The sequence below is a fragment of the Spirosoma harenae genome (assembly GCF_054776975.1).
Window position 1 is genome coordinate 115,344 of the sequence record NZ_BAAHBD010000031.1, and the last position, 57,671, is coordinate 173,014.

Annotated in this window: 51 protein-coding genes and 1 pseudogene (2 of these 52 cut by a window edge); 24 read left to right on the plus strand and 28 right to left on the minus strand. The window is 45.5% G+C overall.

Annotation, left to right across the window (positions count from 1 at the left end):
* Positions 1-14, minus strand: partial view of an RNA polymerase sigma factor gene (locus ACYVE4_RS28195; protein WP_461043754.1) — the start only. 538 nt of this gene lie to the left of the window's left edge; the window shows 14 of its 552 coding nt (coding positions 1-14); the start codon lies at positions 12-14; its stop codon lies beyond the left edge, outside the window.
* 216 nt (positions 15-230) lie between these two features.
* Positions 231-1,202, minus strand: a complete 972-nt coding sequence (locus ACYVE4_RS28200; protein WP_461043755.1) for a fasciclin domain-containing protein — start codon at positions 1,200-1,202, stop codon at positions 231-233.
* Between the two features lie 138 nt (positions 1,203-1,340).
* Here ACYVE4_RS28200 and amaB point away from each other — a divergent pair, with 138 nt between their 5' ends.
* On the plus strand, positions 1,341-2,876 hold the full coding sequence (gene amaB / locus ACYVE4_RS28205; RefSeq protein WP_461043756.1) for an L-piperidine-6-carboxylate dehydrogenase: 1,536 nt from the start codon (positions 1,341-1,343) through the stop codon (positions 2,874-2,876).
* A gap of 45 nt (positions 2,877-2,921) precedes the next feature.
* Here the strand turns inward: amaB and ACYVE4_RS28210 are convergent, their stop codons facing one another.
* Positions 2,922-3,848: a ClpXP adapter SpxH family protein gene (locus ACYVE4_RS28210; protein WP_461043757.1), complete on the minus strand. Its 927-nt coding sequence runs from the start codon at positions 3,846-3,848 to the stop codon at positions 2,922-2,924.
* A gap of 81 nt (positions 3,849-3,929) precedes the next feature.
* On the opposite strand from ACYVE4_RS28210, the gene ACYVE4_RS28215 reads away from it, so the two are divergent.
* The 3 genes and pseudogenes from ACYVE4_RS28215 to ACYVE4_RS28225 form a co-directional block, all read left to right on the plus strand.
* Positions 3,930-4,223 (plus strand): winged helix-turn-helix transcriptional regulator, encoded by a 294-nt coding sequence (locus ACYVE4_RS28215; RefSeq protein WP_461043758.1) that lies wholly within the window; start codon positions 3,930-3,932, stop codon positions 4,221-4,223.
* A 112-nt stretch (positions 4,224-4,335) separates the two neighbouring features.
* Entirely contained in the window at positions 4,336-4,464 is a 129-nt protein-coding gene (locus tag ACYVE4_RS28220; RefSeq protein WP_461043759.1) for a hypothetical protein, read from the plus strand.
* Positions 4,465-4,584: 120 nt separating this feature from the next.
* Positions 4,585-5,067 (plus strand): annotated as a pseudogene (locus ACYVE4_RS28225) (glucuronyl esterase domain-containing protein); the annotation flags it as partial.
* Here ACYVE4_RS28225 and ACYVE4_RS28230 read toward each other — a convergent pair.
* From ACYVE4_RS28230 to ACYVE4_RS28245, 4 genes are all read right to left on the minus strand, one after another.
* Entirely contained in the window at positions 5,064-5,480 is a 417-nt protein-coding gene (locus ACYVE4_RS28230) for a four-helix bundle copper-binding protein (RefSeq protein ID WP_461043760.1), read from the minus strand. The pseudogene ACYVE4_RS28225 and the gene ACYVE4_RS28230 sit on opposite strands and share 4 nt — an antisense overlap.
* A 31-nt stretch (positions 5,481-5,511) precedes the next feature.
* A complete protein-coding gene (locus tag ACYVE4_RS28235) occupies positions 5,512-5,724 on the minus strand; it encodes a DUF2188 domain-containing protein (protein WP_461043761.1) in 213 nt (70 codons plus the stop codon).
* Positions 5,725-5,999: 275 nt separating this feature from the next.
* Positions 6,000-7,478, minus strand: coding sequence for a two-component system sensor histidine kinase NtrB (locus tag ACYVE4_RS28240; protein ID WP_461043762.1), 1,479 nt, complete (start codon positions 7,476-7,478; stop codon positions 6,000-6,002).
* Positions 7,479-7,550: 72 nt separating this feature from the next.
* Positions 7,551-7,991 (minus strand): response regulator, encoded by a 441-nt coding sequence (locus ACYVE4_RS28245; protein ID WP_461043763.1) that lies wholly within the window; start codon positions 7,989-7,991, stop codon positions 7,551-7,553.
* Positions 7,992-8,521: 530 nt separating this feature from the next.
* On the opposite strand from ACYVE4_RS28245, the gene ACYVE4_RS28250 reads away from it, so the two are divergent.
* A complete protein-coding gene (locus tag ACYVE4_RS28250) occupies positions 8,522-9,166 on the plus strand; it encodes a porin family protein (protein WP_461043764.1) in 645 nt (214 codons plus the stop codon).
* A gap of 113 nt (positions 9,167-9,279) precedes the next feature.
* On the opposite strand, the gene porG is transcribed toward ACYVE4_RS28250, so the two are convergent.
* From porG to ACYVE4_RS28280, 6 genes are all read right to left on the minus strand, one after another.
* Positions 9,280-9,951 (minus strand): type IX secretion system protein PorG, encoded by a 672-nt coding sequence (gene porG, locus ACYVE4_RS28255; protein WP_461043765.1) that lies wholly within the window; start codon positions 9,949-9,951, stop codon positions 9,280-9,282.
* A 29-nt stretch (positions 9,952-9,980) separates the two neighbouring features.
* On the minus strand, positions 9,981-10,955 hold the full coding sequence (locus ACYVE4_RS28260; protein WP_461043766.1) for a hypothetical protein: 975 nt from the start codon (positions 10,953-10,955) through the stop codon (positions 9,981-9,983).
* Between the two features lie 171 nt (positions 10,956-11,126).
* Positions 11,127-12,002 (minus strand): NAD kinase, encoded by an 876-nt coding sequence (locus ACYVE4_RS28265; protein WP_461043767.1) that lies wholly within the window; start codon positions 12,000-12,002, stop codon positions 11,127-11,129.
* Positions 12,003-12,072: 70 nt separating this feature from the next.
* Positions 12,073-12,741 carry a CBS domain-containing protein gene (locus ACYVE4_RS28270; protein WP_461043768.1) on the minus strand — a complete coding sequence of 223 codons (669 nt, stop codon included), beginning with the start codon at positions 12,739-12,741 and terminating at the stop codon, positions 12,073-12,075.
* A 112-nt stretch (positions 12,742-12,853) separates the two neighbouring features.
* Positions 12,854-13,630, minus strand: coding sequence for an alpha/beta fold hydrolase (locus ACYVE4_RS28275; RefSeq protein ID WP_461043769.1), 777 nt, complete (start codon positions 13,628-13,630; stop codon positions 12,854-12,856).
* Complete coding sequence (locus tag ACYVE4_RS28280; protein ID WP_461043770.1) at positions 13,627-14,244, minus strand: anthranilate synthase component II; 618 nt, start codon at positions 14,242-14,244, stop codon at positions 13,627-13,629. Before ACYVE4_RS28280 ends, ACYVE4_RS28275 begins: the two co-directional genes overlap by 4 nt.
* 148 nt (positions 14,245-14,392) lie before the next feature.
* Here ACYVE4_RS28280 and ACYVE4_RS28285 point away from each other — a divergent pair, with 148 nt between their 5' ends.
* Entirely contained in the window at positions 14,393-15,703 is a 1,311-nt protein-coding gene (locus ACYVE4_RS28285) for an NAD(P)/FAD-dependent oxidoreductase (protein WP_461043771.1), read from the plus strand.
* A gap of 74 nt (positions 15,704-15,777) precedes the next feature.
* Here ACYVE4_RS28285 and ACYVE4_RS28290 read toward each other — a convergent pair whose 3' ends face one another.
* Positions 15,778-17,400, minus strand: a complete 1,623-nt coding sequence (locus ACYVE4_RS28290) for a carboxylesterase/lipase family protein (protein ID WP_461043772.1) — start codon at positions 17,398-17,400, stop codon at positions 15,778-15,780.
* A 171-nt stretch (positions 17,401-17,571) separates the two neighbouring features.
* Here ACYVE4_RS28290 and ACYVE4_RS28295 point away from each other — a divergent pair, with 171 nt between their 5' ends.
* The 3 genes from ACYVE4_RS28295 to ACYVE4_RS28305 all read left to right on the plus strand — a co-directional run bounded on the left by ACYVE4_RS28295 (position 17,572) and on the right by ACYVE4_RS28305 (position 21,987).
* Positions 17,572-18,330 carry an NUDIX hydrolase gene (locus tag ACYVE4_RS28295; protein ID WP_461043773.1) on the plus strand — a complete coding sequence of 253 codons (759 nt, stop codon included), beginning with the start codon at positions 17,572-17,574 and terminating at the stop codon, positions 18,328-18,330.
* A gap of 80 nt (positions 18,331-18,410) precedes the next feature.
* Positions 18,411-19,685 carry an Hsp70 family protein gene (locus tag ACYVE4_RS28300; protein WP_461043774.1) on the plus strand — a complete coding sequence of 425 codons (1,275 nt, stop codon included), beginning with the start codon at positions 18,411-18,413 and terminating at the stop codon, positions 19,683-19,685.
* 265 nt (positions 19,686-19,950) lie between these two features.
* Positions 19,951-21,987: an alpha/beta hydrolase domain-containing protein gene (locus tag ACYVE4_RS28305; RefSeq protein WP_461043775.1), complete on the plus strand. Its 2,037-nt coding sequence runs from the start codon at positions 19,951-19,953 to the stop codon at positions 21,985-21,987.
* Between the two features lie 15 nt (positions 21,988-22,002).
* On the opposite strand, the gene ACYVE4_RS28310 is transcribed toward ACYVE4_RS28305, so the two are convergent.
* On the minus strand, positions 22,003-22,731 hold the full coding sequence (locus ACYVE4_RS28310; RefSeq protein WP_461043776.1) for an alpha/beta hydrolase: 729 nt from the start codon (positions 22,729-22,731) through the stop codon (positions 22,003-22,005).
* Positions 22,732-22,735: 4 nt separating this feature from the next.
* Entirely contained in the window at positions 22,736-25,540 is a 2,805-nt protein-coding gene (locus ACYVE4_RS28315; RefSeq protein ID WP_461043777.1) for a hybrid sensor histidine kinase/response regulator transcription factor, read from the minus strand.
* A gap of 327 nt (positions 25,541-25,867) precedes the next feature.
* Here ACYVE4_RS28315 and ACYVE4_RS28320 point away from each other — a divergent pair, with 327 nt between their 5' ends.
* From ACYVE4_RS28320 to ACYVE4_RS28330, 3 genes are all read left to right on the plus strand, one after another.
* Complete coding sequence (locus ACYVE4_RS28320) at positions 25,868-26,308, plus strand: hypothetical protein (protein WP_461043778.1); 441 nt, start codon at positions 25,868-25,870, stop codon at positions 26,306-26,308.
* An 86-nt stretch (positions 26,309-26,394) separates the two neighbouring features.
* Positions 26,395-28,068 (plus strand): ELWxxDGT repeat protein, encoded by a 1,674-nt coding sequence (locus ACYVE4_RS28325; RefSeq protein WP_461043779.1) that lies wholly within the window; start codon positions 26,395-26,397, stop codon positions 28,066-28,068.
* Positions 28,069-28,207: 139 nt separating this feature from the next.
* Positions 28,208-30,487: an NADP-dependent malic enzyme gene (locus ACYVE4_RS28330; protein ID WP_461043780.1), complete on the plus strand. Its 2,280-nt coding sequence runs from the start codon at positions 28,208-28,210 to the stop codon at positions 30,485-30,487.
* Between the two features lie 97 nt (positions 30,488-30,584).
* On the opposite strand, the gene ACYVE4_RS28335 is transcribed toward ACYVE4_RS28330, so the two are convergent.
* The 4 genes from ACYVE4_RS28335 to ACYVE4_RS28350 all read right to left on the minus strand — a co-directional run bounded on the left by ACYVE4_RS28335 (position 30,585) and on the right by ACYVE4_RS28350 (position 36,244).
* Entirely contained in the window at positions 30,585-31,229 is a 645-nt protein-coding gene (locus ACYVE4_RS28335) for a response regulator (RefSeq protein WP_461043781.1), read from the minus strand.
* 12 nt (positions 31,230-31,241) lie between these two features.
* Entirely contained in the window at positions 31,242-34,370 is a 3,129-nt protein-coding gene (locus tag ACYVE4_RS28340) for a ligand-binding sensor domain-containing protein (protein ID WP_461043782.1), read from the minus strand.
* A 267-nt stretch (positions 34,371-34,637) separates the two neighbouring features.
* Positions 34,638-35,420, minus strand: coding sequence for a helix-turn-helix transcriptional regulator (locus ACYVE4_RS28345; RefSeq protein ID WP_461043783.1), 783 nt, complete (start codon positions 35,418-35,420; stop codon positions 34,638-34,640).
* Between the two features lie 47 nt (positions 35,421-35,467).
* A complete protein-coding gene (locus ACYVE4_RS28350) occupies positions 35,468-36,244 on the minus strand; it encodes a helix-turn-helix transcriptional regulator (protein WP_461043784.1) in 777 nt (258 codons plus the stop codon).
* A gap of 348 nt (positions 36,245-36,592) precedes the next feature.
* Here ACYVE4_RS28350 and ACYVE4_RS28355 point away from each other — a divergent pair, with 348 nt between their 5' ends.
* From ACYVE4_RS28355 to ACYVE4_RS28390, 8 genes are all read left to right on the plus strand, one after another.
* Complete coding sequence (locus tag ACYVE4_RS28355; RefSeq protein WP_461043785.1) at positions 36,593-38,929, plus strand: BACON domain-containing protein; 2,337 nt, start codon at positions 36,593-36,595, stop codon at positions 38,927-38,929.
* A 169-nt stretch (positions 38,930-39,098) separates the two neighbouring features.
* Complete coding sequence (locus ACYVE4_RS28360) at positions 39,099-39,269, plus strand: DUF1059 domain-containing protein (RefSeq protein ID WP_461043786.1); 171 nt, start codon at positions 39,099-39,101, stop codon at positions 39,267-39,269.
* A gap of 12 nt (positions 39,270-39,281) precedes the next feature.
* Positions 39,282-39,725 carry a DsrE family protein gene (locus ACYVE4_RS28365; RefSeq protein ID WP_461043787.1) on the plus strand — a complete coding sequence of 148 codons (444 nt, stop codon included), beginning with the start codon at positions 39,282-39,284 and terminating at the stop codon, positions 39,723-39,725.
* 1 nt (position 39,726) lies between these two features.
* Positions 39,727-40,314 (plus strand): DinB family protein, encoded by a 588-nt coding sequence (locus ACYVE4_RS28370; RefSeq protein WP_461043788.1) that lies wholly within the window; start codon positions 39,727-39,729, stop codon positions 40,312-40,314.
* 40 nt (positions 40,315-40,354) lie between these two features.
* Complete coding sequence (locus ACYVE4_RS28375) at positions 40,355-40,816, plus strand: nuclear transport factor 2 family protein (protein WP_461043789.1); 462 nt, start codon at positions 40,355-40,357, stop codon at positions 40,814-40,816.
* On the plus strand, positions 40,813-41,997 hold the full coding sequence (locus ACYVE4_RS28380; RefSeq protein ID WP_461043790.1) for a DUF2911 domain-containing protein: 1,185 nt from the start codon (positions 40,813-40,815) through the stop codon (positions 41,995-41,997). Before ACYVE4_RS28375 ends, ACYVE4_RS28380 begins: the two co-directional genes overlap by 4 nt.
* Positions 41,998-42,114: 117 nt before the next feature.
* Positions 42,115-42,585, plus strand: coding sequence for a lipocalin-like domain-containing protein (locus ACYVE4_RS28385; protein WP_461043791.1), 471 nt, complete (start codon positions 42,115-42,117; stop codon positions 42,583-42,585).
* A gap of 141 nt (positions 42,586-42,726) precedes the next feature.
* Positions 42,727-43,212: a hypothetical protein gene (locus ACYVE4_RS28390; RefSeq protein WP_461043792.1), complete on the plus strand. Its 486-nt coding sequence runs from the start codon at positions 42,727-42,729 to the stop codon at positions 43,210-43,212.
* A gap of 103 nt (positions 43,213-43,315) precedes the next feature.
* On the opposite strand, the gene ACYVE4_RS28395 is transcribed toward ACYVE4_RS28390, so the two are convergent.
* The gene (locus ACYVE4_RS28395) at positions 43,316-45,640 is read right to left on the minus strand and encodes a choice-of-anchor Q domain-containing protein (RefSeq protein WP_461043793.1); all 2,325 of its coding nucleotides are present in this window, start codon (positions 45,638-45,640) and stop codon (positions 43,316-43,318) included.
* A 239-nt stretch (positions 45,641-45,879) separates the two neighbouring features.
* Here ACYVE4_RS28395 and ACYVE4_RS28400 point away from each other — a divergent pair, with 239 nt between their 5' ends.
* Both ACYVE4_RS28400 and ACYVE4_RS28405 read left to right on the plus strand, forming a co-directional pair.
* Positions 45,880-47,523: a 2,6-beta-D-fructofuranosidase gene (locus tag ACYVE4_RS28400; RefSeq protein ID WP_461043794.1), complete on the plus strand. Its 1,644-nt coding sequence runs from the start codon at positions 45,880-45,882 to the stop codon at positions 47,521-47,523.
* Positions 47,524-47,622: 99 nt separating this feature from the next.
* The gene (locus tag ACYVE4_RS28405; protein WP_461043795.1) at positions 47,623-48,708 is read left to right on the plus strand and encodes a glycoside hydrolase family 43 protein; all 1,086 of its coding nucleotides are present in this window, start codon (positions 47,623-47,625) and stop codon (positions 48,706-48,708) included.
* A 33-nt stretch (positions 48,709-48,741) separates the two neighbouring features.
* Here ACYVE4_RS28405 and ACYVE4_RS28410 read toward each other — a convergent pair whose 3' ends face one another.
* The 7 genes from ACYVE4_RS28410 to ACYVE4_RS28440 all read right to left on the minus strand — a co-directional run bounded on the left by ACYVE4_RS28410 (position 48,742) and on the right by ACYVE4_RS28440 (position 54,503).
* Positions 48,742-49,428 (minus strand): hypothetical protein, encoded by a 687-nt coding sequence (locus ACYVE4_RS28410; protein ID WP_461043796.1) that lies wholly within the window; start codon positions 49,426-49,428, stop codon positions 48,742-48,744.
* Positions 49,429-49,502: 74 nt separating this feature from the next.
* Positions 49,503-50,516, minus strand: coding sequence for a bestrophin family protein (locus tag ACYVE4_RS28415; RefSeq protein ID WP_461043797.1), 1,014 nt, complete (start codon positions 50,514-50,516; stop codon positions 49,503-49,505).
* 261 nt (positions 50,517-50,777) lie between these two features.
* Positions 50,778-51,272, minus strand: a complete 495-nt coding sequence (locus ACYVE4_RS28420; protein ID WP_461043798.1) for a hypothetical protein — start codon at positions 51,270-51,272, stop codon at positions 50,778-50,780.
* A 19-nt stretch (positions 51,273-51,291) separates the two neighbouring features.
* Positions 51,292-51,447 (minus strand): hypothetical protein, encoded by a 156-nt coding sequence (locus ACYVE4_RS28425; RefSeq protein WP_461044011.1) that lies wholly within the window; start codon positions 51,445-51,447, stop codon positions 51,292-51,294.
* Entirely contained in the window at positions 51,441-51,614 is a 174-nt protein-coding gene (locus ACYVE4_RS28430) for a hypothetical protein (RefSeq protein ID WP_461043799.1), read from the minus strand. The genes ACYVE4_RS28425 and ACYVE4_RS28430 overlap by 7 nt, the downstream gene beginning before the upstream one ends.
* 1,025 nt (positions 51,615-52,639) lie before the next feature.
* On the minus strand, positions 52,640-53,374 hold the full coding sequence (locus tag ACYVE4_RS28435) for a LytR/AlgR family response regulator transcription factor (RefSeq protein ID WP_461043800.1): 735 nt from the start codon (positions 53,372-53,374) through the stop codon (positions 52,640-52,642).
* A complete protein-coding gene (locus ACYVE4_RS28440; protein ID WP_461043801.1) occupies positions 53,352-54,503 on the minus strand; it encodes a sensor histidine kinase in 1,152 nt (383 codons plus the stop codon). Before ACYVE4_RS28440 ends, ACYVE4_RS28435 begins: the two co-directional genes overlap by 23 nt.
* A gap of 174 nt (positions 54,504-54,677) precedes the next feature.
* Between ACYVE4_RS28440 and ACYVE4_RS28445 the strand changes: the two genes are divergently transcribed.
* Both ACYVE4_RS28445 and ACYVE4_RS28450 read left to right on the plus strand, forming a co-directional pair.
* Complete coding sequence (locus ACYVE4_RS28445) at positions 54,678-57,089, plus strand: outer membrane beta-barrel protein (RefSeq protein WP_461043802.1); 2,412 nt, start codon at positions 54,678-54,680, stop codon at positions 57,087-57,089.
* 215 nt (positions 57,090-57,304) lie between these two features.
* Positions 57,305-57,671, plus strand: the start of a protein-coding gene (locus ACYVE4_RS28450; protein WP_461043803.1) for a serine hydrolase. It continues 1,133 nt past the right edge of the window; 367 of the gene's 1,500 nt are visible here — the first part of the coding sequence; the start codon lies at positions 57,305-57,307; its stop codon lies beyond the right edge, outside the window.

Here is a 57,671-nt window from a genome sequence, read left to right on the forward strand (position 1 = left end):
GATTGGCGTTTCACACGGACAGTATTAGTTGGTCCAAATATAGAAGAATTTTAAAAAAACGAACGGACATATAAACGTTAATGTCCGAACCAGTAACGGATTATTGAATCAAGTTGTTAGCTATGAGCGAAGAAAATATAAAGTAATCGTATTTAATAACAGCAACATGTCCGTAATTTTTACGCATTGAGTAGCGAAAAACCACGGACATGTCGCTGTTGTAGAACCCTCTACCGAAAGGATGCGCCGGTTTTGGGCATCAAGATCGTTTCAATACTATACACCATTCCGTTTGCTTGGCGATCACCCGTAGGGTCAACCCGAACTGTATTTCCCCGTTCATCCATTAACGAGATTTGCCCGTTGGTCTCCGATGCGGTCAGTGTTGCGCCTGAAAGTGTTTTTAATTCAGCCTTACCATTCCCACCTTTGATTTTTTGAGTTAATTCATTGGCACTCAATGATCCACTAATAACATGATACGATAGCAATTGCTTCAACGCATCCCGATTGCTACCATCCAGCAAACCACCCTGTACTGCCGTCGGGAGCTTTTTGAAGGCGGCATTGGTCGGTGCAAAAAGCGTATACGGGCCAGTGCCTTTAAGGGTTTCAAATAAATCGGCCGATTGAAGCGCATTTTGCAGCATTGTATAATTAGGCGACGAAGAGACAAAATCGCCAACACTGGTATTTCGGGTCGTACTACCTGCCTTTATAGCAGGAGATTCCGTTGTTTTCGCTCCTTTTATAGCTTCTACAGTTCCGGCATTTGAAGTAGCTTCGCTCACCTTCGTTTGGCCATCTGCGGGCATTGAAGGAGTTGTTGAATTTTGTGTATTTGGATTACTACCCGCCCCGGTAGGCGCATTTGTCACATTGTTACTGTTGTAATTCGTGGTATTACTATTATTAATTGTAGTACCATCGCTGGCTGAGCTTTGCCGATATTGAGCATCCTGTGGAGTTGTATTAGTCGTACCATTGGCTGTCCGAGCGTTCTGATTCATCTGACGTCGATTTTGTCTCATGGCTCGTTTCTGACTGCGATCGGGCTTGGCAGGCGTTGAATCAGGAGCAATGGCTCCCTGCGGAATCGTAGTTGAAGTAACCGTTCCAGTCGGTGTTGTCTGGGCGTAAGTGGTAAGAGAGGCCAGTGCGATCCCTGTCGCAAACAGGCCTAAAAGTCCATTTATTTTCATAACGTTTCGTCTTCTGTTCGACGGGTCGAGTGTGCAGTTTTAACCACTTTTCAGATAAAAAGTTTGTCATTTGATACCTATTGTTTGCAGAAAGGCCGGTAGATTTGCCTGCGTCACAACAAACCACAAGCCGATCGTATGCAGTCGATTCTTCCATTGCCTACCCAGACCGTTAAACCTGGTACTAGCACTGGTCAGCATTTCTGGCCTACCGAACCAACCAGCGCTCACCCAACCATTGATTCATATTCACCAGCCGATGGGCAACTCATTGCCCGCGTTCAGACATCAACGCGGTCCGATTACGACCAGGTTGTTGAAACCGCGCAGGCTGCTTTTGCTCAGTGGCGACTCGTTCCAGCACCGCGCCGTGGGGAGATCGTTCGTCAGATGGGCGATCAGTTCAGGCTTTACAAACGGGAACTGGGAACACTGGTTAGTTACGAAATGGGGAAGTCGCTTCAGGAAGGGCTGGGCGAAGTGCAGGAAATTATCGATATCTGCGATTTCGCCGTTGGTCAATCCCGCCAATTATATGGTCTTTCTATGCATTCCGAGCGACCTGCCCATCGGATGCTCGAGCAATGGCACCCATTGGGCGTTGTCGGCATTATTTCGGCGTTTAATTTCCCCGTAGCTGTCTGGTCCTGGAATGCCATGATTGCCTGGGTATGTGGAAATGTATGTATTTGGAAACCATCCGAAAAGACACCATTAACAGCGTTAGCCTGTCAGCAGATTATTGGCGAAGTACTCCGTAATAACGACGTACCTGAAGGAGTTTCGTGCCTAATTACTGGAGGCCGAAACGCTGGCGAGTGGCTAGCCCGCGATCCACGGATTGCACTTGTTTCGGCTACAGGCAGTACACGTATGGGCAAAGAAGTAGCTACAACGGTAGCCAGCAGACTCGGGAAATCGTTGCTTGAATTAGGCGGCAACAATGCCATTATCGTATCCGAACATGCCGATCTCGATCTGGCGATTCCCGCTATTGTGTTTGGTGCTGTCGGTACGGCCGGCCAACGTTGCACAACTACCCGGCGAATTATTATTCAGGAAAGTATTTACGACGACGTAAAGAATAGACTCAAAAAAGCCTACGCGCAACTCCGCATCGGTAATCCCTTAGATGAGTCATTTCACGTAGGCCCTCTAATCGACCAGGCAGCAGTAATTGCTTATCAGCAGACCGTTCAGGAAATACGCGAACAGAAAGGGAAATTTGTTGTCGAACCAGGTATTTTAGATGGATTAGGATTTGAGTCTGGTTGTTACGTTCGGCCATGCATTGCCGAAGCCGAAAATGACTGGCCTGTCGTTCAACGAGAAACGTTTGCGCCAATTCTTTATCTACTCAAATACAGCACGTTAGATAATGCCATTGCACAACAGAACGCCGTACCACAAGGATTATCATCCGCTATTTTTACGCTGAACCTACGCGAAGCGGAGCGATTTCTGTCGGCCGTCGGATCGGATTGTGGCATTGCCAATGTAAATATTGGTACGTCAGGAGCTGAAATCGGCGGTGCGTTTGGGGGAGAAAAAGAAACCGGCGGTGGCCGTGAATCAGGTTCTGACGCCTGGAAAGCCTACATGCGCCGACAAACCAACACAATTAATTACGGAACTACAATGCCGCTGGCGCAGGGCATCACGTTCGAATTGTAATTAACTAGTTAACTCGCTGAAGAAAGTCGATCCAGTTTACAGGTATCAATGAGCGGCAGGCTTGTAGGTCCATATACTACCGTTCTTTGTCCTGAGTCGGGTTAAATGCCCCTGAGCCGTTAAATTCTGTAAATAAGGTTCACTGTCTTGCCGTGGTAATCCTGATAGTTCCGCAAATTCACGGGCAGTCATCGTATTATACGTAGTGAACAAACTCTCCCAGTCCTGCCTGATTGGGGTTTTGGCCGCTGTAGACAGTTGTTTACGGAGAGCGTCCTCATAAACAGCGTAAGGTTTTAACCCATATACTTTCTCTTGAGTACCCTGACTGTCGACAAAAAATAGCGTAGGAAAACCCCGAACGCCCAATTGTTTCCCTAAGACCAAGTCATCAGCGAAAGCGTCTTTAGCTTTTCCTTCGTAGTCGGCTTTAAACTGATTCAGATCAAGTTCTGTCTTCTGAGCTGCAGCTACTAAATGCTCCCATTTAGTAATGTTTTTCTTTTGCAGAAAGACCATTTCACGCATCTCCCGCAAAAAGCAAACAGCCTTATACTGATCCTGTAGTTGAGCCGCTTTGAAAGCAATGGAGGGTGGATAGGAGGAATTCAGGGGGTCTTCCAGCCAAACATCGCCGTCGATAGGCATATCGTAATGCAAACTCACTTCGTCCCAATGATGAGCCACATCCGACGGTTTGCTGATACCTCCACTGTTATAACTCCAGTCGGGTAGTAAGCCGCCCATACGGTATTCAATGTCGATTTGCTGGCCGTATTCGAGTTTCAGTTTCCGTAGTTGAGGCTCAATTCCCCAACATGTGGAGCAGATCGGATCCGTATAATAGATGATTTTAACCCGTTGCTTATCGGTAGTTATAGCTTGTTTCTGCGTAGAGGCTGTAGAATCAGGCATTTCACAAATACCTGATTCAATATCGCACAGGAGCGGGTTAGTGGTTTGCGTTTCCATAATTCTGAGTAACTTTCTCACAAAGTTGGCACACTAACAGGCTTCCAGTCAATTAGTCAGAAAAAGTTGACTATAAGAAAAATGCAAAAACTTGATAGCACATGTCCGGCTGAAGAGTTGCTCCGGTTGCTTTCCGGTAAATGGAAACCACAAATCATTCGGCTAGCGGTGGACGGATCAGTCCGCTTCAATTCGCTACTACGCCAACTAGAAGGGAGTAATAAACAATCGTTAGCAGCTTCGTTAAAAGAGTTGGTGAATGAAGGCTATTTAGACAAGATTGTGGTTAAACAGAAGCCTTTACATATTGAATACCGTTTGTCGGAGAAGGGCAAAGCACTAATTCCGGTCTTTATGCAACTGGAAAAGTTATAAAAGAAATACACCTTCGTAATGGATGAGCTCTATTAGTTAATAGCAGATTGTGCGATACGGTGTGGCGTCTGACTCCAGAGATATCTCTTACTCCAAATTCGTTGAAATATTCATGCGTCTTTTCTTAGTTGGATTGCTCGTCGTATTTCTGTTGCCTATGTTGGCAATAGCTCAGCAACAGCCCGCCAATCGCCCGACTATAGCAGCTGGTTACCCGTTAATTATCAGGAAGATTCAGTAGAATCGTATGTACTTCCAGATCTATTGGCCTGTGCAGCCAGCCTGTTAAAAATGCAAAAACATGGACGCCAAAACGTCGTCTGAAACTCCTGAAGCTGGTTGAAGAGCGTCACATTTAGGCAAGACCGTTCTCTGGGCAGGTATACACGACACCCGATTTAAAGTGGTTGTTGCCAGTATTTCCGGGGAAGGGGGAGGGGCTTTAAGTCGGCGGAATTATGGCGAAACCGTTAAGCACATTACTGATCCAACTCGGTATTTATACCAGTTTGCGACCAATTATCATGCCTATGGTAATAAGTCGAGTAGTTTGCCTATTGACGGTCATGCACTAGTTGCCTTGATGGCTCCCCGAGCCCTGCTTCTGCAAACGGGTAGCACCGATTATTGGTCAGATCCTAAAGGCGAAGTTCTGTCAGCTGTAGCCGCAACGCCTGTCTATACATTATTTGGAGAAACAGTTCCTCAAACAACAACCATACCCCCAGCTAGAGATACCTCGCTCCTATTAAATCGTCTTGGTTATTTTATGCACGAGGGTGGCTACACGGTTTTTCCTACCGACTGGAAACATATCATTGCGTACCTGAAAAAGTACCTTTAATTGTAGTGAGTTTCGCGCAGGTCAATGCCGTAAAACAGAGAAGAAGGGGCAGAAACACGATTTCTAGCTTCGATATCCGTTTGATATCCCATATCAATGATACTTACACAACACTGAATCGTTTGCTGACAAACTGTATAAATTTGCTGGCTACGCTCAGTTTTAAACTGGCTTACCTCCTGGGCGCATTTGTCGCAAACTTCAATACAGGTTTTAGCTAATAGTCGTGCATTTTCTGAGCCGCGAACGTAAAAAGTGGCTAGATGACGGCACATATCGGCACAGTCCAGGTTCAGTAAGATACTTCTGTACCAAATCTCAATATCTTCATAGCCAGAACATTCTGTCGCAAAGTCGTTGCAAACAGCAGCGCAGTTTGTAAGCGCATCATAAATACTTTTCTTCCAGATCATTGTAATGAGTGATTAAGATGGGCAGTTGCAATTAGGCGAAAAGTGGATCACTTTTAATAGACCACTCAGGCTGAGATCGTAAGCAACGCGCCCAACGACGAGCTTCTTCAACACTAATCATAATGATGTGGTGCTGATCTAACTGCCCTTGCTCCTGCAGTTGATTAGCAATTTCAATGGCTTTGGCCCGTGTAGTGGGGTTGAGCGACCGCATAGCTGCTGGGAAATGAGTAGTAGACCACATAGTTCTGGGAAATAGGTTTGATAACATGTAGCCTAATATTGTGCCACTTCTTTTATCAATATACGTCTGCCTGTCTGGCGCGACAACACATGACTGACTATCAACATATTACATCTGAACAAATAGACATACTTCACAAATAATATTTTATTCGGCTGTGTATGTGTATAATTCCAGGTGGGAAACTGTGTATTTTTCTACCCAATCTGTTCCACAAAAAAATAACCAGCTTTCCACAGAAAGCTGGTTACCAAAAAGTTAGTTAGATAGTTGTGTTATTTAGGAAAGTAAAGCCGGAAAGTTGTTCCCTGTCCTTCCTGACTTTCTACTTCAATAGAACCTTTATGACTATTAATAATATTCTGTGTAGCGGTTAAGCCTAATCCCATTCCACCCGATTTCCCAGTAAAGAAAGGATCAAAGAGTCGCTGCCGAACCGATTCGCTGATTCCTTCACCATTGTCGCTTACTTCTACATACACCCGGTTATTGTCAGTACATGAGGTTCTAACAGACAGTACACCTTTGCCCTCGTCCATGGCCTCCACAGCATTAACCAGAATGTTTAACAAAGCGGTTTTTACCTGATCCCGGTCGAGTAAGGCGATGCAGTTATCTGAGGAAAACGATGTTTCGAGCCGCATTCGCTTTAGTTTGATGCGATCGCTGATGAGTTGCAGAGTTTCTTTGACGACAATATTGAAATCCTGTTTTTTTCGATCTAAATCTCTCGGTTTAGACGAATTGAGCATCTCGGTAATGAGTTGACCTATTCGGTCTACGTTACGGCCAATGATGTCCGTAAACATCGTAACGTATTCATTATCAATATCCAGCTCGTCTTTCAGTTGTTCAAGTGCCAGACTGAGGTTCGTCAGGGGATTACGTACTTCATGGGCAATACTGCGGGCAATTTTCCCTGTCATGCTCAGCTTTTCCGCCAGAATTAAATCCTGTTGCGCCCGTTTCTGTTCTGTAACATCACGAACGATTCCCTGATACCATTCGGGGTGTCCAATTATATCTTCGACTGCCCAGACAGAAATCTGACAAATGCGTTTCCGACCGTTTCGATGAATAAGCGTCGTTTCGAAATCTTTGATCTGGCCATGTTCGCGAACGTTGAACCGGAGATTACGTAACTGATTCAAGTCCGCAAAAAGGCGGGCCGGATTAATATGGCGAAGTTCGTCACGACTATAGCCCAATAGTCGCTCGACGGAAGAGTTGGCATCCTGAAAACGGAGTTCATCATTCGCCACAAAAATGGCGTCGATCGAGCGTTCAAACAGGGTTCGGTATTTATTTTCTTTTTGGGCAACTTCGGCCAGTACACTGGCCTGCCGAAGGGCATACCGAATACTACGCCCGAGAAGCTGAGCATCAATCCGTCCTTTTACAAGAAAATCGGCAGCACCTAATTCAAGAGCCGACTGATCGACAGTCAGGTCGTCTTGTCCTGTCAATAAAATCATTGGCGCCCGACACCCCATCCGAAACGCTTCCTGAATCAGATCGATGCCGGTATAAGGACCTAAGCGAAAATCAACCAGATATACATCGTGTTTCCCTTCATCAATCGCTTTGAGCGCGCGCTCGTAACTATCTACCCAATCAAGTTTAATCGAAGCGTTTTCCTTAACCGAAACCAAGGCTTTGGTAAGCAAATAATCGTCTTCGTCATCTTCAATCAAAAGCGTACGAATAATTTCTTTCTTGTCATTAGCGGCAATCGCAACAGGGGGATTCATCATAACCAGGAGATCAGGAATAGTAGCCGCAAGTATGGGGCAGTGTGGAGTAGATTTGCTTCTAATGTCAACTATTTATGGCAATTTGACTGTATCCAGCCAGTATGTTTTCAAAGCCGTAACCATTTCAATCAGGCGATTAAAATTAAAAGGCTTTGTTACAAATGAATTGACTCCCAAATTATAGGTTTTCAACACATCTTCGTCGGCCGTAGACGTTGTCATTACAACGACTGGCAATCGACGCAGTTTAGGGTCATCTTTTATTTCACTAAGCGCCTGAAAACCATTCTTCCGGGGCATATTCAGGTCCAGAATCAATAAATTGGGCCACGGTGCAGTCTGCTCATTATAACGCCCTTCTTGGCGTAAATATTCCATCAACTCTTCGCCATCTTCAACAAATTGAATATTGTGAGTATATCCACTCTGTCGAAGAGCCTTATCCATAAACAGACGATCATCTGTATCGTCGTCAGCAATCAGGATCGTCATTAGCACAGGTTTACGGTGCATACTATTCAGTAAAAGTTACGGACAATTAAGTAGTTGTTAATTTCTTCTATACTAGCGAATGGTAACACTATTTATCTATGAATGTAATTAATTTATCTTTAATGATGTTAAAGTAATCTTGGTAGGATTTTTCGAGACAAAAATACTCAAAATTATTGACCGATTACGAAATTGATTTCACACACTGGCAATTATGTAAATAAAATGCTCAAAATAATAAATTACACAGTTCGCATAGTACGCCTTCTGATCCCTCTTCAAACTTACTCTTTGACGAATCGGACAGTAATAGGTTTCTAAGATAGCTGAAATTTAAAAACCTGAGCGACGAACTCCACGGAATGGGGAAATTCTTACCCATTTTTCTAGAATAAATTACTTCATATATCGTCCTGGAGATTGTCCCAAAACAAAGCTAGACGAAGTCTAAAGGGACATTTTAGCCTATACGGCCATATTTGGCACGAATTTATGGTCGCCTACAGGCAGAATCGGTCGTAATCGAATTCTATTTTAACTCACTAACGTTTATGAAAAAGTCAGTAAAAATCTCACTTGCAACAATGGCTCTGGCTATAGGAGCATTTATTCTAACTTCGGTTGATGCAAAAGCGCAAAGCAACGCACGAGTTGGATTGAAAGGTGGTTTAAATGCAAGTTCACTATTCTATGATAGCCAGGGAGCAACCAGCAAAAATGAACGAATTGGTTTCCATGTAGGTGTATTTGCCCAAGCGCCCGTTGGCGAGTTTTTTGCCATTCAGCCAGAACTACTTTATATGACCAAAGGAGCTTCGGCTACCTATGATGTGATCGGCTTTACTGGCCGAAACACGTTTAAATTGAATTATGCGGAGTTACCCGTTTTAGCAACGTTTAAACTAGGACAAGCTGTTGAGTTGCAGGCTGGCCCATATGTTTCTTATCTGGTTAACTCGAATCTTACATCAAATGGAGAGTTTGGTAACGGTACTAGCGCTATCAACCGGGATAACTTCAACAAAGTTGACTATGGTATCGCGGGTGGTCTGAATCTCTACTTTGGGAAAGCTCTTATTGGGGCTCGTTATGAACAGGGTTTGCAACAGATCGCCAACAGTGGTGCTGCGAAAACAGTGCTTGGCAATGCGAAAAACGGTGTTGGCTTGCTGTCTGTTGGATTCAGTTTCAACTAATAGAAAGTCGTTGTCTCTCTTTCTGTAGTGCATTTAACATCAAACAGTCCCTTTTTAGATCAGTAGTTTTGAGATCTAAAAAGGGACTGTTTTTGCTTGGCCGGGAATTACCTTTATGGACAAACTATTTTGTAGAACGTATAGCTCAACGTTAGAGCGATGTACGTATAATTGTCGCTAAGCGAAGGATTGCCCTGAGTCGTTTTAGTTACTGCAGGCCCAAATGTAACATCACCCAGAGCATCTAAGTAGTCGTGTCTGGTAAATCGTGTACCAAATTCAGCACCAACGCTCCAGGGACGCTTTATTTCATATTTCACACCAATGCCTAGCGGATAGGTCATAACACCTCCTACTCGAATAACGTCGTTATTGAATTTGCAAACACCGATCCCACCAAATACATACGGAGTCCAGTTCTTCGCTTTTGGAGTTGGCGTATAGTTCAAAAAATTGTACTCAAAATCAACGGACAACTCATTAATGTTTGTGCGGAATGAGAAGTTACGTGCTTGTTGTAGTGGATCGCTGCTATACTTATCTTCCCCACGGATTCCGCCAATAGCTCCCGCAGCCCGGATTGAAAAGGAACGACTGACATTGTACCGAAAAAAAGCGCCAACAGCTGGTCGTATAAACCGAGGATTTATGGCTGGCGTTACGTCGTTTTTGCTAAGCATCCCCCCCAAACTGGCGCCCAGTTCAATTTTCTGTGCCTGTACATTAAGGCTGATAAAAAGCCCGACTATAATCAGTCGGGCTGCATTTACTAAACATGCGTGCATATAGCCAGTAACAATATCCTTAATCAGCTCTATTTAATAGGTGGGCACTTGATTTTGCCCGGAATAACATACTGAATCGACAAATTAGTCAATAAATACCCATCCTGAGGAAATTTATTCGTTCCTCCTCCTCGAGCTACCATTGTAAAGAATTCAGGGTTGGTTTGCCGAAGTTGTTGAAGAGCATCACGCGTCTCATTAACTCGTGCGGCAACTGTTTGATTTCGGCGATCAGCCATAGGCAATGCAATTCCTTGTAGTGCATCAGGGCTTGCATAAATGCTCCCAACATCATCCAGGTAATTAGTAAATGTCATTCGGTAGCCAATCTCAATCCCCAGATTAAAATTCTCATTGAACCGATAGCGCACGCCTATGCCTGCAGGAATAGCTAATGTTACCAATGAGTATGGTTTTTCATAACCCGGTTGCCCCTGTCCTTCCGTGTGCAAAGGCTGAAGTTTAACCCATTTACTAAGTCGATATTGTTCCCGAAGAGAGTCTCCAGGCATTGCTTCAGGACTATGGGCCACTAAAGCTATACCACCAAATAAGTACGGAGCCACTTTTGGCCGAACTGATGAATTGCGTCCTTCCGGAATGAAATTATAAATACCGGTAACAGCAAATTCTTTTACATCATTCCGAAAATGCAGGTTCTGAATGTACTGAAGCGCGTATTTCTCTGGATTACTTTTCGCAAACGTATAATCGTCACCGACAATCCGAGCCCAGGTAAACATGGCACGTGCTGCAAATTTAGGCGTAAAAAAGCGTGTATATCCAAGTCCAACATTCCAGCGAGGTAGCGTAAACAGCGACTTTAAAGGGTAACTATACGGATTCATTTCCCCGAAATACGTTGATGTTCCGGCGCCAAATGTAACGGTCGAATAAGGAACAAAATGCGGATTTGGCCGTCGTTGCGCCGAACTTTCCGAAACAAACCCTACCAGCAAACCCAATGCCGCAACGCCTATTCGCAACTGCTTGTAGTTAATCATATTCTTAACATGCGTGAATCAACCAACGTTGACCGGTAGGCCAACCTATTCCGAAACGGCTGGCTCGTCGCTTTTATTGGCAAATCACTGTAAAAATTATGCCACAAATGGCAATTCAAAGTGGTAAAAAAAATAAATCCGTAAGCCGCCAACAATCTACCAACGGATTCGTTAGTTACGGATATCCCAGCCCCAATTGAGCTTACTACGCAGCGTATTCAGGAAGTTGTCGTCGCTAAGTTTGACCAGTCGCGCTTTAAACGTTTCCTTCTGCAGACTGATCCGAACCGATGTTTCGACGGTGAACGAACGTGAATCCAGGGCAGCTAGAAAATTACCACTCCGACTTTCAACCTCAAAGGCAAACTGACAGGTATCCATCACAATCATCGGTCGAACGTTAAGATTGTGCGGACTAATGGGCGTAATAATAAAGCTATCGGTATGCGGTAGTAATACAGGTCCTCCGCAACTGAGTGAATACCCCGTAGAGCCAGAAGGAGTTGATACAATAAGGCCATCGGCCCAATAGGAGTTCAGGAACTCGCCATCGAGATAGGTATGCACTGTAATCATCGACGACGTTTGTGTGCGAGTAATGGTGAAATCATTTAAGCCAAATGGCAGATTTCCGAAAATATCCTGACTCGACCGGACGCTCACTAACGTCCGTTCATCGATGCTGTATTGCTCGTTAAACAAGGCATCAATCATCAGTCGAACGGAAGCGGGCGCTACCGTCGCCAGAAAACCAAGCCGACCAATATTAATTCCGATAATTGGTATTTCACGCGGGCCAACGTGTGTAACGGCATCGAGCAGGGTACCATCCCCTCCCAGACTAAAGATGAAATCTGCATCCGTAACTCCATCTTCGACCGTGTAGGTAGCCTGGCTATAATGTGCTACGCCCGCATTATCCAGAAACTCACGATAACCTTGTGATATAATTACCTCGGTTTGTCGTCGGGCCAGTTCCTCAAACATGGACTGGATATAAGGACGGGCCGATTCGGGAAAGTTGCGCCCGTGAATGGCGATTTTCATGAAAAAAAGCGAAGGGCAGAGGGCAAAGGGTAAAGAGGTCCTTGCCCTCTGCCCTCTGCCCTTTGCTAATTTACGTATTTAGATAACGAAGTAATGAATCGAGTCGCTCCTGATCGATACTTTCAACGGGGGCGTTAGCAAAAGCGGCTTCAATCTGATAGCCAAAGCGTTCGAGCGTTGACAGAACGGGCGTAATATCCCGTCGGTTCAGCTTAAGCGTCAATCGCGAGCGATCGGGCATGCCATAAGCGGCACTGGAATAATAACTGCTAATGATCTTTACATTGTTGGACTCGATCAGGCGACTGATTTCGGCCATCGAGTAATCACGCTCATTCAGGTTTAAAATGAGAATGGCGCCTACATCCTGCACGCCCAGCTCCTGAGCAAATTGCTTTAACAGTTCATTCACCGAAATCGTACCGATAAACTCCCGCCCTTCATTCAGTACGGCAATTACCTCCATCTGGTGCTGCAGAACCAATCCTAATATTTCAAACAGGTGCTGATCTTCCAGAACATAAAGCTGTTCGAACAACCGCATTGTGATTCCCACAGATTGTTCGTCATCACCAGCATCCATCAGCAATTCTTCGCTTACAATGCCCCGATAATCGCCCTCATTGATTAAGGCAAGTTGTCCAACACGGTGTTCCTGCATCCACTCCAGCGCCTGTCCGACTGAGTCGGTTGGCTTCAGGGCCGGAAGCATGGGATCTATTAGTTCGGCAGCCAGCATAGATAATCGTGTGTAGTGTCGTAAAAACAGAAAACTGTTGCCAGAAAACTACAGAAAATCTTCCATAGTTCAAATCAACCAGAAGTAAGTGCTGGCAATTCGCCTACTTCCACTAGTCTACTAATTCGCCAACCAGATGCTGCGCGAGCCAGCCATCCAGCAGTTCATTGAACCGATCCGGGCATTCCATCATAGGAGCATGGCAGCACTTGTCAATAAAATACAATTCTGAATTGGCAATTAACCGATTGAATTCATGGCCAACCTCAGCCGGGGTAATCGTATCGTTCAATCCCCATACCAGCAACGTTGGTACCTGAATCTTGTGCAAATCCTTTGCCACATTATTCCGTTGCGCCGATTTAGCAATGGCAACAATGCTCATGCACTTGGGAATACTGCTGGTGATCTCAAACACTTCATCAATCAACTCTTTTGAAGCTACTTTCGGATCGTAGAACGTATAGGCTACTCGTTCGGCAATGTAGTCGTAGCTACCACGTTTCGGGAACGACCCACCCATACCATTTTCGAATAATCCCGAACTACCTGTAAGCACTAAGCCGCGCACTTGATCGGGATTTTTGAATGTATACAAAATGGCTAAATGACCACCCAATGAGTTACCCAACAATGTCATATTGTGCAGATTTTTCTGCACAACAAACTTTTCGATAAACGCGACCAGCCCTTCCAGACTAGCCTGCCGAAGTGGCATTTCGTAGATTGGCAATAACGGAATCACAACCCGATAGCGACTCGAAAAGGTAGTAATAACACTATCCCAGTTGCTAAGCGCGCCAAACAGCCCGTGCAGTAACAACAGTACGTCGCCCTCTCCTTCGTCGACATAACGAAATCCGGCTTCCTCTTTGATGGTATAGCTCATACGAATTGTGCGGTTAAGGTTGTGGTGGTATTTAATCTAGTAGTATTAACAACGACAAAGTCAATCCAGTTTTTAATTAATTGCATTCCGTATTGGGTCAAAGCGGCTTCCGGATGAAACTGCACCCCCCAAACTGGTAATGACTGATGACGAAAAGCCATCAATTCATTCTGTTCGGTAACAGCTGTAGCGACTAACATTTCGGGCAGATCGGTCAGTACCAGTGAGTGATACCGGGTTACTCCAAAATGCGATGGTAAGCCCTGCCAGAGTACATCATCTGATCGCGTGCGGATAGTCGATACTTTGCCATGCATAGGTTGACGAGCCGGGCTTAATCGAGCGCCAAAAAATTCGCCAATAGCCTGATGCCCAAGACAAACGCCCAACATGGGTACGCGATTGTGATAATAACGAATGATCTCCCTAAGTTTGCCAGCATTCTGAGGAATACCCGGTCCCGGTGATAGAACCACGGCATCGACTGGCTCTTCGGTTAATCGATCCCATGATTCGTTGTTTCGAACCACTCGGCACGTAGCACCGGCCTGCTGGAGATAATCTACCAGCATGTAAGTAAATGAGTCGAAATTATCAACAACCAAGAGATTCACGTAGTTATAACACAGGAAACTGCCGTAAAATTACTACTTTCTAAAAAAAAGCAACAACCCAGAAACCTTATCACTTGTTTTTCAGAATATTAACAAATCATTAACTTGAAAATATCCAAGTTATATAAAAAAAATACTACACTATACGATGTCGTTCAATTCTCCTGACCCGGCTACTGCTTCAGTCGATTCGCCTGTTATCATCATTGGTGCTGGTATAGCGGGTTTAACCTGTGCTGTCTATTTGAAACAAGCCGGCATTTACGCACTCCTGCTTGAAGCCAGCGATGCAGTAGGTGGGCGCGTTCGCACCGATCAGGTCGATGGTTTTCTACTCGACCGGGGCTTTCAGATTCTTCTGACTGCGTATCCGGAAGCGCAACGGCTACTCAATTATTCGGCGCTCGATCTTCACGTCTTTCGCTCCGGTGCCTTGATTCGAGATCAAACTGACTGGCTAACTCTACGAAACCCACTTCAGGAACCAAGCGCCCTATTTGAAACCCTAACGTCGTCAGTTGGAACGTTGGGTGATAAAATACGAATCGCTGAGTTGATGCGGCAAACGCAGAGCCTTTCCATCAACGAACTGTTTCATCAGACACCCACTACTACCCAGACGTTTCTGAAGGAGTTTGGTTTCTCCGATCAAATCATTGATCGATTTTTTCGACCATTCTTTGGGGGTGTCTTCCTTGAAAATCACCTAAATACGTCCAGCAATTTCTTCGAGTTTTGCTTTCGGATGTTTTTTAAGGGAGAAGCAGCCATCCCTGTCAAAGGAATCGGAGCCATCGCCGATCAACTGGCGGCACAATTAACACCTGGGCAGATTTGGCTAAACAGTCCCGTACGCCAACTGGAAGGAAAGACCGTACAATTGGATTCGGGTAAAACGCTTACTGCCAACGCTGTTGTATTAGCCGTAGACGGTATTCAGGCGGCTGCCTTGCGAAAAAGCAGTGGACTCAATGATTCGGCACTTCCTTCGTTTAATCAAACGATCTGCACCTATTTTGCAGCTCCGAAATCACCTAGTTCTGAAAACGCTCAAAAGTTATTAATCCTGAATACCAATCGCAATTCTGTTGTGCATCACCTGGCGGTCCTGAGCGATGTATCTCCCAGTTACGCACCAGCCGGACAAAGCCTGATATCGGTCAGCACACAGGGTATTGAATCCTTGAATGAAGCAAAACTTACTGAGCAGATTTGCCAGGAATTAACGGGATGGTTCGGAGATACTGTAGCACAATGGCAGCATTTGAAAACCTATAAAATTCCCAACGCTTTGCCCACTTACAGTCCAGAACAGTCAGGGGATGGTCTTCACCGGCAACCGCTTCAACTCACGGACTATCTTTACCAGTGTGGCGATCAGACAGCGTACCCATCCCTTAATGCAGCTATGCAAACAGGCCGTGAAGTTGCAGAAATGATTAGTGGTAAAAGGAGATAAAAAATCGTCCATCATAATGCCTGGCACTACAATGGACGATGGATAAAACGCTCAAAAACGTTTCTACAATTGACTTACTGTTTCGTACTGAGCTGATCCAGAAGCAGATAACGCGAACGATTCTGTTCGGTTTCTGATCGGGTATTAACGTCAATCTGCATAAACTGAACACCTTTATCACCACTCACTGGTGACCATTTAGGCAAACCCGTTCCGTTTGGGTTGCCGGTTTTGATAAAGTTGGCGAAGTAATTCTGCATAATCTCCGACACCTTATAATCATCAGGCGTCCAGGCATAAACTTTATTGCCGGCCAGATTGCCCATAGCATACTCGATTTCAGCCGAGTGTACGGCCCCGCGAGCGGGTGGCATTTTCATGGCTGCCGCATCGCCCCCTTTTACTACGCCACCGGCCAAACCAGGAGCAGCATCGCCCATCGATGCGACCATGGCCGGACGTGGACGTGAATACAAGTACCGATATACAGGCTTGCCGCCCGTTTTCGCCTGAATATCCGACCAGCGCCAGGTGCTGTATCCAATAAAGCGATCACTAGCCAAATCGGTTGCTACTTGTGCAACCTGCTCGTCAGAAGTAGCTGGATACGCTTTCAAAATTTGATCGGCTTGTTCTTTATACAGCTTTTTAACGGCAGCCGTATAGCCTTCTACTGTTGGCTTTTCTCCACCCAGGATTGCCCGGTAATTCATTTCTTCCGAATTCCAGCCAACTAGCAAGGGCACATGAGCCTGTTCGCCAGCCGCAAACATATCAGCAGGAGCTTTGGGGAAGAAATATCCATCAATAGCCGACGTAAACCAGGGAATACCTGGCTTTGCTGTTGCTTCAAGTAATTTTTCGGCTGACATTGCCCGCAAGTCGGCCAGCGAATTAGCCCCAACTGCCGTCGCGAATTTTACGCCCATTTCTTCAGCGGCCGACAGTGGTGAAGGAGGCAATGTACCTAGTAATGAACCGCTTTCACCAATGGCACCAGCAATCAGATTTCTCGATAAAGGTGATACCATTTGGGCACTAACCGAAACCGAACCAGCAGATTCGCCCGCAATTGTTACCTTTTTCGGATCACCACCGAAAGCAGCTATGTTTTGCTGCACCCAACGCAGGGCTGCACTTTGGTCCAGATAGCCATAATTGCTTGATGCATGATGGGGTGATTCTTTGGTTAATTCAGGGTGCGCCATGAAACCAAATACGCCAAGGCGGTAATTCACGGTCAGGGCCACAATACCTTTCTTTGCCATGCTTTCGCCATCGTACCGCCCTTCTGAACCGTCACCGGCGACAAATCCTCCTCCATAGAAATACACCAATACCGGCAATTTCTCATTGGCCGATTTAGCAGGCGTCCATACATTCAGATACAGGCAATCTTCGCTCATACCATCCGACCGGAAACCCATATCGCCAAAAATAGGGCGCTGCATCGCACGTGGGCCAAAATGATCGGTCTTGCGGACGCCTTGCCAGTTTTTAACGGGTTGGGGCTCTTTCCAGCGCAAATCGCCAACGGGAGGAGCTGCAAATGGAATCCCTTTAAACGCACGGATACCACTTGCTTCTGTAACGCCTTCAACTGCACCGTTGGCCGTTTTGATTTGCGGGCCCGACTGACCGTTTGCCAGATAGACAGATTGCGTTGCTACCAAGGCAATCGTAAGGAGGGTTTTCATTGTCATAACCGTAGTAATTCATGTATTAAGGACTGTTTTTATAACTGCCCTTCCTTAAATCAGGCAGTAAATTAAGAAATAAACCCTATTATTGTCTCAATTTGTTACAATAATAAAACCTTCCATTTGAGTCGCCAAATTTTTTGTTAGCAGCGACTCAAATTTAATCCAATGGACGATCGACTGACATCGGAAGAAACGACTCCTGACTGGGCAAACTTTTTGCCCGGAATCGCTATCGATACCGTAATTTTTGGTTTTCATCAGACCCAGCTTAAGGTCCTGCTGCTGAAATACCATAATACGGGTCTGGTAGCCCTACCAGCTGGCTTTGTCCAATCGACTGAAAATCTGAATCATGCAGCCCGACGTGTTTTAAAAGAAAGGACGGGTCTGTCGGATATTTACCTCGAACAGTTCTATGTCTTTGGCGATTTCGACCGATACGATCCGGCACCCATGCGAGCCATTATGGAAGCCAAAGGCATGACGCCCGACGACGATCACTGGCTTCTCCGTCGGTTTATATCTGTCGGTTATTATGCGCTGGTCGATTTTACGAAAGCCGTTCCAATTCCCGACATTTTATCAGATAGCTGCGATTGGTACGATTTAAACACCCTTCCTCCATTGATGATGGATCACCAGAAAATTGTTCAAAAGGCTCTCGAAACATTGCGATCTGACCTGGATCATAAACTTGTCGGTTTCAGGTTGTTAGGCGAAACGTTTACGATGGCCGATCTGCAAAATCTGTATGAAATTATTCTAGGCGAGAAACTCCACCGGTCAGGATTTCAGCGTAAAATGCTTGGTCTGGGAATTCTGGAACGTCTTGATAAGCACTATAGCGGAGGAGCTCACAAAGCCCCCTATCTCTACCGATTTTCAGCCGATGGGCGAAAAGACGAATCTATAACGGACACATAATGTCTATTTTCCCTACCTTTGCGCCCCTTTTTTGTGGATTTCGTCAAATCCGACCACGATAAACTTCAAGCAATATAGGGATGGCAACTGTTTCCTGCGGAATCGATTTTGGTACGTCAAATTCAAGTATTGCTATCGCACAAGATGGCAACATCAGTCTTGTGCCTGTTGAAAATGCCCATGTAACCATTCCAAGTGCCATTTTCTTCCGGCGAATCGACAACATACCTTTTTATGGCCGAACAGCGGTTTCACTGTTCTTTGATCGGCAGGAAGGACGGTTTATGCGGAGTTTAAAACGGGTTCTTGGCACCTCGCTCATGAAACAGGGAACGCTCGTCAACGGAGCATCCATGAACTTCTCAACCATAATCGCTGCTTTTTTAAGTCATATAAAAGCAAAAGCTGATTTGATAGCTGGTCAGGAAATTGACTCCGTTGTGATGGGTCGCCCCGTTCACTTTGTCGATAACGATCCCGCAGCGGATGAACGCGCGCAGGCCGAATTGCAAGCTATTGCGCAACGGATTGGATTTAAACATATTGATTTTCAATTTGAACCAATAGCAGCTGCCTTTGCTCACGAGACGAAAATCAAAGGAGAAAAACTGGCCATTGTGGCCGATCTGGGCGGGGGAACATCCGATTTTACCGTCATCCGATTGTCAGACCAGTATATCCATAAACCGGATCGCTCGTCGGATATTCTGGCCAATACGGGCGTTCGGGTTGGCGGAAATGACTTTGATAAAGAGTTGAGTTTAGCGGCTATTATGCCCGAACTAGGCTACCGAAGTACGTACGGCGACAAGAACCTGGAAGTACCGTTAAAACCATACATCGACCTGGCCGAGTGGAGTAAAGTTAATTTTCTGTACACGCCCAAAACGATTATGCAGGTTCGGCAATTGCTACATCAATCACACGATAAAAAACGCTACCGACGGCTGTTGCAGGTACTCGAAAACGAAACTGGGCATACCGTATTAGCTTCTACCGAAGAATCGAAAATTGCTCTTTCCAGCCATCAGGAATACAATACGTCACTTGATTTTATTGAAAGTGATTTTTTCATACCCATTTCCAGAGTTCTATTCGAACAGGCAATTCAGGATGATGTCGACAAAATAGCGTCTTCTGCCCGCCAGTGTCTTCAGGATGCCGGAGTCAACAGTAAAGCGATTAACCTGGTGATTCTGACAGGTGGTTCTACAGAAGTTCGGTCAATACAAGCCACCTTTAAGGCCCTATTTCCCAATGCATCCATTGCCGACGAAAACAAACTTTCCAGCGTTGGCCTTGGTCTCGCCTATGATAGCCAATACAAATTCGGGAGATCAGCCAATCTAGTATAGAAGGGTTTATTAGCTACGGCAAATTGATTTGACATACATATTCGCCGAACTCCCATGTCTGTGTCCTCACAGACACCCGTGCGTCAGCCAGCGCTATCCTCCGGCAGGGGTCTGTGAGGACACAGACCTTGGAAATGAAAATGGTTTCTGTTCGTTTCGGCGCTTAATTTCGTCAAACCAATAAGTGATGGGCTAATAAACTTGTCCTATACTCTCTATGAGTAGGTTAGCTCAAAAATCGGTTTCTTACCGAAAAAGAAGCTCTATGAAGGGATTCGTCTCTACCTTCTCCATTTGCTCACTGATTGTTTTCTTTTGTACAACCTCTGTAACGTACGCTCGTATTGTACGAATCGAAATTACGGCTATCCAATCTCCGACGTTTGAGCGAAAGGTTTTTGGCCAAGTGGGTGCGTATGAAAAATTGCGTGGGAAAGCCTACGGCGAACTCGATCCGAATAGTCCTGAAAATGTGCTGATTACCGACCTTAACCTGGCTCCGAGAAATGCGAAAGGAATGGTTGAATATTCAATGGATATTTATATTCTCAAACCGATTGATCTGGGCAAAGGCGCCCATAAACTCTTCCTGGAGGTCAATAATCGGGGTGGAAAGTTGTTCGGCGGATTTAACAAAAGCAGTGGCGGCAACGATCCGGCTACAGCCGCTCATGCTGGAGATGGCTTTCTACTGAATCAGGGCTACACAATCGTCTGGAATGGCTGGGACCCGTCAGCGCCTTCCTCCAATAACAACCTGACAATCAACGTACCCATTGCAAAACATACGGATGGTTCGCCCATTACAGGCCCTTCTTATGAATACATCGTTTATGATAATGGGACATCGACGAACTATACTCTCTCCTATCCTGCGGCCAATCTAGCCAAAGCAGAGGCAACACTTACCGTGCGCGACCGTCTTCAGGATACGTCTAACGCTATTCCTCCCGATGGTTGGGAGTATGTGAACGAACGTACCATTCGACTACTTCCGGCCGGAACTCCATTTAAGCAAAGTGCCATCTATGAGTTTCGCTATACCGCCCGCGATCCTGTTGTTGCCGGGATTGGATTTGCCGCTACTCGTGATTTTATATCCTTTCTCCGATACGCTACTGCCGACGATTTCGGTCATCCAAATCCATTGGCGAACGATGTTGCATTCACGTTTTCTTTTTCTATATCGCAGCCAGCCCGATATCTGAACGATTTCCAGACGCTTGGTTTCAATGCGGATGAAAAAGGCAGACGAGTGATCGATGGTATTGAAATCTGGTTGGGTGGAGGTAGTGGCATTGGCCTAAACGTTCGATTTGCTCAACCGTCGAGAACCGAGCGAAATCGCCAGAATCACCTCTATCCCGAGGGCCTGTTTCCATTTGCCTATCCCGTCACGACAGACCCATTTACCGGAAAAAAAGCGGGTCGAATCGAACGATGTCTTGCAACTAATACATGCCCAAAAGTATTCGAGATCAATTCAGCGAATGAGTATTGGGTAAAAGCTGCTTCGTTACTGCATACCGATGCTAAAGGAGTCGATTTGCCCGATCCTGAGAATGTTCGTTTTTTTCTTGTTTCAGGAGCGCAGCACGGAGCGGGAAATGGTAATTCACGCGGTATGTGCCAACAATTGCAGAATCCGACGAATGCCGAACCTTTGCTGCGGGCACTATTTATAGCGTTGGTCGAGTGGGTAACGAACGGTACAGAACCGCCTAAAAGTGCTGTACCAAGACAATCTGATGGCAATGCTGTTATAGCCATCCCACAACCGGGCTCTCAAATAGGAACTGTTCCGCAAAAAGCATTGGGCTGGCCAACAATTCCCGGCGTTACTTATACCGGATTAATCACGACCCGTTACCAGCTGGATTTTGGCTCCTCATTCGAAAAAGGTATCCTGACGAATAATCCACCGACTGTTGATAGCCGTCCAGCCTACACCAATTTTGTTTCGAAAGTTGATCAGGATGGGAATGAGCTGGCCGGTATTCGATTACCACCTGTCGTAGCCCCCACAGCCACTACAACGGGCTGGGCCTTGCGTCGGAGTGAATTTGGCGAAAACGAAGGGTGCGAAGGTTCTGGCCAGCAAATTCCTTTCAAAAATACCAAAGCCGAACGAGTAAGTATCAACGATCCGCGTCGGTCGTTGGAGGAGCGATACCAAACGCACGAGGGCTACGTACGAGCTGTGTATCAAGCCGTTAATGCGTTGGTGGCTCAACGATTATTGCTGCCTGACGACGCGCAGGAATACATCAAAAATGCCGAAACCAGTCAGATTTTGAAATAGCCTATAAAGCCACATTCATATCTTCCTGAGAAAACGCAGGATTGCCTGTTCGGAGAGAATTTGCTGTTCAGATCGGCTAATTGTGGCTTCATCGTCGCCCAATTGCGAGCCGTAATAGCCAAACTGCGCATGGTTACCACCCTGAATCTGAACGTACTCGGTTTTAGCAGGCAACTTGATTTTGTTCTGATTTACTTCTCTCAGGCTAGCTAATCCATCATTCGTAGCGCACAATTTCATGACCGGAATTGTGGTAGTAGACAAATCTATATCGCGGGGATGCGATGTACCGATCAGGATTAAACCGGCCATTTTACCGGGATGCTCGTAAACAAATTGAGCCGCCATTTTACCTCCCTGCGAATGGCCGCAAAGAACATATTGCTTTGTTGTATCAGCGAAATTAAACAGGTCATTTATCCGCTGATAGCCATAGCTGGCCATTCTCCAGGGCATTTTGATGATGTAGGTGCTATACCCGGCCTCGGCAATATGCCGGGCTAACGGTGCGTAAACCTTGGGATCAACCATAGCACCTGGGAAGAAAATCAAAACCGGCTTCTTCGCTGTTTTTGCCTGAAAGGCAATCCAGTTATCGGTTTGGCTCACCTGAATAGCATTTGTTGACACAAACGTATTCGGGTCCAGGTTATGAGGCTGATACGAAATAAAATTCCAACTAATGAAACCTAGTCCTGCCAAGACCCAAATCAAACGAAGTACATTTCGGATCGACAGCTTCATCTCGTTACGTATTAATCGGTGATTTTCGGTATTCGGATGGGGTTTTCTGGGTATGTTGCTTAAAGAACGTTGTGAAATAAGCAGCCGAACTAAAGCCCGTTTCACCTGCAATATCGGCCATCGTTTTGGTCGTTTCACGCAGTAGATATTTGGCCCGTTTCAGTCGAATTTCCGACAGGTAATCCATCACATTCATATCCAGTTGCGCCTGTACTTTTCGGTAAAGCTGCACACGTGAAAGTCCCATTTCACGACTAAGTTTTTCAACCGTAAAGGCTGGATCACTGAGATTTTTCTCAATAAGCGCCGTCAGTTCATTCAGAAATTTCTTCTCCTCCCGATTTGCCCCTGACTGTGGTACAAAATCAGAAGCAAACCGCTGTTGCCCCTTCTGTCGATTGGCCAGAATGCCCCGAATTGTTTCGATTAGGTGAGTGGTGTTGAATGGCTTGGTCAGGTATGCATCGGCTCCGGCACGAGCACCCTCAATCCGGCTTTCCAGCTGTCCCTGCGAGGTTAATAATACAACCGGAATATGTGCCGTTCGCATATCCGCTTTCACACGTTGAGTTAATTCAAGCCCACTCATTCCTGTCAACATCACATCGCTCAGAATCAGATCAGGAATGATTTCAAATGCCTGCTCCCAGCCTGCTTCACCGGTGCTTTCTGCTACAATATTAAACTCGACTCCTAAACTAGAGATCAGTAAACTCCGAAGCTCATCATTATCTTCAACCACCAACACTGTACTATTTTTCTTAGATGGTGAAACTGTTGGTTTCGTTTGTTCTACTTCCTCCTCCAGGTCGATCAGCATACGATGCTGTGCTTTTTCCGCATTCACCGAGCCCCTCATTTCATTGGGCTGCAAGTGCGAATTGCCCAACGGCAGCAGAATAGTAAACGTTGTTCCTTTATTAGGCGTTGATTTCACACTAATGTCACCCCGATGCAATTGAATAAACTCCATCGATAAGGCCAAACCAATTCCTTTCGACAGATTTAGGGGTTTGCTGCCACTGAAAAACAAATCGAACGCATGATTCTGCTCCTCATCCGACATCCCTTGTCCATTGTCTTCAACCTGAATCCGTACTTCTTTATCCAGTATATCCACACGAACGTGAATTAATCCACCTCTGGGGGTGTATTTAAATGCATTCGACAGCAGATTAACCAACACCTTATCCAGTTTTTCGCCATCGAACCAAATAGGCAATTCCGTGATTTTCGTAATCAACTGTAAATCAATACGCTGTTTATCAGCCTTTTGCCGAAAATCGTTTACGATGTCACGTATAAACGGAATCAGATCTTGTTCAGCCGCCCACAAACGTTGTTTTCCCGCATCTGCCTTCCGCAAATCCAACATCTGATCGATCAGTCTTAACAACCGATAGGCATTTTTCTGGACGAGCGCTAACGTACTTCGTAGGTCGAAAAGGCTTACATTTTTCTTTCCCAGCAGATCTTCCGTTGGTGTTAAAATCAGACTAAGTGGTGTATTGAACTCGTGAGAAATGTAGGAGTAAAACCGTAGTTTTTCTTCAGTTGCCAATCGAGCCTGTTGCGATACACGGATAATTTCGTCTTTTTGATCCCGTATATCCTGATTCTGTTCCTCAAGCTGGCGATACGCCGTTTGTTTACCCCGGTATAAATACAAAGCCCAGCCCGCCAATGTGAGTGCTATCAGTAATACGACCAGCATCAGATACAGCATATTTTTCTGCGAGATGTAAGTCTCGGTTAACTGCTCAATCTTACGACTTTGCCTCTCAATATCAGCCTGTTGACTAAACAATCTATCACTCTGTGCTTTTAGCGCGGATACATTTGAGGCATCGATCTGAACCGAACTGAGGGTTTGTTCGCGCTTTACCGACTTCCCTTCTATTATCCGCACAGCCGTTCGAATAGACTCCTCCCCTCCGGTTGGATACAAAAAGCTGGCTTTCAGAATGCCATCCGCTATAGCCTGCATACCAGCCGTGGGGCCGGGTAAGGCATCAACCCCAACAAAAGCCAATTGATTATGTAGATCAGCTTTCTTAAAAACCTCATAGGCTCCCATAGCCATCACATCGTTATGAGCGAATATGAGATTAGCCGTTTTCAGAACATCCAGTTGGTTCGCAACAAGGCGACGAACCGTATCGCGTTCCCATTGACCATTTAACTCTTTGATAACCTGAATACCGGGGAATTTTTTCAGGGCCTCACTAAACCCCAGATGTCGTTCCTGGGCTGGAGAAGAACTAGGTAATCCCCATATTTCGACAACCCGCCCCTGCCCTTTTAAATACGCCCCGACGAAATTTCCTGCCATTCGGCCAATTTCAGCATTGTTACCTCCTATATAAGAATTATACAATTCTGTATCAATTTTTCGGTCCAGCAAAATGACAGGAATACCTTTCCGAAAAACGGCTTCAATAATCTTTGTAAAGGGTTTAGATTCGTTTGGCGAGATAATTAATAGATCAATTCCCCGATCGAGGAGTGATTGAACCTGAGCAAGCTGCTTTGCTGTACTGTTGCCCGCATCTTCGTAAAGAAGCTCGTAGTCAGCATGAAACAGCAATTCGCGCTTCATGTCCAGCAACATCGTTTTCCGCCATTCATCCCCACCCGTACATTGGGAAAAGCCAATTCGGTAAACTTTGGTCTTTGAGGTCGAATCGCAGCTACTGGTACATAAACTACTTATGCAGATCAGAAAACAGCTAATTAGCTGTTTCACAGACATGTATCCACCCACATCAAATACACGACGGTTTACAAACCCTCTGAGCACATTACGCATAAAAAGTCAAGATTCCGTATCGTCAAAGATACTCTGATATGGGACTGAAAGCAATAAAACGACCCCTGGCTTATCCATAGCCATTCAGCTTTATTTACCTAATTGTAAAGCAAATCATATGCCTTACAATCAGTTAGACCGAAAAATTTATATTGCTTACAAAGGAATCGCTTGTACTATTTGTCTTTTCGATGAAAAATCAGAAGCACTTTTTGTACTATACCAGTAAATTAAAACTAAATACAGAGTCAATTATGTTTACTATATGAGAGAAGCAGATCGCACAAGAGATATATACTTATTGATTATTAACAAATTACAGAAACCATGAATACACTGAAAATAAAAAATCTGGAAAATAAACAAAGCATAGTACAACGGTTTATTTGTACTTTTTCACGTTCATCCATTCGTCAATTTATCGATCGGAATTCGGAAGTTTTTGAAGGATTAGCCCGGATGTCAACACCGTTTGGTGGTAGCATACGGCCAACTGACCGTACAATCCACACTTACCAATCCAATCAAATTCATTCTAATTATACCAATCCCATCAACACCATGACTACATTTGAACAACGTCTTGTTTTGCTACAAAATCAATTGGAGCAACTACATATTGAAGTGTCATCGCTTTTGGCCCAAACCTCAATAACGACACAACCAGCAAAGGCCTTATTTCGCACAAAACCAAGTAACTCTTCGCTTACCAGTCAAAAATCGCCAATCGGTATTCAACGGTTTCGGCAACTTCAGACAATTGACTAATTCGTCTGCCCGAATACTCAATACTTATTACCAAGCAACCTGATTGTCAGTATGTTTATAATCATTAACGTACTGACGATCAGACTATGAAAACGAGAAAGAATCCATTCGGATGGTTGCTTATCGGGTATATAATTGGCTTTGCGCTACCAGGTTCTGCCCAATATGCGCCTGTCCAATACTATACTGCACAAGTTAAGGATATCAACACGGGATCGGCCGGTTCATACGTTTCAGGCGACGGACCCAGGTCGGCAGTTCTTGGCGAAACGCTCATTTTTGCCGCCGAAACGAGTGCATACGGTGCCGAATTATGGCAAACGACTGGCACCTCAAACGCTACCGTTCTGCTGAAAAACATCAATCCATCTGGTTCGTCAACACCCGACTGGCTGACAAACGTTAACGGAACGCTGTTTTTCGCAGCCACGGGTCCATCGGGCCGTGAGCTGTACAAATCAGACGGAACCAGCGCCGGAACGATACTGGTCAAAGATATTTTTCCGTCGGGCAACTCGAACCCACACAATCTGATCAACGTAAATGGCACGTTGTTTTTCATGGCCGATAATGGCATCAACGGCAATGAACTCTGGAAATCAGATGGTACGTCGGCCGGTACGGTAATGGTTAAAAATATTAACCCAACTGGCAGTTCCGTACCGCCGTATGAGCGTAAGATGGCCGTACTCGGCAATTATCTGTATTTCGCAGCCGACGACGGTGTTACCGGCATAGAGCTCTGGAAATCAGACGGTACGTCGGCTGGTACGCAACTGGTTAAAGACATAAATCCATCCAACGGTGAGAGCCAGCTCTTCGACATGGCCACCCTGAATGGATTTCTGTACTTTGCAGAAAACAATGTTACTAACGGCACCGAACTCTGGAAAACGGACGGTACATCGGCGGGCACAGTGATGGTCAAAGACATAGTACCGGGAAGCGGGAGCAGCTATCCTGACCTGTTTGAAGCAGCCAACGGAATCCTGTTTTTCAGGGGAGCATTTGGCGGAGATACCGAACTCTGGAAAACGGACGGCACATCGGCGGGCACAGTGATGGTGAAAAATATCCATCCAACCGACTCTTCCTATCCCGCTTTACTGACAGCTGTAAATGATAAGCTATTCTTTATCACTGAGTACGGCCCTTATGGAAGTGAATTATGGGTATCGGATGGAACATCGGCAGGCACTACACTGGTCAAAGATATTACGCCGGGTAGCGGTGGTTCGCCGTTTGGTTTTTTGACAGCGATAGGAAGTCGATTATTTTTCAACAGCTTCGAACCCTGGAAATCAAACGGAACTGAATCGGGAACCAGTATGCTGAAGGATATCAATACAAGTGGCCAATCAGCCTCTCGAGGCTTCATCGGCCTGGGTAATAGTGTCTTTTTCTGGGCGAATGACGGTAGTTCTGGCATGGAATTGTATAAGTATGCGCCCTGCCCATATTGCGCTTCCTTACGGGAGGCCGTTGCAGAAGAAGGTTCAGAATCATCGTTACAGATTTCTATACTGAAAAATCCGGTCCAATCGTCAGTTACCGTTGATGTCAGTGGCACATTGAGACAGCCATTGACCGTTCAACTCGTAACGATGCAGGGCCATATTTCCGATATAAAACATATTGCTTCTCCAGAGCCTATCGAACGCATTACCTTCGACCTAAGCAATCATCCAAGCGGCCCATTACTCTTAAAGGCCATCGTCAATCAACAGTCGCAATCGATCCGCATTGTTAAAACGGATTAAAAAAAGTAAGAGTGCCGGTTTTATTTATTGTACTTTTGGGGCCATCTTTTTTGAGCAGGACTTAGGTATTTCTACGCCAGCCAGAAAGGCACAACCCATTGACAATAAACCGACTAACTCGTAATTAAAGCCTTTTTTTATGCAACAAAAGATTCGTCGTGAAGATGCTCTTGCCTATCATGCCAAAGGCCGTCCCGGTAAACTTGAAGTTATTCCCACCAAAGAATATAGTACTCAGGCAGACCTATCGCTGGCCTATTCTCCCGGTGTAGCCGAGCCTTGTTTAGCTATTGCTGAAAACCGCGAAGACGTTTATAAATACACGGCTAAAGGCAATCTGGTCGCCGTTATAAGTAATGGCACCGCCGTGCTCGGTCTGGGCGATATTGGTCCCGAAGCCAGCAAGCCCGTTATGGAAGGGAAAGGGCTACTGTTCAAGATTTACGCGGACATCGATGTGTTTGATATTGAGTTAGATACAAAAAATGTCGATGAGTTTGTGCGCATGGTAAAAATTCTGGAACCGACGTTTGGCGGAGTTAATCTGGAAGACATCAAAGCGCCAGAATGTTTTGCGATAGAAGAACGGCTCAAAGCTGAGCTGAACATTCCAATCATGCACGACGACCAGCATGGTACGGCGATTATTTCGGCGGCAGCTTTGCTCAACGCGCTGGAAATTGTTGGGAAAAAGATCGAGGACGCTAAAATTCTGGTCAATGGTGCCGGTGCGTCGGCTATTTCATGCACGAAATTATACATCGCTCTCGGGGCTAGCGTTGACAACATCGTGATGTGCGACAGTAAAGGCGTTATCCGGGCCGACCGTACTGACCTTGATGAGCGAAAGAGTCTGTTTGCAACCAAACGAAACCTCTATACGCTGGAAGAATCGTTTGTTGGAGCCGATGTATTTATTGGTTTATCGAAAGGGAATACGGTGAGTCAGGATATGGTTCGGTCGATGGCCGATAATCCGATTGTGTTTGCGATGGCTAACCCTACCCCCGAAATCAGCTACGAATCGGCTCTGGAAGCTCGTCCGGATATTATTATGGCAACGGGTCGATCTGATTATCCCAATCAGGTAAACAATGTACTGGGATTCCCCTACATTTTCCGGGGTGCGCTGGATGTACGGGCCACGGAAATTAACGAAGCCATGAAATTAGCCGCTGTTCACGCGTTGGCGGATATGGCCAAGAAGCCCGTTCCCGACCTGGTGAATATGGCGTATGGCACAGATAATCTGCTTTTTGGCAAAGGGTACATCATCCCGAAACCCGTCGATCCTCGTCTGCTCGAAACCGTAGCCCCGGCGGTAGCGAAAGCTGCTATGGAATCGGGCGTAGCGAAACAACCCATTACGGATTGGGAAGCCTACGAAAGCCAGCTTGCCCGACGACTGGGACAGGATACGCGCATTTCGCGGGTCATTAATAACAAAGCCCGTACGAATCCGAAGCGCGTGGTTTTTGCCGATGCAGAAAATCTAAAAGTATTGAAAGCAGCTCAGCAGGTGAAAGATGGCGGTATTGCTCATCCGATTTTGCTGGGCGAACGAGCGATTATCCAGGAAATAATTACCCAAAATAACCTGGATTTAGGCGATGTACCGATTATCACTCCTCGAAAGGAATTGGAACTGATTGAGCAATTTGGCGATCTGCTGTATAAAAAACGACACCGGAAAGGCTTAACAGCAGCCGATGCGCGCAAACGTATGTTATCTCGCACACATTTCGGCGCGATGATGGTTGAAACCGGTCAGGCTGACGCGCTTATTTCCGGGTTGACCCACAATTATCCTGATACCATTCGTCCGGCACTGCAAGTCATTGGGAAAGAGTCGGGCGTGAAAAAAGTGGCAGGGATGTATATTCTGCTGACGAATCGGGGGCCGCTGTTTTTCTCCGATACGACGGTCAACATGAACCCAACGGCTGAGGAGATTGTCGAGATTACCGAACTGACTGCCCGTGCCGTTGAACGGTTCAACATCAAGCCCCGCATTGCGCTGGTGACGTATTCTAATTTTGGTAGCGCCAACGGTGAAGATGCTGACAAAATGCAACAGGCTGCCGATATCCTTCAGGCCAAACACCCTGACATGATCGTGGACGGATCGATGCAAGCTCACCTGGCGTTCAACGTCGATCTGTTACGGCAGAATTATCCGCTAAGTAAGCTGGTAGATGAAGGAGCTAATACGCTTATTTTCCCGAATTTATCAGCCGCTAATATTGCGTATAACCTAATGCGTGAAGCCGCAGGACCGCGTTCAGTTGGCTTCGATGCGATTGGCCCAATTCTGCTGGGTATGCGCAAGCCAGTTTACGTATTGCAACTTGGTTCGTCGGAACGGGAGATTGTCAATATGGTGGCGATTGCGGTTGTGGAAGCGCAGGGCGTGAGTTAGTCATTTTTTGTCCAGCTGAGGAACGAAGCATCTTAAAGTAGCCTAACCAAGTGTAAGGAGAGCTTAAGATGCTTCGTTCCTCAGCTGGACAAAAAAATTATAAGCCATTTTCATTGGCAAACCGGATCAGGTCGGCCAGATTATTGATATTCAGCTTGTAATAGATATTTTTTCGGTGAGTTTTAACCGTTTCTTCCGATAGAAATAACCGTTGTGCGATTGCGAAACTTGATAGTCCCTGCTTCATCAGGACAATGATTTCTATTTCACGGGGGGATAGCTTGAATCGCTTGATAAATTCATCTTCCTCATGCAGTGAGCTATTCTTATCGCTCAGTTTTGTATCGAAATAAGGGATTCCAGCCCGTACGCTTTTCAGGCAAGCTACTAATTCAGCTTGAGACGCACTTTTCAATAAATAGCCTGTTACCCCCATTTCCCTGACTTCATCGACAAACTTTTTGTAGCTGTACATCGAAATCATAACTACCCGTATATCAGGGAATTCACCGACGATTTGCCGGGCAATATCTAATCCATTGCGATTAGGCAGGTTAATATCCAGCAGAACAATATCAGGATTTACTTTATGAATGGCCGGAATAACCGCGTTTCCGGTATACACCTGCTCAACAACAGTAAAGGGAGAGCCGTCGAATGTCAACAAATTTCGTAAACCATCATTAAATAGCTGATGATCGTCGGCAATCAGAATACTGGTAAGCGTATCATCCGAAACCATACTTCTACTTCGCTAAAGAGGCACTTCCAGGGTTGCCGTCGTACCCCGCTCTCCAGAATCGACAAGCAATTTTGAATCCAGATAGGCCACACGGGAGCGAATATTGCGTAATCCAATGCCGACCGGCTGCTCAGATTTAGACGTTTGATAACCCTGCCCGTCATCTTCGACGAGCAAAAATACCTGTTTCGGATAGAAAATCAATTGGATGGTAATATGACTCGCTTTAGCGTGTTTAATCGCATTAGTAATCAGTTCAACGGCAATTCGATAAATAGTCAGTTCGGCTTCATCATCCAGCCGTCGCTCCTCTCCATAGTGAATAAATAGAAATTCGATCGCAGAACTGGCTTCAGCTCGGCTAACAATTTCCCGAATGGATTCGGTGAGGCCAAGTCGGGTGAATTCGGGCGGCATCAGATGGTGCGAAATATGACGGAGATCAATAATCGCCTTCTCCATCAAATGAATGGAGATTTTCAGGGCTTCGGATGGGTTGGAAATACGCTGCAATCGGCCTTTAATGGTCGATAAGGTAGCACCCAGATCATCGTGTAAGTCGGCGGCTAACCGTTGGCGCTCTTCCTCCTGAGCCTGTAATACCCGCTTCATTTCGCTCCGTTGTCGACGTAATCGGTTACGGGTATAGAGCCGGACGGAAGCATAAGCGATCGATAAAATGATCATTGACAGCAGCAGTCGGAACCAGGATGTTTTCCACCAGGGCGGACGAATCGTCACTTGAATCGACGCCCCTTTTTGATTCCATACCCCGTCGTTATTCGACCCTTTAACCCGAAATACATACGTTCCGGGTTCGAGATCTGTATAGCTAATGTATCGCCTTGAGCCACTGTAAACCCAGCTTTTATCCAATCCGACAAGCTGGTAGGCATACTGATTTTTAGATGGATTTGCATAATCCAGCGCGGCAAATTCAAACGATAGAAAGTTCTTATCGTAATCAAGATCAATTGTTGACGAATTCTCCAAACCCGCGATGGGCGTATCAAACAGTTTTACCTGAGTAATCACAATTGGCGGAATATGGTCGTTCATTGCCAGACGCCGAGGATCGAAAGCAGTAAAACCGTTATCTCCGCCAAAGTAAAGTATACCATCTTTTCCCTTACAGTGCGGTCGCCGGAAGGAATTGTTTTGCTGACCGTCATTTACTTCATAATTGCGAAACGTTTTGGTTTTAGGCGAAAAACATGATAGACCCTTATAAGTGCCCAGCCATAAATTACCCTGATTGTCTTCATCAATTGAAAAAACCGAATTGTCAGCCAGACCAGCCGCTTTTGTAAAGGTCTGAAAGGTTTCCGTTTTATAATCAAATTGACATAAACCACCGCCAATAGTGCCTACCCACAGATTCCCTTTGCAATCCTGAAAAATGCTCGAAACTCCATCGGATGGGATACTGCCTGGTTTACCCAAATCGGGCCGGTAATGGGTAAATCGTCCAGTTTTACGATCGAGCCGATTGAGCGCTTTATTATCTGTACCGATCCAGAGATTTCCCCGATTATCTTCCAGCAGTTCTCTCGCGTACGCTTCACTGATCCCGGTTGTATCTTTCGGGTTGTAGGCATAATGGATCACCTTGCTCGTTTTAGGGTTAAAGCATTTAACGCCATTCGTCGTACCCAGCCAGAGCAACCCCTGTTGATCCTGTATAATCTTCAGAATCTGTATGTTATCACCAAGCCCTGGATAGCGATTTCGGTTGCAGGTTAAACAGTCAAATTCACCTGTTTTGGGGGTAAAACGCGCCAATTCACCAAAACTGGACACCCACATAGCTCCATCCCGATCTTCGAGCATTGCTTCTGCATTTCGCTTCGGAAGGCTCTTTGGATTAGTCGGATCATGGCGATAATGCGTGAACTCTCCCGTCTGTTTATTCATCCGGTTTAGCCCATCACCGGTTCCTACCCAAACGGTTCCGGATTGATCTTCGAGAATGAAACTGACAAACTTATAGCTGAGTGAATGTGGGCGAAATGGCAGAGGCCGATAATAAGCGAACGATTGCCCGTCAGGATTCGCTTTATCGACGCCTTCTCCCCATGTGCCTACCCACAACAAGCCAGAGCGATCACTAAATAAAGAACGGATATGAACACTGCTTAAACTGGCCGGATTTACCGGATCAGAACGCATTTGGGTAAATCGGCCTCGTACAGGGTCAAGTTTGAATAAACCATGATCGGGAGTTCCTATCCAGAGATTACCCTCCCGATCATCGGCCATGTATTTAAGCGACTGATTGATCGAAGCATTACTTGTTGGAGATGGATTACCAGTGTATTGATAATGCGTAAACGTTTCGGTTTTTGGGTTAAATCGATCTAGTCCATGATCAGTGTTTACCCAAATCATACCGGATCGATCTTCAAAAACTCGCCACACCTGATCGTGACTCAAACTGCGGGGATTAGCAGGATCATGGCGATAGGAAGTAAAACTAATCTTTGATGGTTTTCCCGAGCCAGCGGACGTAAAATTCATGCGATGCAGTCCCCGTTCACTACACACCCATATGGTCCCTTTTCGGTCACTACAAATAGCACTGACTATAGGCGTTACGAGTTTTCCGTTTCTTTTTTCAGCCAGCAGACTTGCATAGTTTATCGTAGAAAAAGCGCCACTTTTTTTGTCGAATCGTCGTAGTTCATCCCGCCAGTTCGACACCCAGATATTGCCTTCCTGATCTTCGCCCATCGTAAAGATGGTACCCTGACTCAGCGTCCGTGGATTGGGGCCATAATTCGTAAATTTTTCGGTTCGTGGATCAAATTTGCAGATTCCCTGACCAGCCATGCCCAGCCAAATGTAGCCTTCTTTATCCTCCAGCAGTTGATAGATTACATTACTCACCAGCGACGTAGTATCTCCGGGTATTTTTTGATAGGTCGTCATTGTATACCCGTTGTATTTATTGAGACCATTATCGGTAGCGAACCACAAATAACCGTGGTGGTCCTGAATCATAGCATGTACAATCGGATCAGAAAGACCTTGATTAACCGTGAGGTGTTCGAAGCGCAGTTCGGTTGGCTGGCCGTAACAGACCCAGCTACAGGAAAGGAATAAGAGTAAGTAGGTACAAATTACCTGAAAAGCATTTTTCATTGGTTTCCAGCTGGATAATCAATCCCTTACCTGAGCAAAACCATACACTTTTGCCAGGGCAGAACGACCAGAATTGGTTTTCATGAGGGTGGTTGAACGATAAACGCGAAAGTAATCTATGCCGATTTGCATAAAAATACCCCGAAAGGGGTACAAACTGACCTGTTTACCTCACCCCCGACCCCTCTCCTACAACAGGAGAGGGGAGCAGGTCTACATTTTTAGTCCCTCTCCTGTTGTAGGAGAGGGGTTGGGGTGAGGTAAACTTTACAACAATCGATACACTTTCAGAAAGTTAATCAGCTGCGTTGTATCACTCATTCCCATCTTTCGGATCATTTTCTGGCGATGCGTATTAACCGTATTAGGTGTGATAAATAGCTGCCCGGCAACCTGTTCGCTTGTCAGATTCTGGCTCAGTAGTTTCAGGATTTCAATCTCTCGTGTGCTCAGAAGCGCAATCGGCTGGCATTGCCCTGCACGATCAACCTCGAAAAACCTGTGCTCTGATCCGTCGGTCAGATGAAGGTGCTGTTTTTCAGCAGGTTTCACATACGTAATATCGGACACAAGTGCTAAAAAGAAGAGAATATTGCCCTGTGCATCCATTTTGAGCACGATACTTTCTTGGCAAATTCGCGAAACAGTGCCATCTTGCCGGGTCAGTCTGTAATCAAAAATGGCACGAAACGTTTTTAATTTCTCTGGCGACAGGGCAGCAGCATACTCGTTAATAAGCCGGGTCATCGACTCGAGCCCCACCTGATCGTTGGGCGGAATTCTGGAGATCAAAGCCTCTACACCTTCTTCAAAGAAAAGCTCTTTAGGCCAACCGCAAACTCGCTCTACATCGCCTAGAATGAGTGGATAACGCATGGAAATGACGTCTTTAACAGCCAGCGCGGAGCCCTGCAAAAGTAGAGTTTGATTCAACAACGGATTCTGATTGAGCATCTCACTGATCAGACTAATATCCGCAGACGATACGCCGGTATTCCAGGCTTTTTTATACGAGGAGAAACTAAAGGGAGTAGCTTGGGTAGCGCTCATAGGGGTAGTATCAGGTTGAAATGCGTATAATTGAGATCAAGAGCCTATTAAATAATTCGATACACTTTCAGGAAATTCAATAAGGCTTCCGTATCACTCATGCCCATTTTGCGAATCATCTTTTGACGGTGCGTATTTACAGTTTGGGGGCTGATAAATAGTTTATCCGCGATTTGCTCACTGGTCATCTTTTGATTTAGCAATTGCGCAATTTGTAATTCGCGTTTGGTCAGCATTTCCAGTTTCGTACACGCATTCGTAGCATTATCGATCGCATAAAGCTGTTTTACAGAACCATTAATGAATGCCAAATGCTGATAGCCGTCTTTTTTCAGATGCGAAATGTCAGACGCCAGGGCCAGGAAATAAAGAATTCGACCTTCCTCGTCTGATTTCAGAATAAGACTCTCCTGCCCTATCCGCACCTGAATGCCATCGCTCCGGGTCATTTTATAATCGAAAAGAATTCGCAATTGCTGTTGCTCTGACCGGCTGAGTGTTTCTACGTAGTCATTAATATGCTGTGAAATCACGGCAAAACCCAGTTGATCGGCCGACAGAAATTTCGATACGTAAAACGCCACTCCCCCGTCAAAGTATTCTTCCTTTGTCCAACCCAGCAAATTTTCCAGATTACCCCAAATGCCAACATACTGAAAAGTACTAATGTCCAGAATAGCTAAAGCAGTGCCCTGGAGTAGCAATGTTTCATGAAGCAGGGGATTATTCTGGACTAAAGCCTCTATTTCAGTAATATCCGGTTTGAGTAAATCGGAACGCCATATTTTTCTAATTAGGGAAAAAGGATACATGGATTCGCTCATAATGATGTGGAATTACTCATTTGCAGCCCTAAAAATACTGAATGATCAGTATTGAAAGTATAGCCTGATGGTTAGTTAATTTGTAAGATTAACGGCAGCCAACAAGTTATCGATTTGGGTAAAAATACCCCTTTCAAGGTATAGGACTACGCTGTAGAACTACTGAAATTTGACCTGGGGAAGCGGAGTAAACAAACTACCTGATGGCAAATTTTCAAACATACATAATCAGTATTCTATCCACACCGTAACAGGGTTTTCGCTAACGACTCTCCTCTCAACACCCATGAGAAGGCATTGAGATCGTTGCGAAAATCCTTTTTGTTTACTCCAATCTACTTTTGGGCTATGAAACGTACCGTACTGTACTTACTGATCGTACTAATTCCTACAATTACTCATGGCCAGGAGATTTTCAATTACGGAAAAGCATTAACTACTAACCGCACGTTGAATGCGTATATCCAAACGATAAATCGCACTACGGGAGACGTAGCGTTTACTGGCGGTGACAGCAGAGGCCCCACTACACCAAATCTTACATTTACCTGGATTTGGGGAGATGGTACAACCACTAACGGATTCTTTCCCCAAACTAAAAAATACGCCGATGTAACGAAAAATTATGTAGCGAAGGTGGTATCGAATTACTCGAACACGGAAAAGGATACAGTTGAAGTACCCGTGACATTTACAAAATTACAGATCACCCCTACACCGCTTGATCCAAATTTACAGGTTTATATTCCGACGAATTCCATTACCCTCAGCGACGCATATCATTCGGAAAAGTTAAAACCCTTTCCGGATTCGCTCTTTACTACGTTCACCCGATCTGATCTTGAGTACATTCTTTCGGTTGCTGCCACCATTCAATATGACTTTGCCAATTCTGATGTGCTGAAGCGTAATGGAACATTCAAACAGTATGTTCTTCGGGATGCCAGTTTTCCGGGAGGCTATTCGCTCTACGCGACAGTACCAATAGCCTATGCACTGGGCGACGCTGTTGTCAAACAATCGCCCAACTTTATGGTAATCACCCATGAACAAGGGCACAATGTTACGCTGAATGCCCCCGCTAATTACACGACTGACCGAATGTCGGGAGGGAGTGGTTATGCTATTCACGCGGAATCCATGGCCAATATTTTCTCTTATGCCACAGGTTACGAATTAATCAACAATGCCCAGCAATATGGCCTGAGCAACGAGGTTGTTTCATTGCTGAAACCAAGCTATAGTTTTGGTGTGACTGACCTTCGGCGGAGCTTCAATCAATACATCGAAGAAGGCAAACCATTTAACTCCTGGGATAACCCAGCAACGGCGAACGTCGAAATATCTGGCGCTGTATCCGTTGTTTCGTACAAATACATTGACTACGCAGATAAGCAAAAGCTCGGTTTTCGGATCCCAACGAAACGGCTAATGCAGTTTTTTCAACGATGCAACTCCGAATGGGAACGTCGCTACGACAGAACTACCGATAGTCCAGCCGGAAATTCATTCCGGGCGACATTGATGGTAGCAGCCCTATCGCATGCTTTTCAGAAGGACCTGCGAGCCGATTTTCGAGACTTAAACTTCCCGATAAACGACATCGACTGGGCTTTTCTGAACCCGGCCTTACTCGATGTTTCGACGAATATCCTCAGCCTGTCGGCTATAGCTAGTAGTACCACTTCGTTTAGTGTTACGTCGACGGCTACCAGTTGGTCTGCCACCAGTTCGCAATCCTGGCTAACACCCAGCGTGAATAGCGGATCGGGAAATCTGGTTGTAACGGTATCTGCTGCGGCCAATACATCGATCACATCCCGAACAGCAGTAATTACTATCACCGCTGCAGGATTCGTAGACAGAACGGTAACCGTTGTACAAGCAAGTGCAGCGCCCAGTCTCGCAACCTCAACACAAAGTTTATCACTCGCTGCAACTCCTGCCGGGTCATCATCGGTTAGCATTTCCTCCAACACAAGTTGGTCTGTCGTCAGCTCACAGACTTGGCTCACCCCCAACATAACAACAGGCACTGGCAGTCAGGTATTGAGTATTTCGGCAACGGCCAATCCATCAGCAGCTCCCCGCACGGCTACACTGACCATATCTGCCAATGGAGTGAGTAGTCAAGTCGTGACGATTACGCAGGCAGGGGCACCCGCAACATTAACCACGTCTGTAGCCAGCTTGACAATAGACGCTACTGGGAGTACACCTGCCGTTAACATCACCTCCAATACCAGTTGGTCAGTAAGTAGCTCACAGTCCTGGCTGACAGCGTCGCCTACATCGGGAACAGGCAATCAGGCGCTAACTCTAACCATAGCTGCCAATACAGTTGTCGATTCACGCAGTGCAACAATAACGGTGTCGGCGAATGGCGTTTCGAATCAGATCGTTTCAATCACCCAGAAAGGTATCGTACTGACTGCCTTAGCCAATCCGCTGGAAGAGTCTTTACGAATTTACCCTAACCCGGTAATCGATAAACTTCACATCGAAGGCTTGCCTATCAATTCGACTATTTTACTCTACGATCCATTTGGGCGATTAGTGAATCAGGCTCGAAATACAGGTGCGACCCATTGGCTCTCGACCGTTACGATGCCAACCGGTGTGTATTATTTACAGGTACAAAGTGGCCAGAAATCCGCTGGAAGACAGGTGGTAAAGATTCCCTAATATTATCCTACTAAAATTAACGTAAACATTTAGATAAATCATTAATTTACAGCAACTTATTGAATACCAAAGAAAAGCAAGTCACGGCAATTTCCGTTAAGAAATCTGTGCTCGCTTTATTAATCATAGACCTTTTAATTTTCATTCGTTCACTAAACCAATTACCATCATGAAAGTACTTCACTGCAAAGAAGTGGGCTTCGATTGCCCTGGCGTTATCAAAGCCGAAACCGAATCCGAAGTGCTGCAATTAGCGGCTCAACATGCTCTGGAAGCCCATCAGGTTTCTGTTACACCAGAAATGGCCGAGCAAATCAAACCCTTAATCCACGAAGAATAAGTAGCCGACCTTATGAAAAAACAAGCCCTATTTCTAATTCTGTTGTGGACCCTTTTAGGCTATACAGCTACCTATGCTCAATCACCTCCGAAAAAGATGAAATTCCTGATTCATATTACCTGCGGTCCCGAAAACCCGACCAAGGCTGCTCTGGCCTTCTTAGTCGCTAAAACGGCCTTAGACGAAGGGCATACCGTTTCGTTGTTTCTGGCAGGCGATTCAGTTCCCTTACTTAAAGACGCTGAGATGGATAAAGTCGTTGGGCTGGGAACAGGCAAACTCCGTGATCATTACGAAGCTATTGTAAAAGCAGGTGGTCGATTCTACTTGTCGGGTATGTCGTCTAAAGCTCGCGGCCTTACGGAGGCTGACATTGCCGGAAAGCCAGCCGAGTTTGCCATGCCAACTGTACTGGTGAAGCTAGCCGCTGATAGCGACCGGATGTTTACCTACTGATATGAAAACCAACTCACGCCGTTCGTTTCTACAGCAGAGTACGGCTTGCGCACTTTCGCCATTTCTGATTACGGACTTTCCAGGAACCGCTCAGGACGACGAGTTTTCACTGAAAGAAGTCAAACTCTTACAGGACATGACGGACTCTCAGTATAAATCGTTGTGGGGTAACCTGAAAGGTATTACGGAAAAAGAGGCCGACTGGAAACCAAATCCTGAATCCAATTCGGCCCGTTGGGTGGTCGGCCATTTATGCTGGTTTGAGGAGTGGATGGCGGATGCGATCGAAAATAAAGGTCGCTACCTGACGGATAAAAATCCCATGTCGGTTAAGGAGCCTACGATAGAGGCTATGCGAGCGCGTTTCGACGCAGCCCGTACCCGGTCGATAGCCGTTGTGAAAGCCCTGACGCCCGAAATGCTATCGAAGAAAGTCATTTTCGTAGGCCGTGTTCCGGTAACTATTTTCAATTTGTTACAAACGCAAACGACGCACTTGTCTGGGCACCGGTTCCAGATTCGCTATATCCGGGGAACATACAGCCGGGTTTTCCACATCACCAACAAAGCGGACTTCGACCCGTGGTAATACACATTAATTTCACCTACTATTCCGTCAACTCCTAATCATGAAAGCACTTTTAGCAACTACCTGTTTTCTGCTTACTGCCTTAACGGCCTATCCTCAGTTATTTAATAAAGCTGAAATAGAGTCTGTTGATCGTCAGTACGAAACCGCTCTTAAGTCCGGCAATCTAACGGCGCTTTTCCAGATCATAGCGAGCGACTGTCTGTTTTATGGCACCGACCCAACCGACCGATGGACAGCATCAGACTTTCGAAAGGTTGTCGAACAGAATGCCGCTCGAAAAACACTTAATCTGACGACAATTTCCCGTGATATTATGCCACTATCGGGAGGTAAGGCGGCAGTCGTGACCAAACAAATCAATTGGCCTATTTTTAAAACCCCCTTGAGCGAAGTTATTGTATACGAGAAGTCAAACGGCTGGAAGATGAAATCCTGGCATTTAAGTGTGTTACTGCCAGACAAACAAAGGCTAAAGTTGAATCAAATGCTGGCGAAATGAAAGAGGTTTTATCCGGTCTTTTTTGGGTGATGCTGTTTACTGTCAGTATCTCTTTTGGGCAGGTCAAACCCTATACAGCCTCGTTCGTCGGAAAGATGGGGCCTGATACTGTGTTTGTTGAAACCTATAGTGTCATCAATAATCATCTGTACGGGAAAGTGTTATTCCGGATGTTTGAAAATCACATCGGTGTGTTCAACATTCATTTTCACCCAAACGGCTCGATTCGGGAATTTAATATGATGGCGATGGACCCGATGAATAGTTCACTGCCGTATCAGGCTACTGTAGCCTGGCGATTTCCCTATAACCGTACTATGGTTTGCGAAAATAATGAATGTACCGTTTATGTTTCCAGAAGGGATAGTCTGCAGGAACTCGTTGTCAAACAAACAGTTGGTAGTATGGATTTCTATGGCGGCTCCAATCCATTATTTTCCCTGATGGAGTGGAACTGTATGCGGTTAGCGAAATCAGGCAAACAAACGCTCGGGCCACTTACTACAACCAATACCAGTGCGGTCAGTAACATCAGTGTTCGTTATACCGGGCAGAATACCATGGTTTTTGGTGGGCCTTTCATCGAATACACTAAAATTAATACAGATGATGAAGGTAGAATCATCAGTACAGATGGTACGGGTTCTGCGTATAATTTTCTGGTAACGAAACACCCACCTATCGACATCGACCAGATCGCGAAACGAATGGCGAAAGCGCCGGTTATCGGAAATCCTTCGCCCAGAGACACCTTAAACGTAACTATCCAGAAAAGCCCAATTAGCGTTGATTACAGCCGACCGCACAGGCGAGGACGAAAAATATTCGGGGCTGTCGTTCCCTACGATTCAGTATGGCGGACGGGTGCCAACAACGCCACCGTGTTAACCCTTCCCCGGAAAATGCAGATTGGAAAAACGGTGATCCCCGCCGGGAAATATAGCCTGTATACAATTCCGAGCCATCAGGGCTGGCGGCTGATTTTCAATACCAATACGACAAGATGGCCGACTGATCCAGATCGAACGAAGGATTTTGCCGAAGTCCCGCTTCTGGTAAAAACGCTGCCGACTCCCAAAGATCTGTTTACCATTGAGATTCAGGAGACAAAAGCAGGCGGTGTATTAAAAATTCTTTGGGACGACCTGGAAGCTTACACCGATTTTATGCTGCTACCCTAGCAACAGCCCATTATACGTTACCACTGATTTATCAGAATCACCGTTCAATCAAGGATTTGAATCTTGCATTGAACGGTGATTTAGTTTGCAGTCAACAACAAATCAACCAATTAGTTTATGCTTCGCTTACTCACCTTTATTACACTTATCGCTGTTTCAGGAACAGCTTTTCGCCCCGCTCACTCCAGCTACTTCGATAGCCTTACCGGCACCTGGAAACGAACTGCCATGACACTAACGGAAAGTACCGGCAAAACAACCGATATGCAGCAAATGATGAATCAGAACATGCCTTGCACAAAAGACATGACCTACACCTTCAGCGCGGATGGTAGCATGAAAACCAATGTACCGGATGCTTGTGGGGCGCTCAAGAAAACCATCGAATCCATGAATGCGTCTGGTCACTGGAACATGAGTGGAAAAAAAGTCGTTGTTACCACTACAATGAAAGATATTCCACCCGCTACATACGAGGTTAATCAGCAGGGGAACACCATGACCTGGGTTTTCAATTATGCCGACAACCCTAAAATGCCAAACCCCACCAAAGCTAAAACCATGACGATTGTGTATACACGCGTGTAAAATCAGCCCTTGATTCGTAGGTACATGGCTATCAGTAGACTTTAGCTATCCATCTCTTACTAGCTAAATCTTTTATCTAATCACGAAAATCCGCATACGTTTCTCGTGATTTATAAACCTACCGTAACTCTAAACTCTCTCATGAATCAATCAGGCTTACCCTCCACGGTCAAACCAATTCGTACCATTCTCCTGGCGGGTCTGGCAACCGGCATGCTGGATGCCCTTGCCGCCATGCTCATGACAATAATTCGGGGTGGCAAAGACCCACTCATTGTATGGAAGTATGTAGCCAGCGGTGCGTTTGGAAAAGAAGCGTTAGCTGGTGGGACAGACATGGTTATCTGGGGGCTGGCTTTTCATTTTCTGATCGCATTAACATTTGCAGCCTTATTTTTCCTCATTTACCCGCTGCTACGTCGATTCATCGACAATACCGTTATAATGGGGCTACTATACGGTATACCCGTTTGGGTTATTATGAACCTTGCGGTAATTCCCTTAAGTAAAATCGGCGCGACACCTTCCTTCGATCTGTCTAAAGTTGCGATTGGGATGGGTATCCTAATGGTCTGCATCGGGCTGCCCAACGCGCTCATTGTTGGCAAACAGTTTGGCGATCGGTAAGCCCCGAGATTGTCTAGGTCAAAAGTAATTACCTCAGTTTGGCTCATTATCAGGAGACCAAACTGAGGTAGAGACATCAGAAAATTAAGTTTCTATTCTAACATCAATGTCGGAATAACTTTACCTGTTGTCGTTGGGTTAATGTACTTACCTGTAATACCAACATTCCAGTAGAAATATCTAATGGTATACTCACTCGCTCAATCGACCCAACCCGACTGAGCTGTTTTTCACTGATTATCTGACCTTGAAGGTTTATTAATTGAACAATCACTGGCTGTTGTTCAACTCCACTGATTTCTATGTTTACCACCCTATTTAGGACAGGATTGCCCAGTACTTTTACCTGTAAATCAGTACTTTTTTCTTGTATGCCTGTTCGGCCACTACCATCACAAACAGCTAACCAGTAATAGGGGTAATTAGTCACATTAGTACCTTGCTGGGCCTGAAGACGAATTATTGGATTATCAATGTAAAGATCTAAAATATAAGGCCCCGAAGCATTTGTAGGCGGTAGTTCATTAGCCACTGAGAACGAAATTGGGTCGCTGGTTTGACCTACGTATTTGGGCGTAAATGTAAGTCGACGCTTATTGGGTTCTATTATTTCACAACGTATAGTCGTAACACCTACAATCCGAAAATTGCTTCCTGCACCGCAAGCTGCCAGCCAGTCATAGACATATGTTGCTCGAGATGTGCCCTGTTGAGCTTTCAGGATAATGGTAGGATTATCAATATACATATTTAACGTATAGGGACCTGGGTCAGTGGTAGGTAGTAATTCATTAACCACTGAAAACGAGATAGGATCGCTGGTCTGTCCGGCATACTGGGGTGTAAACCTAAGTTGCCGCAGACCGACTGACACTGTTTGGCACGTAACATCTGTGACACCTGTAATGGTAAAACTAGTGGGTGTCGGGCCTGCTGTTACACTCAACGAAAAAGCAGTAGACGTAACGCTGTTACAAGTTCCTGTCACGATAGCATAGTAGGTACCCATAGCGGCAGGCTGTACATTCGTCAGGCTCAACGTTGCCGTATTTTGTCCTGGTACTATAGTATTTCCGTCTTTATACCACTGATAGGAGGAAACAGCGCCAGTAGCTGAAACACTAGCCGTAACCATAGCTCCTGCGGCTACTGTGGAATTCGTTGCAGGCTGACTAGTTATGCCAATAACTGCACTCGAAGAACATTGAAACTCATACGCCCCCATATCAATGCGTCCGCCAACGAAGCGTGGATTACCTGCCAAATCAGTCGTTCCGCTAGTAGCCGTTGTGCTGGTAGGATCACCGGCATCAATGGCCGGTGAATTAGGAGTTAGCTGGGTGGTGTTGGCTGACAGAAAAGGCGAAGTATTCGTGATTAGGTTGTCAGTACTCACATCATAATCTGTTACTGTTTGTTCCAATAAACTATTCTGGATACTGATAAATGAAGTTATATGATCATTACGGAACGTTCTATTTCCTCCATTGCCAAACAAAACACAGTTATAAAAACGCGCAACACTGCGGCTAAAACTCGTAGAAACAACAGAAACGACTGCCCCACTTGGAGCAGAGTTTCCTTGAAAGGAACAGTTGATCAGAGGAACTTCAGTTGATGCATTTCCACTAGCAATATAGATAGCTCCTCCAGTATTGGACACGAAAGAGCAGTTTAACAGTCTAAGCGAATGGCCAGCCGAGTTGCTGGTGCCAATAAACATTCCTCCTCCTCCACTAGCTGAATTACTCTCGAAAGAACAATTAACGATTTTGGCGGAATACATCCCCCCCAGTGCTGGAAATATTTGATTACCATTAATAAATGCGGCTCCTCCCAGACTCGAAGCCGCATTAGCTGTAAATAAACAATTTATTATCTGAATATTACTTCGCTCACTAAAAAGCCCACCACCCTGATTATTGGCTTCCTCATTTGCATTACCTCTGGTAATAACAAAGCCATCCAATACTGTGATATTTTTCACGTCCTGACAGCTTACTACGTGATAGCTATTATCGGCATTTGTACGTTCATCGCCAATATTACCCGACAGTGTTGAGCTTGATGGACGACTAATAGGGCGTTCACTTGGTGTGTTTTCACTACCAGCAAACCCTCCATAGACAATTACATTATCCTTCAGGGTAAAGCTAATAGTTCTTGCGGTAGTACTAGTAGGTTTATATAATCCTGCCGCTACCCATACCTGACCACCAGTAGCCGTCAGGGAATTGATAGCTCCCTGCAAATCGGCAGTTGCATTGCTCCAACTGCTTCCGTCCCCACTACCGTTAGTACTGGGTTTTACATAGCGAATGGTTTGCGCCTGGCTGCTGAAACTGAAAAGCAAACCAAGAAAAAAAAAGAATATTCTGGTCGAGCGAATTTTGTCGACCGGTAACGCTGAGTAAATAATTTGCTTCATAGATCAAGGATTAATTATCAGAAAGATAATGATTTACAATTGCACTTAAATCAGATAATATTACCCCTGATACAAATTAGAAACTATCCGTAAGATACGCTTTTGTAGAAAACTACTCAATAACGGCACCTTTGTTGAACGCTCGATTCAACGAGGTTTACAATCGTTTGGTCTGCAGAAGTATAAATATCGAAAGGCATCCTTCGGCTTGTATACACCCCAACCCGATGAGATCAGCCATGTTCATACGCATTACCCTGACCGGGTTGATTCTGTGCGTAACTCTGTCATTACAGGCACAAACCCGTTCGCTTACGATCACCAAACGCTATTTGAATCTACCTGTGGCTCAGTCCCAAGCCAGGGGAACTATGCAGTTTGGTGTACAGGGCAAACCAGAACGTTCGTTCAAGATTCGCTTAGCTGCTGATAAACCCGATTATTGGGTGTTTTGCGACATGTCTGCGTTGCAAGGAAAAACCATTACTATTGGCTATGATGGCAATTCTGAGGGAATAAGTAAAATTTATCAGGATGATAAAATTGCCGGTCAGGATTCGCTCTATCAGGAAACGAATCGGCCACAATACCACTTTTCCACTCGTCGGGGCTGGATTAATGATCCGAATGGTATGATCTTTTATGAGGGCGAATACCATCTTTTTTACCAGCACAATCCCTATGAGCGAGAATGGGAGAATATGTCCTGGGGCCATGCCGTCAGCAAGGATATGATTCATTGGCAGGAATTACCCACCGCCTTATCGCCCGATAGCCTAGGAACCATGTTTTCCGGTTCAACTGTGATGGACTACGAAAATACGGCTGGTTTTAATCAGGGGAACAAGCCCGCAATGGTCGCTATTTATACCGTTGATAATCCGGAAAAAGAAATCCAGTGCATGGCCTACAGTCTGGACCGAGGACGCACCTGGACAAAATATGCTAAAAACCCACTGATTGATTCGAAAGCCAAATGGAACAGCAAGGATACACGTGATCCGAGGGTATTTTGGTATAAACCGGGACGTCATTGGGTAATGGTGCTAAACGAGCGTGATGGACACTCGATCTATACCTCAAAAAACCTGCGCGAGTGGGCGTATGAAAGCCATTTGACCGGTTTTTGGGAATGCCCCGATCTATTCGAACTACCCATTGATGGCGATAAAAGCAAGACAAAATGGGTCATGTATGGCGCATCCACCACGTATATGATCGGCTCCTTCGATGGAAAGACGTTTACCCCCGAATCCGGTAAACACTATTATACGACGGGCTCCATCTATGCGGCCCAAACGTTTACCAATATGCCCGACACCGATCCTCGGCGCATTCAAATTGGCTGGGGTCGAATTCAGCAGCCCGGTATGCCTTTTAATAATATGATGTTGCTCCCTACTGAACTTCAGCTTCGTACCACCAAAAACGGTGTACGTTTGGTTAGTAGGCCGGTTAACGAAACAGAGCAGTTGTTTACACCGGTTCAGCAATGGTCTTCACTGAGCATGACAGAAGCCAATGAGAAATTGAAATCAGTTAATCAATTAGAGCGGTTCCGACTTCAGACAACCCTTAAACTGTCGCATGCGACTAACGCGGGGCTCTCTCTGATGGGCCAGCGAATACTCAATTACGATCTGAATAGCAACCTGTTAAATGGCGTTTTCTATTCACCAGAAAACATGACCAGTATGGAAATCACAGCTGATATTTATGTGGATCGTACCTCGATCGAAGTATTTATCGATGGTGGTGCTTACTCATATTCTCTTGAACGAAAGGCTATTCCGACTTCCAAAGAAGGGCTTCAATTCTGGGGCAATCGAATCGACATCAAGGAACTAAAGCTGTATACTGCCCGGTCAATCTGGAAAGAATGACCCAAAGAGAACAGTATTTTTTGTCATGCAGACGAAGGAAGCATGACAAAAGTGCTTCATGCATAATTTTATACAGGTTTATAGAAAACAGTTACCGTTATGAAGATCGTACTCGTCTTTATTATCTTGATTATCTCTTTGGAAAGTGCTTTGGCACAAGCCCAGAAAGAAAGCACTTCCGAAACGGTAAAGGCAAACGAGCAACTCAACCTCGAAAACGTTAAACAAGTCTGGATGCTGACGTACTTTCGGCAGCGTTACCCAACACGCATTGAGATTGATGCGAAGGGAAATACCGTCGAAGTTCCCCTACCCGATCCCATGCTGATCAATAAGCTGCACATCGCCCTTTCTATAGATGGCCGCCATTGGACGCCTTTAAATGACAATAAACCTGTATGGGATCACCATGTTCGTGATCCTTACGTTCGTCGAGGGCCGGATGGACTTTGGCGAATCCTGTCAACTGGGGGTGGAAAAGGACTTGATCGCGACAAAGTAGGGCCAAGTTGTCTTTATATTACCTCCAAAGACTTGATTCACTGGCAGGTTGAAGGCTCTCTGCCCTTGATGAAAGATGTACGGAATGATTCAGGTGCCCTAGCCAGAAATATTTGGGCACCTGAATGGTTCTACGACAACAAAACCAGTGAGTATGTCTTATTCTGGTCGTCGTCCTTTAAAGATGCAGGTTGGAAAGAAAGTCGGCTCTGGTCCTGCCGGACGCGTGACTGGAAAACATTTACACCGGCCAAGGTATTTTTCGCTCCTCCCTACTCCGTAATCGATGGGACCTTGCAGGAATACAAAGGCACGTATTATCTATTCCATAAAGAAGAGGAATTTGGGGCCAAAACCGGCGAAAGACGATCCATTCGAGTTGCCACTTCGAAAAACCTTGAGGGGCCATACAACGTAATTGATGGCCCCTTGAATAAGGGACAAATTGTGCCGGTCATCACCGAAGGGCCAACCGTCACAAAAGATCCCGTTAAACCAGGCTGGTTATTGCTGTATGATTATTGCATGACGAACCGTTTTGGCGCTTCTTACTCGCCCGACTTGATCCACTGGACTGTTGAAGAGGATGTAAATTTCCCCTCTGAAGCCCGACATGGCTGTGCTTCCATCATAACGACCGAAGAAGCTAAGGCGTTAATTAACAGCTATCCAATCAAAAAATAAAGTCGGTTATCAGTAGCTCTTATTCTCTACTGATTAGTATTTTGAATAATGGTCTATGTAGATTTTACTGACTTTTCCCGTTTGAAAATGTACCTGGATCTGATCCATTTGGTCGGCACCCGTTTTATACCCGAAATACCACTGGGGAGATTGATTCATGCCCGGATCGTAGCCTGTCGACAGGTTCTTTGTCAATAAAGAAATACGGTCAAATTTACGGCTATAGGCGCTTATACTTCGAATGACAGCCAGCTTGTCGTACAAAGAAGAAATTGAGTCTCCGGTTCGCACAGCATAGATTGCACTACTTTGTTCGGGCCATTGGCTTAGTTTCTTACCGCTGTTCAGATACATAGTCTTAACCGACTGCCCTTCGATAGTTATCTGTACGCCTGAATCTGTGCCTGTCTTCTCGTCGAGCAGAATGTACTGATAAAGCGGAATACGCTCTTTAAGGACAGAAAGATCCGCATAAATATTACTGACGACATTCATACTGCCAACCCCCTTCGTCGATTGAAGAGCTTGAATTTTAGGGTAAACCGAGGCTGCCTCTTCGTGGATGGTTATGCCTAAATAACTACCTGCCAGGAGACTATCCCGGACAATCTTGTAGGGTATAGGGTCTGGGCCAGCCGTCGTAGGATCTACTGACCATTCAGGCTGGCATCCAGCGAGGGCTGAGATTAAACATAGGAATCCGATAAAATTTGTCTTCACAGCTTTGTCAGTTGATTTAGCTGAATAGACCGAATCCGTGCGTATTGGGTTGTAAGACGTGAAAAATAATTTACCTAAAAAAGCACGTTTTCTACCGGCTGAATCCGTTCTGGCAGATCCGATTCGCCCAGCATATCTTTCAAATCCAGTTCGATAGTCCGGACGATACTTTGAATCGGTACGTCGTTGATTAATCCTTCAAATGGATTTTCACTATAGTCGCCTGTGTACTCCATCAGCGAAAATACCCAGGATACCACCAGGTTAAAGGGAAGCATCAGCCAGATAAGCTCTGGACCATTCTCGGCAAATTCCTTCAGCATGCCAAACGGAAGAAGAAACGTAAAAATGAAAATAAAGATGGCGCTAGATGTGGCATATTGGCGCGGTAAAGGCGTGTTCTTTATCCGTTCGCTTCGGCCTTGTTCAGTATAGAGTTCGTTAATAATATTTTGTAAGGCAATGTGCTCAAAGTCAGTCAATAAACCCCGTCTTTTGAGGTCTGCCAAATGTTGAGATTGCCGATCAAGCAGTTGAGTGGCTTTATTTTTTTTCGTATTTATCCAGGCTAGTTCTTCGCTGCTAAGGCACTTGGCGGCTTCTTCATCAAAAGAGGAAAAATCAATTCGTCGCTTAAAATAATTGCGCTGCCGAACACTATCTATCTGCTGATGCTCCCAGGCGGTTCGTTGCCACATAGCGTGTTTTAAGGCATAAAGCCATGCCAAATGACGATAAACCAGTGTGCGGATTTCCGTATTCACTTCGTCCTGAGTGGCCGTCGGTGCGGTATCCCGATTAATAAAGGCTCGAGTAGCTGCTCCAAACGACCGGCTAGTATTAACAATGCCACCCCATATTTTCCGGGCCTCCCAGCTACGATCATAAGACTGGTTGTTCTTAAAACCTACGTAAAAGGCTACCGCCGTACCGATGAGCGAAACGGGCAACCAGGGAACAGCAACCCATTTCCAACCCAAATATTCGTAAGAGAGCAAAGCAATGAGGCCTGTGAACAGCGACCAAAGTATCAACCTCCAGCTGATAAAATAGATGATTCTAAAATTAAAATAGTGCTTAACGTACATCTTGTTGATTAGTCGATAAGTGAAGGAATTTTATACTATTTCGAATTTCTTCTTAGTCGATTATACTTGATTTTTACAAACATATATGATAGCGTCAGGTTTGTAAAACCAGTAAATAACATCAATCCGAAATTTTCCTACAACGAACAGTCTGGTTGTGCTCTATAATCCTTCCCAAATGACTTTTGAATAGCTGTTCCAGGCCCCATTTAGCCAGCCTTCCCAGGATGTTGAGTGGCAACTATCTTCTTGATATAGCTATTAATCTGTCAGATTATTTTTAGTCATATATTGCTGTAATTTTTGTTTAATTCCCTCGTCGTTTATTTGCGAATCGCTTAGAAACCTGTAAGCCATTTTTGAAATAAACCTATTCTCACTATCAAGTAAATTCGCAATGTTGCTTTTTATTGTGGAATCAAGAATTATTTGCTTTTTCATTAATTTAAAAATCTTCTGTATTACTAATGGATTTTCTTTCGATAAATTCGAGATTAGAATATAAATTGATTCCGACGATATAGGCTCATAAGTACCAAGTCTGTCAAGTAACATTTGCTTAGTTCCAAAATCGGATTGAGCAAATAATTTTGAGAATGTTTGCTGAACTACTCCAGCATCAATGCCAGGTTCAATCCGAGTAATTGCTCTATAATGCAGTTCTTTTTTGAAATAATTTCTCTCTTTGCCCGTCATAAAAGCAAAGAGAGAAATGCATATTACTATACCTGGTATAAATTGGTTCAACTTTTTCATGAGCAGCCGAAAAAGGACATTAAGCACGTGTCATTTGGGCCGTCAACTCTCTCTGTGGCAGATACGCACCATTGGCACGGAGGGTTTCAACTAATAGTCTGGTATCTAGCGTATTCGTGGCCTGTCCGGTTTTAATCGCCTGTGCGGCAGCCGTTCCCGCTGCCTGCCCTAAAATATAGCACCCCGGCTGATCTCGAACTGACCTTCCCTACGCCGGAGTTTCCGATGAGCCAGCACATACATTTTATACCAGTATCGATCATATAACTCCCTGAAAGCCTGCTCGTCATCGTTTCGGAGCCGGGCCAGCAATTCGTTATCAGAAAGCGATTGCAGGAGCATTTTACAGAAGATTTATAGACAAAGTTGTAATAAACCTCCGAATACTTCAATGTTCTCCGCTTTTTAATTTTGTGGATTAATGTATCTTATTACAACCAACTCAAGGTCCGACAGGACGCCAACAGCAGGCTTAGATCGGTCACATAAAACAATACCCCAGCCAATAGGCCAGGGTTGTCGACAATCTCTTGAACTTAAACTCTTATAGGTTCGAATTAATCAATAAAACAAAACCCGACTCCAATAGGGAACGGGCTGTTCATTATTAACTCAATGTTTGTAATTAGGTTGATGAAGTGTAATAAGCAGGTTCGAGTATCTCATCATAGGTAAAGTCAAGTTACGGAGGGCACTCATTTTTTAGTTTCAGTTCAAGTTACAGGCGGTATTCTCTTCTAAGTTCAGTTCAAGTTACGAGACACTCTTCTCAAAATCGGTCAAGTTACAGGGGTACTTTTTTCAGTTCAGTTCAAGTTACAGTCGGTACGCTTCCTTTTGAATTCAGTTCAAGTTACGATAGGTACTCTCTTTCAAGTTTAGTTCAAGTTACGATTGGTATTCTGCTTCCAGCTTAGTTCAAGTTACGGCTTCTGTGAAATCTCTCGAGCGATTCAGTGAGCCAAAATTAGCGGGTTCAGCCGCGATAGCCATTGCGAAAACCGTTCAACTAATTATGATTTACCATTAATCACTAATTATCTATTAATCAATCACTTAAAAAAATATGAAAAGTCAATTTTTAGATATTGTTACGCAGATTTTCGTTTTTGTTGCCAGACATTTCACATAGTTACTTGCAAGACAGAAAACCCTAACCAGTGATGGCAGGGGCTTCTGTTGCTGCACAGTATGTAATGTCAGTTCTTCAATTTTTGCCAACGGAGAGAAAAGGAGAGCAGCCGTTACTCCCAATCAGAAATGAGCTGGTCGTGATGACCCGGAAAGTCGACAGAAAAACCGTCGAGTGGATATCATTATCCCAAAAGTCAGCTAGTCTGTGTGAGTCATAAATCGTATAAGCTACACTAAAAGGTCAGCTCACGAATCCTGTCCATATACGATCGACTTACCCGAACGACATCCCCATTTTGCAGAATGACGTCGTAGCTTGATGGGTATTTCTGAATTTCACGTACATAGTTCAGGTTGATAATATCCGAGCGATGAACACGTAAAAAATGCTGCGGATTCAGTCGGGACTCCAGCGCACTGATACCATAATTACTTAGGTGCTTCCCCCGATCGGTCACCAGCGTAGCATAATCGCCCTCAGCTTCGATGCGCAGAATATCCGCTACGGCCACCGTCACCAGGCGATTACCTGTCTGCACCAGAATCTTTTCCGGATATGCCGCAGTCATACTGAGTAAACTTTCGGCCAGGGGCTGAATTTTTTGCAGGTTAGCCGTCCGTGAATCCGTTACCCGCTGGATGGCCTGTGCGAATCGCTCCCGCGTATAAGGCTTCAGCAGATAATCGACCGCATGGACTTCAAAGGCTTGCAAAGCATATTGATCGTAAGCTGTAGAAAAGATAACCTGAGGAATTTCATCTAGATGCTTGAGCACATCAAAACCCGACAAACCCGGCATCTGTACATCCAGAAAAATCAGGTCTGGACTAAACTCGTTGATCAGCCGAACCGCATCGACCCCATTATTGGCTTCACCCACCACAATCAACGCTGGATAAGCGGCTAAATATTGCTGAATGAGCGTCCGTCCAGCAGCCTCGTCATCAATGATGATCACTTTCTGCATAACGTCTTAGATCCTCAAAAGGGGTTAATAAGGCTTCGGAATGGGTCAAAACAGGTTCTTTTCTAATAGCGGGCAGTTCAAAGCTGACACACACCCCCTGCGGATGATTGTCGCCAATAAGTAACTCCTGCCCATACGTTTTAGCCAGCCGAAGTCGAGTATTAGCCAGGCCCACTCCCAGACCACTATTGGACGAATGAGTCAGGCCAATACCTGTATCTACGATTGTTACCCGCAGATTCGACTCCCGACGGACAATGGCAATGTACACCTCTCCTCCCTCAATCAGCGGAGCTATGCCGTGGCGCACAGAGTTTTCGACCAACGGTTGCAGAAGCATGGGCGGAATCAGATAGTCCAACACATCATCGGGAATAGCAAACTGAATCCGCAACCGATCTCCAAATCGAGCTTTTTCCAGGTCCAGGTATTTACGAACAAACGCGATTTCGTCCCGTACAAGCACCAAATCGGTCTTGGAAGCCTGTAACTGATAGCGAAATAAATCGGCCAGTTCAGCCAGTAGTTCACGAGTACGCTCCTGAGCCGGTGGAACCGATGCACTGATGGTATTAAATACATTGTACAGAAAATGAGGATTGAGCTGAGCTTTCAGGGCCGACAGTTCACTTTGCAGAGCCAACTGCCGTAATTCAGCTTCCAGCATTCGCTGCTGCTGGAGGTCACGGTAATAGGTATAGGCATGAAAAACACCAAACTGAACCATATAAAAAAGCGAGCTAATGTACGTATCCCAGATTTGCCCATCTCCCCGTAGCCGACCAATTCGGAAATGATCCGAAATAGCATAATACAGGGTTTGCCAGAGGAGAATCGACAGGGGAAGCAGCACCAGATGCAGTCCCAGACGCGGAAGCAGCGATAAATGACGCAATCGCACGAATAGCAGATACCAGACGGGAGCGGCAATAATCAGTTTGAGCCCATAATCGAGTAGAATACGGGGCATTTCGCCCAGAAAATCAGCCATCAACCCATGTTTTGACCAAATGCGTCCGCTAATAATAATGGTTCCGTCGTATAGCAAAGCCGACAAAGTATACATTCCCAGCACCAGTACAAGCTGGCGGTAGGTAATTCCCCAGAAAGCCGTTCGATTCCAGTTCATACGATCAAATCTATCCAGGCTAGATTAGTTTTCCTGTTTTTTTCCGACGAATGACCAAATACGTCGCCCAGTGAATAAAGTATGCCGTTGGGCGGCCAATCTAGTACTTCATCGATTGCGGCTGGCTGGTGGCTTGGCCAGCGGGTAGCTTTGACACATCAATCCATCAAAGCTATGAAAAAGCTCTTCTGTTTTTATTGCCTGATCCTTTCGACGTCGGTGGTAGCTCAAAACGCGGACCTCAGGGGTACGATTACCACCACAACAGGTCAGGGAATTCCATTTGTCACAGTGATGCTAAAGCTAGCCACTGATTCATCGCTAGTGAAAGCCGCAGTGGCCGATGTCGGCGGATCGTTTGCCTTCACGAACCTACGTTCGGCAACCTATCGCCTGGACGTGTCGGGAGTGGGCTATTCCGCTTTAACAGTGCCAGGCATTACCGTAAATGAGGGCCAGACAGTTCATTTACCAGCAATTGCGCTCACCCAGGCCGCTACATCATTGACCGAAGTACAAGTCAAAGCCACAAAACCGCTGGTAGATGTACAGACCGATAAGATCGTACTCAATGTCGAAGGCAGTTTAACGTCGGCTGGTAATTCGGCTCTTGAGTTGTTGCAGAAAGCACCGGGTGTTCAAATCGACCAGACAGATAACATCATCTTACAAGGGAAAAATGGGGTTCGGGTTTTTATTGATGGCAAACCTTCTCCGCTAACGCTGGCAGATCTGGCAGCTTATCTACGTACCCTCCAGGCGTCAGCCATTGACGCTGTTGAGATCATTACCCAACCTTCCGCCCGCTTTGATGCCCAGGGCAATGCAGGTATTATCAATATCCGATTGAAAAAGAACCAAAATTTTGGCACCAATGGAAGCGCTATGCTGGGATTTGCTCAGGGAGCCTATTATCCTAAATACAATGGCTCGCTGTCGATGAATCATCGGACTCAGAAAATGAATTTGTTTGCGACCTATACCCAGCGTAATGCCCGCGACTGGGGATATATCAATCTGTATCGCCAGCAGAATGGACAGTTTTTTGACCAGCATGGTGAAACCACCTCACAAACGGTAGGAAATACTGCTCGATTAGGGACCGATTGGTTTGTTAACAAGCGTAGTACACTCGGTATTCTGCTGGATGGCACGCTCAATCAGGGAACCTATAATACGTTAGGCCGTACCCCCATCGGTACACTTGGGAAAGCCCCAAACAGCCTGTTAATTGCGGATAATCAAAGTCAAAGCGACCGGGCAAATGGCAATGCTAACCTAAATTACCGATTTGTCGATACAGTCGGTCATGAGTTAACGGTTGATGCCGATTTGGGCCGCTTCCGTTCGACGAGCGATAATTCGCAACCTAATCGGTACGTCGATCCGATGACGAACGAATTGCTCTCGGAACGAAACTATCACATGAACACGCGAACCAATATTAGCTTGCGAACCTTAAAAGCGGATTATACCCAGCGACTCTGGGCCGGAAAATTGAGTATGGGTTTCAAGCTATCGAACGTGCAGACTGACAATCGTTTTTTATTCTTTGATGTGCTCAGCGGGCAACGTCTGTTGAATAACGATCGCAGCAATCAGTTCATCTATTCGGAAACGATTTATGCAGGATACGGCACATTTGAAAAAAGCCTAGGCAAATGGAAAGGACAGTTTGGTGTTCGCATCGAACAAACTCACTCCGACGGCCAACTTACCAGTGCCACCCAACAAGCCGACTCGCATGTATCGCGCCAATACCTAAACGCTTTCCCGAGCGCCGGACTGACGTACAAATTGAATGCGAACAGTACACTCTCAACTACCTATAGCCGCCGAATTGACCGACCCACCTATCAGAGTCTGAACCCATTCGAATCGAAACTCGATGAACTGTCGTATCAGAAGGGGAACGCGTTTTTGCGTCCGCAATACACCAATACGATTCAGGTATCGCATTCATATCGCTATAAATTGACCACGTCACTCAGCTATAGCGACACGCAGGATTTTTTCACTCAACTAACCGATACGACTGAAGGCAATCGAAATTACATTACCACGCGTAATCTGGCCAGTCAGCGGGTTATATCGCTGAACGTGAGCTACCCACTGAGTATCGCCAAATGGTGGAATGCATTTCTGAACGTAGGCGCCTACCGTTCTACGAACCGGGCAAATTTTGGAGAGGGTAAAGTCATTGGGCTATCCGCCAATGTAATAAGCCTATACATGCAGCATACTATCACTTTACCGGGTTCCTGGCGACTGGAAATGTCTGGTTTTTATACATCCCCGTCGGTGTGGGGCGGCACCTTCCTGAATCGACGATACTGGGGCAGTAGTCTTGGCTTACAACGGAAAGTACTCCATGAACGCGGCAGTTTGGTATTGACCATATCGGACCCATTTAATAGCCAGCAGTGGCGAGGTGTCAGTCAGTTTGGCGGGTTGTATATGGATGCCAGTGGTGGTTATGAGAGCCGTCAGGTGCGGATCAACTTCAGTTATACCTTTGGTAGTAATCAGGTGAAAGGAGCCCGCCAGCGAAAAACTGGCCTCGACGAGGAAAACAAGCGCCTTTAATCCGTTCCTGAATTAATAGATTACGAGCCTACTCCCATACATAAGGGGTAGGCTTTTATCGGTATAGGGGCAATCCGCTTATTTTAACAGGTTGTCCTAAATGAGATAGGATTTGTCTCAAACGAGATAAGCAGAACAACAAATGATGTTCTACTTTTGGCTATTCTAGTTCAACTCCTCTTGCAGTCTGGGAAATTCAACCAAGCCAAAAGCCAATGAAACCTATTATTACCTATATCAGTCCATTGAATTTCAGGAAACTAGTCCTCTTTGTGGCCGTCGCGCTAATTCTGGTCAGCGCATCCCGGCTTACGGCCCAGACAACATCATATTCCAAAGAAGTGCTGGCAAAAATTCAGCAGGTGGAACAGCATCTGGCAGGGAATATCCGAACGTCTGATGACAAAGACTGGACGATCCAGGAGCGAATGAATCACTATAAAATTTATGGACTCAGTATGGCCGTTGTGCGCAACTACCAGATTGAATGGGCTAAAGCGTATGGATGGGCCGATACGGCCAAACACCGTGCCGTAACGACCGAAACACGCTTTCAGGCTGGCTCCATCAGCAAATCGCTCA

Excerpts from the sequence above, each read along its gene's own strand:
- ACYVE4_RS28270 (WP_461043768.1), bottom strand. The coding sequence starts at position 12,741 with ATGCTGGCTGCCGAACTAATAGATCCCATGCTTCCGGCCCTGAAGCCA.
- ACYVE4_RS28420 (WP_461043798.1), bottom strand. The coding sequence starts at position 51,272 with ATGAAAAAGTTGAACCAATTTATACCAGGTATAGTAATATGCATTTCT.
- ACYVE4_RS28360 (WP_461043786.1), top strand. The coding sequence starts at position 39,099 with ATGAAAGTACTTCACTGCAAAGAAGTGGGCTTCGATTGCCCTGGCGTT.
- ACYVE4_RS28315 (WP_461043777.1), bottom strand. The coding sequence starts at position 25,540 with ATGCGTAATGTGCTCAGAGGGTTTGTAAACCGTCGTGTATTTGATGTG.
- ACYVE4_RS28235 (WP_461043761.1), bottom strand. The coding sequence starts at position 5,724 with ATGTGGTCTACTACTCATTTCCCAGCAGCTATGCGGTCGCTCAACCCC.
- ACYVE4_RS28355 (WP_461043785.1), top strand. The coding sequence starts at position 36,593 with ATGAAACGTACCGTACTGTACTTACTGATCGTACTAATTCCTACAATT.
- ACYVE4_RS28440 (WP_461043801.1), bottom strand. The coding sequence starts at position 54,503 with ATGAACTGGAATCGAACGGCTTTCTGGGGAATTACCTACCGCCAGCTT.
- ACYVE4_RS28405 (WP_461043795.1), top strand. The coding sequence starts at position 47,623 with ATGAAGATCGTACTCGTCTTTATTATCTTGATTATCTCTTTGGAAAGT.
- ACYVE4_RS28390 (WP_461043792.1), top strand. The coding sequence starts at position 42,727 with ATGAATCAATCAGGCTTACCCTCCACGGTCAAACCAATTCGTACCATT.
- ACYVE4_RS28285 (WP_461043771.1), top strand. The coding sequence starts at position 14,393 with ATGTCGTTCAATTCTCCTGACCCGGCTACTGCTTCAGTCGATTCGCCT.
- ACYVE4_RS28325 (WP_461043779.1), top strand. The coding sequence starts at position 26,395 with ATGAAAACGAGAAAGAATCCATTCGGATGGTTGCTTATCGGGTATATA.
- ACYVE4_RS28385 (WP_461043791.1), top strand. The coding sequence starts at position 42,115 with ATGCTTCGCTTACTCACCTTTATTACACTTATCGCTGTTTCAGGAACA.
- ACYVE4_RS28200 (WP_461043755.1), bottom strand. The coding sequence starts at position 1,202 with ATGAAAATAAATGGACTTTTAGGCCTGTTTGCGACAGGGATCGCACTG.
- ACYVE4_RS28435 (WP_461043800.1), bottom strand. The coding sequence starts at position 53,374 with ATGCAGAAAGTGATCATCATTGATGACGAGGCTGCTGGACGGACGCTC.
- ACYVE4_RS28220 (WP_461043759.1), top strand. The coding sequence starts at position 4,336 with ATGCGTCTTTTCTTAGTTGGATTGCTCGTCGTATTTCTGTTGCCTATG.
- ACYVE4_RS28300 (WP_461043774.1), top strand. The coding sequence starts at position 18,411 with ATGGCAACTGTTTCCTGCGGAATCGATTTTGGTACGTCAAATTCAAGT.
- ACYVE4_RS28295 (WP_461043773.1), top strand. The coding sequence starts at position 17,572 with ATGGACGATCGACTGACATCGGAAGAAACGACTCCTGACTGGGCAAAC.
- ACYVE4_RS28400 (WP_461043794.1), top strand. The coding sequence starts at position 45,880 with ATGTTCATACGCATTACCCTGACCGGGTTGATTCTGTGCGTAACTCTG.
- ACYVE4_RS28395 (WP_461043793.1), bottom strand. The coding sequence starts at position 45,640 with ATGAAGCAAATTATTTACTCAGCGTTACCGGTCGACAAAATTCGCTCG.
- ACYVE4_RS28350 (WP_461043784.1), bottom strand. The coding sequence starts at position 36,244 with ATGAGCGAATCCATGTATCCTTTTTCCCTAATTAGAAAAATATGGCGT.
- ACYVE4_RS28445 (WP_461043802.1), top strand. The coding sequence starts at position 54,678 with ATGAAAAAGCTCTTCTGTTTTTATTGCCTGATCCTTTCGACGTCGGTG.
- ACYVE4_RS28365 (WP_461043787.1), top strand. The coding sequence starts at position 39,282 with ATGAAAAAACAAGCCCTATTTCTAATTCTGTTGTGGACCCTTTTAGGC.
- ACYVE4_RS28215 (WP_461043758.1), top strand. The coding sequence starts at position 3,930 with ATGCAAAAACTTGATAGCACATGTCCGGCTGAAGAGTTGCTCCGGTTG.
- ACYVE4_RS28430 (WP_461043799.1), bottom strand. The coding sequence starts at position 51,614 with ATGCTCCTGCAATCGCTTTCTGATAACGAATTGCTGGCCCGGCTCCGA.
- ACYVE4_RS28290 (WP_461043772.1), bottom strand. The coding sequence starts at position 17,400 with ATGAAAACCCTCCTTACGATTGCCTTGGTAGCAACGCAATCTGTCTAT.
- ACYVE4_RS28340 (WP_461043782.1), bottom strand. The coding sequence starts at position 34,370 with ATGAAAAATGCTTTTCAGGTAATTTGTACCTACTTACTCTTATTCCTT.
- ACYVE4_RS28375 (WP_461043789.1), top strand. The coding sequence starts at position 40,355 with ATGAAAGCACTTTTAGCAACTACCTGTTTTCTGCTTACTGCCTTAACG.
- ACYVE4_RS28275 (WP_461043769.1), bottom strand. The coding sequence starts at position 13,630 with ATGAGCTATACCATCAAAGAGGAAGCCGGATTTCGTTATGTCGACGAA.
- ACYVE4_RS28210 (WP_461043757.1), bottom strand. The coding sequence starts at position 3,848 with ATGGAAACGCAAACCACTAACCCGCTCCTGTGCGATATTGAATCAGGT.
- ACYVE4_RS28305 (WP_461043775.1), top strand. The coding sequence starts at position 19,951 with ATGAAGGGATTCGTCTCTACCTTCTCCATTTGCTCACTGATTGTTTTC.
- ACYVE4_RS28310 (WP_461043776.1), bottom strand. The coding sequence starts at position 22,731 with ATGAAGCTGTCGATCCGAAATGTACTTCGTTTGATTTGGGTCTTGGCA.
- ACYVE4_RS28370 (WP_461043788.1), top strand. The coding sequence starts at position 39,727 with ATGAAAACCAACTCACGCCGTTCGTTTCTACAGCAGAGTACGGCTTGC.
- ACYVE4_RS28345 (WP_461043783.1), bottom strand. The coding sequence starts at position 35,420 with ATGAGCGCTACCCAAGCTACTCCCTTTAGTTTCTCCTCGTATAAAAAA.
- ACYVE4_RS28240 (WP_461043762.1), bottom strand. The coding sequence starts at position 7,478 with ATGATGAATCCCCCTGTTGCGATTGCCGCTAATGACAAGAAAGAAATT.
- porG (WP_461043765.1), bottom strand. The coding sequence starts at position 9,951 with ATGCACGCATGTTTAGTAAATGCAGCCCGACTGATTATAGTCGGGCTT.
- ACYVE4_RS28320 (WP_461043778.1), top strand. The coding sequence starts at position 25,868 with ATGAATACACTGAAAATAAAAAATCTGGAAAATAAACAAAGCATAGTA.
- ACYVE4_RS28250 (WP_461043764.1), top strand. The coding sequence starts at position 8,522 with ATGAAAAAGTCAGTAAAAATCTCACTTGCAACAATGGCTCTGGCTATA.
- amaB (WP_461043756.1), top strand. The coding sequence starts at position 1,341 with ATGCAGTCGATTCTTCCATTGCCTACCCAGACCGTTAAACCTGGTACT.
- ACYVE4_RS28245 (WP_461043763.1), bottom strand. The coding sequence starts at position 7,991 with ATGCACCGTAAACCTGTGCTAATGACGATCCTGATTGCTGACGACGAT.
- ACYVE4_RS28260 (WP_461043766.1), bottom strand. The coding sequence starts at position 10,955 with ATGATTAACTACAAGCAGTTGCGAATAGGCGTTGCGGCATTGGGTTTG.
- ACYVE4_RS28230 (WP_461043760.1), bottom strand. The coding sequence starts at position 5,480 with ATGATCTGGAAGAAAAGTATTTATGATGCGCTTACAAACTGCGCTGCT.
- ACYVE4_RS28335 (WP_461043781.1), bottom strand. The coding sequence starts at position 31,229 with ATGGTTTCGGATGATACGCTTACCAGTATTCTGATTGCCGACGATCAT.
- ACYVE4_RS28415 (WP_461043797.1), bottom strand. The coding sequence starts at position 50,516 with ATGTACGTTAAGCACTATTTTAATTTTAGAATCATCTATTTTATCAGC.
- ACYVE4_RS28380 (WP_461043790.1), top strand. The coding sequence starts at position 40,813 with ATGAAAGAGGTTTTATCCGGTCTTTTTTGGGTGATGCTGTTTACTGTC.
- ACYVE4_RS28330 (WP_461043780.1), top strand. The coding sequence starts at position 28,208 with ATGCAACAAAAGATTCGTCGTGAAGATGCTCTTGCCTATCATGCCAAA.
- ACYVE4_RS28265 (WP_461043767.1), bottom strand. The coding sequence starts at position 12,002 with ATGAAAATCGCCATTCACGGGCGCAACTTTCCCGAATCGGCCCGTCCT.